At 65.0% G+C, this 57,671-nt stretch carries 56 protein-coding genes (1 of these 56 running past the window's edge); 39 read left to right on the top strand and 17 right to left on the bottom strand.

The features are described 5' to 3' along the window. Nucleotides 1–3,105: the 5' portion of a DUF2126 domain-containing protein gene (locus tag WC739_RS01255; protein WP_372951187.1), read on the bottom strand. It extends 255 nt beyond the left edge of the window; only the first 3,105 of its 3,360 coding nucleotides appear in the window; its start codon is at nt 3,103–3,105; the stop codon falls past the left edge of the window. A 369-nt stretch (nt 3,106–3,474) separates the two neighbouring features. Then, the gene (locus tag WC739_RS01250; RefSeq protein WP_372951186.1) at nt 3,475–4,671 is read right to left on the bottom strand and encodes an acyl-CoA dehydrogenase; all 1,197 of its coding nucleotides are present in this window, start codon (nt 4,669–4,671) and stop codon (nt 3,475–3,477) included. A 101-nt stretch (nt 4,672–4,772) separates the two neighbouring features. Here WC739_RS01250 and WC739_RS01245 point away from each other — a divergent pair, with 101 nt between their 5' ends. Continuing rightward, the gene (locus WC739_RS01245) at nt 4,773–5,684 is read left to right on the top strand and encodes a LysR family transcriptional regulator (protein WP_372951185.1); all 912 of its coding nucleotides are present in this window, start codon (nt 4,773–4,775) and stop codon (nt 5,682–5,684) included. On the opposite strand, the gene WC739_RS01240 is transcribed toward WC739_RS01245, so the two are convergent. The 8 genes from WC739_RS01240 to WC739_RS01205 form a co-directional block, all read right to left on the bottom strand. Further along, a complete protein-coding gene (locus WC739_RS01240) occupies nt 5,685–8,009 on the bottom strand; it encodes a Tex family protein (protein ID WP_372951184.1) in 2,325 nt (774 codons plus the stop codon). 127 nt (nt 8,010–8,136) lie between these two features. Further along, nucleotides 8,137–9,318 carry a serine hydrolase domain-containing protein gene (locus WC739_RS01235; RefSeq protein WP_372951183.1) on the bottom strand — a complete coding sequence of 394 codons (1,182 nt, stop codon included), beginning with the start codon at nt 9,316–9,318 and terminating at the stop codon, nt 8,137–8,139. A gap of 33 nt (nt 9,319–9,351) precedes the next feature. Next, entirely contained in the window at nt 9,352–10,548 is a 1,197-nt protein-coding gene (locus WC739_RS01230) for a serine hydrolase domain-containing protein (protein ID WP_372951182.1), read from the bottom strand. Nucleotides 10,549–10,617: 69 nt separating this feature from the next. After that, on the bottom strand, nt 10,618–11,652 hold the full coding sequence (locus WC739_RS01225) for an extracellular solute-binding protein (protein WP_372951181.1): 1,035 nt from the start codon (nt 11,650–11,652) through the stop codon (nt 10,618–10,620). A gap of 23 nt (nt 11,653–11,675) precedes the next feature. Continuing rightward, nucleotides 11,676–12,476, bottom strand: a complete 801-nt coding sequence (locus WC739_RS01220; protein ID WP_372951180.1) for an ABC transporter permease — start codon at nt 12,474–12,476, stop codon at nt 11,676–11,678. Next, nucleotides 12,469–13,389: an ABC transporter permease gene (locus WC739_RS01215; RefSeq protein WP_372951179.1), complete on the bottom strand. Its 921-nt coding sequence runs from the start codon at nt 13,387–13,389 to the stop codon at nt 12,469–12,471. The genes WC739_RS01220 and WC739_RS01215 overlap by 8 nt, the downstream gene beginning before the upstream one ends. Then, entirely contained in the window at nt 13,389–14,483 is a 1,095-nt protein-coding gene (locus WC739_RS01210; RefSeq protein ID WP_372951178.1) for an ABC transporter ATP-binding protein, read from the bottom strand. The genes WC739_RS01215 and WC739_RS01210 overlap by 1 nt, the downstream gene beginning before the upstream one ends. 141 nt (nt 14,484–14,624) lie before the next feature. Next, a complete protein-coding gene (locus tag WC739_RS01205; RefSeq protein ID WP_372951177.1) occupies nt 14,625–16,298 on the bottom strand; it encodes an amidohydrolase in 1,674 nt (557 codons plus the stop codon). A gap of 242 nt (nt 16,299–16,540) precedes the next feature. Between WC739_RS01205 and WC739_RS01200 the strand changes: the two genes are divergently transcribed. From WC739_RS01200 to WC739_RS01185, 4 genes are all read left to right on the top strand, one after another. Next, nucleotides 16,541–17,194 (top strand): TetR/AcrR family transcriptional regulator, encoded by a 654-nt coding sequence (locus tag WC739_RS01200; RefSeq protein WP_372951176.1) that lies wholly within the window; start codon nt 16,541–16,543, stop codon nt 17,192–17,194. 22 nt (nt 17,195–17,216) lie between these two features. Next, nucleotides 17,217–18,248 carry a histone deacetylase family protein gene (locus WC739_RS01195; protein ID WP_372951175.1) on the top strand — a complete coding sequence of 344 codons (1,032 nt, stop codon included), beginning with the start codon at nt 17,217–17,219 and terminating at the stop codon, nt 18,246–18,248. A gap of 413 nt (nt 18,249–18,661) precedes the next feature. Further along, entirely contained in the window at nt 18,662–19,369 is a 708-nt protein-coding gene (locus WC739_RS01190; RefSeq protein WP_372951174.1) for a LuxR C-terminal-related transcriptional regulator, read from the top strand. Further along, nucleotides 19,366–20,136 (top strand): response regulator transcription factor, encoded by a 771-nt coding sequence (locus WC739_RS01185; RefSeq protein ID WP_372951173.1) that lies wholly within the window; start codon nt 19,366–19,368, stop codon nt 20,134–20,136. The genes WC739_RS01190 and WC739_RS01185 overlap by 4 nt, the downstream gene beginning before the upstream one ends. A 54-nt stretch (nt 20,137–20,190) precedes the next feature. Here the strand turns inward: WC739_RS01185 and WC739_RS01180 are convergent, their stop codons facing one another. From WC739_RS01180 to motA, 6 genes are read right to left on the bottom strand one after another with little or no spacing between them, the layout of a single operon-like run. Next, nucleotides 20,191–20,676: a hypothetical protein gene (locus WC739_RS01180; RefSeq protein ID WP_372951172.1), complete on the bottom strand. Its 486-nt coding sequence runs from the start codon at nt 20,674–20,676 to the stop codon at nt 20,191–20,193. Further along, a complete protein-coding gene (gene flhB, locus WC739_RS01175) occupies nt 20,673–21,755 on the bottom strand; it encodes a flagellar biosynthesis protein FlhB (RefSeq protein WP_372951171.1) in 1,083 nt (360 codons plus the stop codon). Before flhB ends, WC739_RS01180 begins: the two co-directional genes overlap by 4 nt. 9 nt (nt 21,756–21,764) lie before the next feature. After that, nucleotides 21,765–22,775 (bottom strand): flagellar motor switch protein FliG, encoded by a 1,011-nt coding sequence (locus tag WC739_RS01170; RefSeq protein ID WP_372951170.1) that lies wholly within the window; start codon nt 22,773–22,775, stop codon nt 21,765–21,767. A 43-nt stretch (nt 22,776–22,818) separates the two neighbouring features. Next, nucleotides 22,819–23,205 (bottom strand): flagellar motor switch protein FliN, encoded by a 387-nt coding sequence (gene fliN / locus WC739_RS01165; RefSeq protein WP_372951169.1) that lies wholly within the window; start codon nt 23,203–23,205, stop codon nt 22,819–22,821. Nucleotides 23,206–23,222: 17 nt separating this feature from the next. Beyond that, nucleotides 23,223–24,170, bottom strand: coding sequence for a FliM/FliN family flagellar motor switch protein (locus WC739_RS01160; RefSeq protein ID WP_372951168.1), 948 nt, complete (start codon nt 24,168–24,170; stop codon nt 23,223–23,225). A gap of 32 nt (nt 24,171–24,202) precedes the next feature. Further along, complete coding sequence (gene motA, locus WC739_RS01155; protein WP_372951167.1) at nt 24,203–25,078, bottom strand: flagellar motor stator protein MotA; 876 nt, start codon at nt 25,076–25,078, stop codon at nt 24,203–24,205. Between the two features lie 142 nt (nt 25,079–25,220). Here motA and WC739_RS01150 point away from each other — a divergent pair, with 142 nt between their 5' ends. The 33 genes from WC739_RS01150 (at nt 25,221) to WC739_RS00990 (ending at nt 54,735) form a co-directional block, all read left to right on the top strand. Next, nucleotides 25,221–26,342, top strand: coding sequence for a DUF1217 domain-containing protein (locus WC739_RS01150; protein ID WP_372951166.1), 1,122 nt, complete (start codon nt 25,221–25,223; stop codon nt 26,340–26,342). A gap of 4 nt (nt 26,343–26,346) precedes the next feature. Next, the gene (flgF, locus tag WC739_RS01145; RefSeq protein ID WP_372951165.1) at nt 26,347–27,069 is read left to right on the top strand and encodes a flagellar basal-body rod protein FlgF; all 723 of its coding nucleotides are present in this window, start codon (nt 26,347–26,349) and stop codon (nt 27,067–27,069) included. A gap of 25 nt (nt 27,070–27,094) precedes the next feature. Further along, nucleotides 27,095–28,492 carry a flagellar protein export ATPase FliI gene (gene fliI / locus WC739_RS01140; protein ID WP_372951164.1) on the top strand — a complete coding sequence of 466 codons (1,398 nt, stop codon included), beginning with the start codon at nt 27,095–27,097 and terminating at the stop codon, nt 28,490–28,492. After that, nucleotides 28,473–29,306 carry a hypothetical protein gene (locus WC739_RS01135; protein WP_372951163.1) on the top strand — a complete coding sequence of 278 codons (834 nt, stop codon included), beginning with the start codon at nt 28,473–28,475 and terminating at the stop codon, nt 29,304–29,306. Before fliI ends, WC739_RS01135 begins: the two co-directional genes overlap by 20 nt. 105 nt (nt 29,307–29,411) lie before the next feature. Continuing rightward, the gene (gene flgB / locus WC739_RS01130; RefSeq protein WP_372951162.1) at nt 29,412–29,789 is read left to right on the top strand and encodes a flagellar basal body rod protein FlgB; all 378 of its coding nucleotides are present in this window, start codon (nt 29,412–29,414) and stop codon (nt 29,787–29,789) included. Between the two features lie 2 nt (nt 29,790–29,791). Next, entirely contained in the window at nt 29,792–30,208 is a 417-nt protein-coding gene (gene flgC / locus WC739_RS01125; protein ID WP_372951161.1) for a flagellar basal body rod protein FlgC, read from the top strand. Continuing rightward, nucleotides 30,205–30,531 carry a flagellar hook-basal body complex protein FliE gene (locus WC739_RS01120; RefSeq protein WP_372951160.1) on the top strand — a complete coding sequence of 109 codons (327 nt, stop codon included), beginning with the start codon at nt 30,205–30,207 and terminating at the stop codon, nt 30,529–30,531. Before flgC ends, WC739_RS01120 begins: the two co-directional genes overlap by 4 nt. Nucleotides 30,532–30,542: 11 nt before the next feature. Continuing rightward, nucleotides 30,543–31,331 (top strand): flagellar basal-body rod protein FlgG, encoded by a 789-nt coding sequence (flgG, locus tag WC739_RS01115; protein ID WP_372951159.1) that lies wholly within the window; start codon nt 30,543–30,545, stop codon nt 31,329–31,331. A 5-nt stretch (nt 31,332–31,336) separates the two neighbouring features. After that, nucleotides 31,337–31,861, top strand: a complete 525-nt coding sequence (gene flgA, locus WC739_RS01110; RefSeq protein ID WP_372951158.1) for a flagellar basal body P-ring formation chaperone FlgA — start codon at nt 31,337–31,339, stop codon at nt 31,859–31,861. After that, the gene (locus WC739_RS01105; protein ID WP_372951157.1) at nt 31,858–33,099 is read left to right on the top strand and encodes a flagellar basal body P-ring protein FlgI; all 1,242 of its coding nucleotides are present in this window, start codon (nt 31,858–31,860) and stop codon (nt 33,097–33,099) included. Before flgA ends, WC739_RS01105 begins: the two co-directional genes overlap by 4 nt. A gap of 2 nt (nt 33,100–33,101) precedes the next feature. Further along, nucleotides 33,102–33,692, top strand: a complete 591-nt coding sequence (locus WC739_RS01100; RefSeq protein ID WP_372951156.1) for a MotE family protein — start codon at nt 33,102–33,104, stop codon at nt 33,690–33,692. Further along, nucleotides 33,689–34,399 carry a flagellar basal body L-ring protein FlgH gene (gene flgH / locus WC739_RS01095; protein ID WP_372951155.1) on the top strand — a complete coding sequence of 237 codons (711 nt, stop codon included), beginning with the start codon at nt 33,689–33,691 and terminating at the stop codon, nt 34,397–34,399. The genes WC739_RS01100 and flgH overlap by 4 nt, the downstream gene beginning before the upstream one ends. A gap of 16 nt (nt 34,400–34,415) precedes the next feature. After that, complete coding sequence (gene fliL / locus WC739_RS01090; RefSeq protein WP_372951154.1) at nt 34,416–34,910, top strand: flagellar basal body-associated protein FliL; 495 nt, start codon at nt 34,416–34,418, stop codon at nt 34,908–34,910. Beyond that, nucleotides 34,907–35,638 (top strand): flagellar type III secretion system pore protein FliP, encoded by a 732-nt coding sequence (fliP, locus tag WC739_RS01085; RefSeq protein ID WP_372951153.1) that lies wholly within the window; start codon nt 34,907–34,909, stop codon nt 35,636–35,638. Before fliL ends, fliP begins: the two co-directional genes overlap by 4 nt. A gap of 220 nt (nt 35,639–35,858) precedes the next feature. Beyond that, the gene (locus tag WC739_RS01080) at nt 35,859–36,833 is read left to right on the top strand and encodes a flagellin (RefSeq protein ID WP_372951152.1); all 975 of its coding nucleotides are present in this window, start codon (nt 35,859–35,861) and stop codon (nt 36,831–36,833) included. Nucleotides 36,834–37,034: 201 nt separating this feature from the next. Continuing rightward, nucleotides 37,035–38,102, top strand: a complete 1,068-nt coding sequence (locus WC739_RS01075; RefSeq protein ID WP_372951151.1) for a flagellin — start codon at nt 37,035–37,037, stop codon at nt 38,100–38,102. A 150-nt stretch (nt 38,103–38,252) separates the two neighbouring features. Beyond that, nucleotides 38,253–39,902, top strand: a complete 1,650-nt coding sequence (gene fliF, locus WC739_RS01070; RefSeq protein WP_372951150.1) for a flagellar basal-body MS-ring/collar protein FliF — start codon at nt 38,253–38,255, stop codon at nt 39,900–39,902. 3 nt (nt 39,903–39,905) lie between these two features. Then, the gene (locus WC739_RS01065; RefSeq protein ID WP_372951149.1) at nt 39,906–40,532 is read left to right on the top strand and encodes a hypothetical protein; all 627 of its coding nucleotides are present in this window, start codon (nt 39,906–39,908) and stop codon (nt 40,530–40,532) included. After that, nucleotides 40,529–41,860, top strand: a complete 1,332-nt coding sequence (locus WC739_RS01060; RefSeq protein ID WP_372951148.1) for a MotB family protein — start codon at nt 40,529–40,531, stop codon at nt 41,858–41,860. Before WC739_RS01065 ends, WC739_RS01060 begins: the two co-directional genes overlap by 4 nt. Continuing rightward, nucleotides 41,857–43,206 carry a chemotaxis protein MotC gene (locus WC739_RS01055; RefSeq protein WP_372951147.1) on the top strand — a complete coding sequence of 450 codons (1,350 nt, stop codon included), beginning with the start codon at nt 41,857–41,859 and terminating at the stop codon, nt 43,204–43,206. Before WC739_RS01060 ends, WC739_RS01055 begins: the two co-directional genes overlap by 4 nt. Nucleotides 43,207–43,265: 59 nt before the next feature. Then, on the top strand, nt 43,266–44,558 hold the full coding sequence (locus WC739_RS01050; protein WP_372951146.1) for a flagellar hook-length control protein FliK: 1,293 nt from the start codon (nt 43,266–43,268) through the stop codon (nt 44,556–44,558). Continuing rightward, nucleotides 44,491–45,075, top strand: a complete 585-nt coding sequence (locus WC739_RS01045; RefSeq protein WP_372951211.1) for a transglycosylase SLT domain-containing protein — start codon at nt 44,491–44,493, stop codon at nt 45,073–45,075. The genes WC739_RS01050 and WC739_RS01045 overlap by 68 nt, the downstream gene beginning before the upstream one ends. 213 nt (nt 45,076–45,288) lie before the next feature. Beyond that, a complete protein-coding gene (locus tag WC739_RS01040; protein ID WP_372951145.1) occupies nt 45,289–45,957 on the top strand; it encodes a winged helix-turn-helix domain-containing protein in 669 nt (222 codons plus the stop codon). A 79-nt stretch (nt 45,958–46,036) separates the two neighbouring features. Further along, nucleotides 46,037–47,293: a flagellar hook protein FlgE gene (locus tag WC739_RS01035; RefSeq protein ID WP_372951144.1), complete on the top strand. Its 1,257-nt coding sequence runs from the start codon at nt 46,037–46,039 to the stop codon at nt 47,291–47,293. 27 nt (nt 47,294–47,320) lie between these two features. Beyond that, nucleotides 47,321–48,775 (top strand): flagellar hook-associated protein FlgK, encoded by a 1,455-nt coding sequence (flgK, locus tag WC739_RS01030; protein WP_372951143.1) that lies wholly within the window; start codon nt 47,321–47,323, stop codon nt 48,773–48,775. 2 nt (nt 48,776–48,777) lie between these two features. Further along, the gene (locus tag WC739_RS01025; protein ID WP_372951142.1) at nt 48,778–49,818 is read left to right on the top strand and encodes a flagellar hook-associated family protein; all 1,041 of its coding nucleotides are present in this window, start codon (nt 48,778–48,780) and stop codon (nt 49,816–49,818) included. A 29-nt stretch (nt 49,819–49,847) separates the two neighbouring features. Beyond that, nucleotides 49,848–50,195: a flagellar biosynthesis regulator FlaF gene (gene flaF / locus WC739_RS01020; RefSeq protein WP_372951141.1), complete on the top strand. Its 348-nt coding sequence runs from the start codon at nt 49,848–49,850 to the stop codon at nt 50,193–50,195. After that, a complete protein-coding gene (gene flbT / locus WC739_RS01015) occupies nt 50,192–50,626 on the top strand; it encodes a flagellar biosynthesis repressor FlbT (RefSeq protein ID WP_372951140.1) in 435 nt (144 codons plus the stop codon). The genes flaF and flbT overlap by 4 nt, the downstream gene beginning before the upstream one ends. A gap of 5 nt (nt 50,627–50,631) precedes the next feature. Continuing rightward, nucleotides 50,632–51,039: a flagellar hook assembly protein FlgD gene (gene flgD, locus WC739_RS01010; RefSeq protein WP_372951139.1), complete on the top strand. Its 408-nt coding sequence runs from the start codon at nt 50,632–50,634 to the stop codon at nt 51,037–51,039. A gap of 22 nt (nt 51,040–51,061) precedes the next feature. Then, a complete protein-coding gene (fliQ, locus tag WC739_RS01005; protein WP_352725357.1) occupies nt 51,062–51,328 on the top strand; it encodes a flagellar biosynthesis protein FliQ in 267 nt (88 codons plus the stop codon). A gap of 185 nt (nt 51,329–51,513) precedes the next feature. Further along, complete coding sequence (flhA, locus tag WC739_RS01000) at nt 51,514–53,601, top strand: flagellar biosynthesis protein FlhA (protein WP_372951137.1); 2,088 nt, start codon at nt 51,514–51,516, stop codon at nt 53,599–53,601. Continuing rightward, nucleotides 53,598–54,350, top strand: coding sequence for a flagellar biosynthetic protein FliR (gene fliR, locus WC739_RS00995; protein WP_372951136.1), 753 nt, complete (start codon nt 53,598–53,600; stop codon nt 54,348–54,350). Before flhA ends, fliR begins: the two co-directional genes overlap by 4 nt. Before the next feature lies 1 nt (nt 54,351). Further along, on the top strand, nt 54,352–54,735 hold the full coding sequence (locus tag WC739_RS00990; protein ID WP_372951135.1) for a hypothetical protein: 384 nt from the start codon (nt 54,352–54,354) through the stop codon (nt 54,733–54,735). Between the two features lie 105 nt (nt 54,736–54,840). On the opposite strand, the gene WC739_RS00985 is transcribed toward WC739_RS00990, so the two are convergent. Then, a complete protein-coding gene (locus WC739_RS00985; RefSeq protein ID WP_372951134.1) occupies nt 54,841–56,253 on the bottom strand; it encodes a YcaO-like family protein in 1,413 nt (470 codons plus the stop codon). A 76-nt stretch (nt 56,254–56,329) separates the two neighbouring features. On the opposite strand from WC739_RS00985, the gene WC739_RS00980 reads away from it, so the two are divergent. Then, a partial coding sequence (locus WC739_RS00980; protein ID WP_372951133.1) for a hypothetical protein occupies nt 56,330–57,671 on the top strand: 1,342 nt, incomplete at its 3' end.

The raw sequence follows: 57,671 nt of genomic DNA, 5'->3' as shown, positions 1-57,671 counted from the left end.
CGGCAGCGCCGGATGCAGGCCCGACGCCGGCTGCCAGGCCTTGAAACGAACGCCCGCCACGGCGACTTCGCGATTGTCCGTCACCTTCATCGGCACGATGCGGCCGTTGCAGAGGATGGCATGGCGCTCCGGGTTGAGACCTTCGGTTCTCACCTGCAGCCGCTCCACGGAGGAATCCACGAAGCGCACCGTGCCGCCGATCGCGCCCTGCTCGCCCATGACATGCCACGGTTCCAGCGCCTGCCGCAGTTCCAGCTTGATGCCGGCATGCTGGACCTCGCCGCAGAACGGGAAGCGGAATTCGAGCTGGGCGTCGAACCATTCGGGCCGGAACTCGAAGCCGTTCAGGTTTAGGTCGTCGAGCACATCGAGAAAATCCGCCCAGACATAGTGCGGCAGCATGAAACGGTCGTGCAGCGAGGTGCCCCAGCGCACGAAACGACCGTCGAGCGGGTTCTTCCACGCACGGGCAATGATCGCCCTGACAAGCAATTGCTGCGCCAGCGACATGCGCGCGTTGGGCGGCATCTCGAAGCCCCGGAACTCGACAAGGCCGAGCCGGCCGGTCGGGCCATCCGGCGAGAACAGCTTGTCGATGCAGATCTCCGAGCGGTGCGTGTTGCCGGTGACGTCGGTCAGCAGGTTGCGGAACAGCCTGTCGACCAGCCACGGCAAGGGCGCACCGCCCTTGTCCGGATGCGGCACCTGCGCCATGGCGATTTCGAGTTCGTAGAGCGAATCGTGGCGCGCCTCGTCGAAGCGCGGCGCTTGGCTGGTCGGGCCGATGAACAGGCCAGAAAACAGGTAGGATAGCGACGGATGCCGCTGCCATTGCAGCACCAGGCTCTTCAAAAGATCGGGCCGGCGCAGGAACGGACTGTCATTGGGCGTCGCGCCGCCGACGACAACATGGTTGCCGCCGCCGGTGCCGGTATGGCGGCCGTCGATCATGAACTTGTCGGCGCCGAGGCGCGTCAGACGAGCTTCTTCGTAGATCGCCGTCGTCGTCGCCACGCAGTCCTGCCAGTTGAAGGCCGGATGGATGTTGACCTCGATGACACCCGGATCGGGCGCGACGCGGATGACGTTGAGGCGCGGGTCATGCGGCGGGCCATAGCCCTCTATATGCACCGGCAGCCCGATCGCCCTTGCCGCATTCTCGGCGGCGGCCACGAGTTCGAGGTAATCCTCGAGGGCCTCGACCGGCGGCATGAACACGCAGAGCCTTCCGTCGCGCGGCTCGACCGAAAGCGCGGTACGCACCGCGCCGCCGATCTCCGTGATCTCCTGTTCGACCCGGTCCTGCTGGCCGCTGGCGGCCGTGAACGAGGCCGGCTGCTGGCGGCGCGCCATTTCGTCGGCGCCTTCGAGTTCGGCAGGGGCGGAGGAGGACAGCATGGCTTCCCGCGCAGGCAGCGCGCCACGCGGCACCGACGGATCGACGGGAACGATGTAGGGGAACTGCGCCGGCGGCACATAGGGCAACGTCCCCAGCGGCAGGCGATAGCCGACAGGCGAATCGCCCGGCACCAGGAACAGCCGCCCGCGCCGCGTCTTCCATCTCTCCGAACGCCAGCGCGGCCCCGACGCCTGGCTGTTCCAGCGCTGCACAGGCAACACATAGCCGGACGGTTTGGTCAGGCCGCGTTCGAACACGCGTGTCATGCGGCTCCGCTCTTCGGGATCCTCCAGCTTTGAGTTGGACGGATCGACATTCTCCGGCAGCTTGCCTTCCTTGAGCAGCCATTCGGCTGGGTCCTCATAGGCTTCGCTGACCATGGCCTTGTCGATGCCGAGCTCGCCGGCAATCGCGGCCAGCAGGCTTTCGGCCTGTTCGGGGCCGACATCCGCCGAACTGTTCTCCAGCGCGATCAGCGAAGGGTCGCTCCACACCGGCTCGCCATCGGCGCGCCAGTAAAGCGAGAACGTCCAGCGCGGCAGGCTTTCGCCCGGATACCATTTCCCCTGGCCATAGTGCAGGAAGCCGCCGGGAGCGAAGCGTTCGCGCAGCCTGCGGATCAGCGCATCGGCCTTTTCGCGCTTCGTCGGGCCGACGGCCGCGGTATTCCACTCGGCCGACTCGAAATCGTCGATCGAAACGAAGGTCGGTTCGCCGCCCATCGTCAGCCGCACGTCACCGGCGACAAGCGCGGCGTCGACCTTTTTGCCCAGCGCATCCAGAGCGCTCCAGCTTTCATCCGAGAACGGCTTGGTGATGCGCGGATGCTCGGCGATGCGGTCGACCCGCATCTCGAAGCCGAATTCCACATTGGCGAAGCTCGCCATGCCGGAAATCGGGGCCGCGTTGCGGAAATGCGGCGTGGCGGCGAGCGGCACGTGGCTTTCGCCGGTGAGCAGGCCGGAGGTCGGGTCGAAGCCGATCCAGCCGGCCCCGGGCAGATAGACCTCGCACCAGGCATGCAGGTCGGTGAAGTCGACAGCGGTTCCCGGCGGCCCATCGAGCGCGACCAAATCCGGCTTGAGCTGGATCAGATAGCCGGAGACGAAGCGTGCGGCGATGCCGAGATTGCGCAGGATCTGCACCAGCAGCCAGCTCGAATCCCGGCACGATCCCTTGGCCGCCGCCAGCGTTTCCTCCGGCGAGTAGACGCCGGTCTCCATGCGCACGATATAGGCGATCTCGCGCTGCAGCCTGGCATTGAGATCGACGAGGAAATTGACGGTGTTCTTCGCACTGGTGTCGACGGTGCTAAGGAAGGCGGCAAGCAGCGGACCAGCCGGTTCCGGCGTGCGGTAGATGGTGAGATCATCGCGGATCTCTTCCGGGTACTCGAACGGGAAGGTTTCGGCCGACGGCTCGACGAAGAAGTCGAACGGATTGTAGACCGTCATGTCGGCGACGAGGTCGACCTCGATCTTCAGTTCCGTCACCGGCTCCGAAAACACGAAGCGGGCGAGGAAGTTGCCGTAGGGATCCTGCTGCAGATTGACGAAATGGTTTGCCGGCTCGACCTTGAGCGAATGGCTGAGCACCTTGGTGCGCGAATGCGGCGCCGGCTGCAGCCTGATGATCTGCGGCCCGAGCACCACCGGCCGGTCATATTTGTAATGGGTCAGATGATAGACGGCTGCCAGAATTGCCATGGGGCCCCGGAATCCAGCGTTTCAAACGAACTCGCCGGACCCTGACACAAATAGCAGCCGTTCTCCAAGCAGAGATGTTGCGCTGCACGCAATCGGACGGCTTGTTTTGATGCGCCGGGCCTTTCCGACCGAGGAGGCCGACCCCCACTCCGTCTCGGCTTCGCCGAGCCACCTCTCCCCCTATCGACGGGGTAGAGGAAGGGCGCGAACTGATTCCAGCCAGCTCCCTTCCTCTCCCTCCGGAAGGGGGAGAGGGGGCGCCGCGAAGCGGCGACGGAGTGGGGGAAGGCGGTCCTCTTACCCGCGGTATTTGTTAGGGCAGTCAGCAACCCTTCAGGCGCGCCCTGGCCTGCGTCCCGCTGCCCCGGCTCAGAAAAACGCCTGGATACCCGTCTGCGCCCGTCCCAGGATCAGCGCGTGCACGTCATGCGTGCCCTCATAGGTGTTGACGGTCTCCAAATTCTGCGCGTGGCGCATGACGTGGTAGCCGATCTGGATGCCGTTGCCGCCATGCATGTCACGCGCCTGGCGGGCGATGTCGAGCGCCTTGCCGCAATTGTTGCGCTTGACGATCGAGATCATTTCCGGCGCCATCTTGCCTTCGTCCATCAGCCTGCCCACCCGCAGGGAGGCCTGCAGCGCCAAGGCAATCTCGGTCTGCATATCGGCGAGCTTCTTCTGGAAAAGCTGCGTGCCGGCCAGCGGCTTGCCGAACTGCTTGCGGTCGAGGCCATACTGGCGGGCGCGATGCCAGCAGTCTTCCGCGGCACCCATCGATCCCCAGGAAATGCCGTAGCGGGCCCGGTTGAGGCAACCGAACGGCCCGCCCAGCCCCTTGGCGTTGGGCAGCAGCGCGTCCTCGCCGACCTCCACGCCTTCCATCACGATTTCGCCGGTGATCGACGCCCGCAATGACAGCTTGCCGCCGATCTTGGGCGCCGAAAGGCCCTTCATGCCCTTTTCCAGCACGAAACCGCGGATCTCGTCCTTGCCGCTTTCGCCCTTCAATTTCGCCCAGACGACGAAGACATCGGCGATCGGCGCGTTGGAGATCCACATCTTCGAGCCCGAGAGCTTGTAGCCATTGGCGGTCTTCTCGGCGCGTGTCTTCATGCCGCCAGGATCGGAGCCCGCATCCGGCTCGGTGAGACCGAAACAGCCGATCCACTCGCCCGACGCCAGCTTCGGCAGGAATTTCTTGCGCTGTTCTTCCGAGCCATAGGCATTGATCGGATACATGACCAGCGACGACTGCACTGACATCATCGAGCGATAGCCTGAATCGACGCGCTCAACCTCGCGCGCAACCAGCCCGTAGGTGACATAGTTCGCGCCGAGCCCGCCATATTCCTCGGGGATGGTGATGCCGAGCAGGCCCGCCTCGCCCATCTCGCGAAAGATGCCGGCGTCGGTCTTTTCATTGAGGTAGGCGTCCTCGATCCGGGGAGCCAGTTTGTCGGCGGCAAAGGCGGCCGCGCCGTCACGCACCATACGCTCGTCCTGCGAAAGCTGGTCCTCGATCAGGAACGGATCTTCCCAGACGAATGCATTCTTGTCGGCGGCCATGGCTTCTCGGTCCTCATCGGGTGAAGCCTGGTATATCGGCCCGGGACCTGCAGAAATCAATCGAAATTGCTTCACCGATCAATGAGCGTTAGGAATGGATCATGAGTGTCCAGCGCCGTCTTCTGCCCAATATCAGCGCCCTTGCGTCCTTCGAGGCGGTCGCCCGCCTCGGCAGTTTCACCGCCGCCGCCCAGGAACTGGACTTGACGCAGGGAGCCGTCAGCCGGCAGATCAAATTGCTTGAGGATCAGTTCGGCCGCCGGCTGTTCGACCGCGACAGCCGCAACGTCAGGCTGTCGCCGCAGGGTGAAATCTATGCCGAAGCGGTGCGTTCGGCGCTTGGGCAGTTGCGCGACGCGGCCCTTGGATTGATGAGCAACCGGCATACCGGCTTCCTGAACCTGGCAATTCTTCCCACTTTCGGCACGCGCTGGCTGATGCCGATGATCCCCGATTTCGTCGAAACCAACCCGGACATCACCATCAATTTCGTTACCCGCGTCGGCCGCTTCGACTTCGCTCGCGAACGCCTGGATGCCGCCATTCACTACGGATTGCCGGACTGGCCGGATGCCGACTCGACGCTGCTGGTGCGCGAAACGGTGGCGCCGGTCGTGTCGCCCGGCTTCCTCGCCGGGCGTGCGCTCGCCACGCCGGCCGACATCGGACGCCTGCCGCTGCTGCACATGGCGACCCGGCCCGGCGCCTGGACCGAGTGGTTCGAACACCAGGGCCTGAGCGCGCCGACAGGGCCGGGCATGCAGTTCGAACAGTTCGGCACCGCCGCCCAGGCCTGCATGGCGGGCCTCGGCGTCGCCTTGCTGCCGTTGATCCTTATCGCGGGCGAATTGCAGCGGTGCCAGCTGGTGCCGGCGCCCGGCGAGCCGATGCAGAGCCGCAGCGCGTACTATCTCGTCGTCCCGCACGACAAGCGCGGCCATCCGCCGGTCGCCAGTTTTCGCGACTGGCTTTTGGGGCAGCTAGACAAGGAGCCGGCTGTTCTGGCGTGGTAGCTACTTGCGCTTCAGCGCATCGGCCAGCGCCGCGCCGAACGCGCCTTGCTGCGCTGGCCGCTCCGGCTGGCGCTGCGGTGCAGGCGAACGCGGCGCCGGCCTGCCGCCGTCCTTGTCGCGCGGCCCGCCTTTCGGTGCGCCACCCTCGCCACCATCCTTGCGCATCGACAGCGCGATGCGCTTGCGCTTGATGTCGACATCGACGACCCGAACCTTGACCACGTCGCCAGCCTTGACCACCTCATGCGCGTCCTTGATGAAACGGTCGGCCAGTTGCGAGACATGCACCAGCCCGTCCTGGTGCACGCCGATATCGACGAAGGCGCCGAAGGCGGCGACGTTGGTCACCGTGCCTTCCAGCTGCATGCCGGGTTTCAAATCCTTGATGTCGTCGATGCCGTCGGCGAAAGTTGCGGTCTTGAAGCCCGGACGCGGATCGCGGCCCGGCTTTTCCAGCTCCGCCAGGATATCGCGCACCGTCGGCAGGCCGAAGCGCTCGTCGACGAAGACGCGCGGGTCGAGCGCCTTCAGCGCCGTACTGTCGCCCATCAATGAGCGGACATCGCGCCCGCAGGCGGCGACGATCTTCTTGGCCACGCCATAGGCTTCCGGATGCACCGACGATGCATCGAGCGGCTCGCTGCCATTGGCGATGCGCAGGAAGCCGGCGGATTGTTCGAACGCGCGCGGTCCAAGCCGCGGCACCTTGAGCAAATCCTTCCGGCTGGCGAAGGGCCCGGTCGCATCGCGATGCGCGACGATGGCATCGGCGAGCGACGCCCCCAGGCCGGACACGCGTGCCAGCAGCGGCGCCGAAGCTGTGTTGAGATCGACGCCGACGGCGTTGACCGCATCCTCGACCACCGCTTCCAGCGAGCGGCCGAGCCGGTACTGGTCGACATCGTGCTGGTACTGGCCAACGCCGATCGACTTCGGCTCGATCTTGACCAGTTCGGCCAGCGGATCCTGCAGCCGCCGCGCGATCGACACGGCACCGCGCAGCGACACGTCCAGATTTGGGAATTCCGCCGCCGCTATCGCCGATGCCGAGTAGACCGAGGCGCCCGCCTCGCTGACGATCACCTTGAGCGGCTTCGGCCCGCCATCCGCCGGCATGTCGGCCAGCATGTCCGCAACCAGTTTCTCCGTCTCCCGGCTGCCGGTGCCGTTGCCGATCGAAATCAGCTCGACCTTGTGCAGACGGATAAGCTTGGCGAGTTCGGCCTGCGTGCCGCGCACATCGTTTCGTGGCGGGAATGGATAGACCGTCGTCGTCGCCAGCACCTTGCCGGTGCCGTCCACCACGGCCACCTTGACGCCGGTGCGGATGCCGGGGTCGAGCCCCATCGTGGCCCGCGAGCCGGCGGGTGCTGCAAGCAGCAAATCCTTGAGATTGCGGGCAAAGACGTGGATCGCCTCTTCCTCGGCCCGCTCGCGCAGGTCGCGCATCAGATCGAGCGTCAGGTGCAGCGACAGCTTGATCCGCCAGGTCCAGCCGGCGACCTCCATCAGCCAGCGATCGCCCGGCAGGCTGCCGCCGATGGCATAGGCATTGGCGATCATCCGCTCGACCGGCTTCACCGGCGAAGTGTCACCGGCATCGACCTCGATATCGAGCGCAAGCACGTCCTCGTTGCGGCCGCGCAGCATGGCCAGCGCGCGATGGCTTGGAACGGTCGCCCAGCGCTCGACATGGTCGAAATAGTCGGAGAACTTCGCGCCGGCCTCCTGCTTGCCGTCGACCACCCTGGCACGCATGAAGGCGCGTTCCTTCATGTAGGACCGCAATTTGCCGACCAGCTCGGCATTCTCCGCGAATTGTTCCGACAGGATATCGCGTGCGCCCTCGAGCGCCGCCTTGGCGTCGGTCACCTCGTCGGTGACATAGGCCAGCGCCAGCTCGGCGGGCACCAATGCGCGGTTCGCAAGGATCGCTTCGGCCAGTGGTCCCAGCCCTCGCTCCCTGGCGATCTCGGCCTTGGTGCGCCGTTTCGGCTTGTAAGGCAGATAGATGTCTTCCAGCTCCGCCTTGGTGGTGGCGGCGATGATCTTGCCTTCGAGCTCCACGGTCAGCTTGCCCTGTTCGCGGATGGAGCCAAGGATGGTGTCGCGGCGCGCGTCAAGTTCGCGCAGATAGGCAAGGCGCTCGGAAAGCAGCCGCAACTGCGTGTCGTCCAGCCCCCCGGTCACTTCCTTGCGATAGCGTGCCACGAACGGCACGGTCGCGCCCTCGTCGAGCAGTCCGATCGCCGCGGCCGCCTGTTCGGGCCGCGCGGCGATCTCGGCCGCGATGATGGCCGCGATGCGCTTGATGTCGGATGCCATGTTTGTCCTGTCGCTGTCCAAGGAGCGGCGACCATAGGCGTGGATGACAGCCCCGCCAACCGTCGTGTTTTCATCGACGGACGAGGTCCACAGGAAAGCGTGAAGCCTATTTGGGGGCCCGGGAGGTTCAGACCATCCGGCTCAGCGCCTCGAAAAAGGCGACGATCTCGATATCCAAGGGGTCGTCGACCGGCTCCGGCTGCGACGACATCTTTGCGATCACGACTTCGCTCCTGGGATCGACATAGAGCCATTGGCCATGGATGCCGATCCCGCAATAGGCGCCGTTCTCGAAGCCCGTCTGGTACCATTTGTTGCGATAGCGGCCCTTGGGGAACAGCGACACCATCGAGCCGCGTTGCCAGGCTTGCGAACTGCCACCGGTGGCGGTCGTGTCGCGCACCCAGGCTTCGGGCACGATCCGCCGGCCATTGGCCATGCCGCCCTGCCGCATCATCTCGCCGACGCGCGCCAGATCGCGCGGCGTCACCGAAAGGCCGCCGGCGGTGCGAGCCGTGCCTTCCATGTCGACGCCGATCGAGGCCTCGCTGGCAGCGCCGAGAGGCAGCCACAGCTTCTCGCGCATCAGGTCGGTGAAGCGCTGGCCCGACGCCCGCTCCAGGAGCAGGCCAAGCAGGTCAGAATTGGGCGAGCGATAACGGAAAGTCTGGCCGTGCGGCTCGTCGAGACCCTGCAGCGTCAGGATGAATTGGCGCAGGCTTTCGGTGCCGCCGCCAGGGTTCCACAGCGTCGCGCGGCGATAGCGGGCAAAGGCGCTTTCGGGATCGAGATAGGCTTCCTCGAAATCCAGGCTGACGCTCATGTCGAGGACATGGCGCACCTTGGCGTCGCCATAGGCTGAACCGGCGGCCTCCGGTATGTAGGTCGTCACCGGCGCTTCCGGATCGAACGCCCCCTCGCCCTCCAGAATGCCGGCGATGATGGCGGTCAGCGACTTGCTGATCGAAAAGATGATGTGGCGGGCGCCGAAATCCATATGCGGGGCGAACCAGTCTCCGACGATGCTGCCGCCTTTCATGATGGTCAGCGCATCGGTGCTCGAGCGGACGAGAAATTCCGCCACCGTCTCGGGCGCGCTTGCGACGGTGACCTTGTCGCCGAGCAGGCCCCCCAGATCGCGCATCGGCGTCTCGACGCTGCTTGGCGCGGCTGCAATGCGCGCGGTCGGCACCAGTTCGCCGAGATTCTGGAACGACCAGCGGTTGAAGGGATTTTCACGCCAGTTGGCGAGCAGCACCTCGTTGCGGCGGAAGCCGTATCGGGTTTCGAACGCGGTCTTGCCGGTCATGGCGATTCCTTCCAGGTTTTTTTCTGTCGAGGCTCAGCCCAGCGCGGCCGCGATGGCATGCACCGCCTTCAGCGTCGCCACGGAATAGGCGACATTGCTGAAATCGGGATAGGTCGAAAGCTTCACCACCACCATTCTCGTGTTCCAGTCGATATGGATCAACTGCCCGAACACGCCTCGGCACATCAGGGCGCGCGAGTTGGGATTCTCGATCCAGAACTGATTGTGGTAGCTGCCTTCGGGCAGGCTGGGCGAAAAATCCCGACCATGCCTGCCGTTGCGCGTCGCCTCGATCCAGCCGGCCGGCACGATGCCGCGGCCATTGTCGAGGATCAGCTGGCCGAAGCGGCCATAGTCGCGCAGCGTTGCGTTGAAGCCGCCATCGGCAAGCGCGTAGCCAGCGCTATCGACGGTGAAGCAGGCGCTCTCCTCGGCGCCGAGCTGTTGCCAAAGTTCCTCGGAGACCAGTTGCGCCAGGCGCTTGCCCGTCACCCGCTCCATGATGAAGGCGAGAACATCCGTCTCGATCGAGCGGTATTCAAAGGCCGCGCCGTGCGGCCGGGTCGTATCCTTGAGACCCAGGATCAGTTCGTACATATGCGCCGGCCAGCGGAACGCCGGATCGCTGCCTGGCGGAACCGGCTTCCAGCCGGTGGCGACATCGACCTGGCCGATGTCGGAATAAGGGTCTGTATATTCTTCCGAGAACCGCACGCCGGTTGTCATGTCGAGCACATGCTGGACACTGGCGCCGGCCCAGCCCGTGGCGCCGAGCTCCGGCAGATAGTCGGTCACCGGCCTGGCCGGATCGATCAGGCCGCGCCCTGCCAATATCCCGAACACCGAGCCGGTGACCGACTTGGCCATCGACTGCGACAGATGCAGCGTGCGCTCGCCCATGCCGTTGAAATAGCGCTCATGGACGATCTTGCCGTCCTTGAGCACAAGGAAACCGTCCGTATAGGTCTCATCGAGCAGCCCGGCGAGTGTCGTCGGCGCCCCCTTGCTGTCCTCCACGACCAAGCCATCGAGATCCGCCTCGGCGCGTTCGAAACGGTGGCGGTGGCCGTTGCCGCGCCAGACTTCGGCGGTCGGCAGAATTTCGCGGATGTGCTGAAACGCCCAGCGGTTCCAGGGCGGCCGATCCCAGTCGAGCTTCGGCGGCACCATGGCGGGCGGCGAGCCCTGCATGATCGGCGGCCGCGCGTCGCCGTTGCGGTAGGAGTCCATGAAAGCCGACCTCGGGTGAACATGAAAACAGGCCCGGCGGCGCGTGCCGCCGGGCCTGTCGCATTGCAATTACTTCTGCAGTTCGGTCCAGATCTTTGTGTAGATCTCCTGCACTTCCGGCGAACACAGCTTCTGCAGTTCGCCAAGGCCCTTGACATCGGCCGGGATGATCACTTCCGGTGCGTCCTTCATGTCGGCAGGCATGTATTTGTCGGACCCCGCGATGCCGTTGGCGTAGCGGTGGAAGGCCGAGAGGCCGGCGGCGTTTTCCGGATCCATGATGAAGTTCTGGAACAGCTTGGCGTTCTCGACATTCTTGGCTTCCTTCAGAACGACGACGTTGTCGCTCCACAGGCCGAAGCCTTCCTTCGGATAGTTATAGTGGATAGCCGGGTGGGCCAGGCGCTGGCGCAGTGCGGACCCGTTCCAGTCGCTGGTCGCCTTGAAGTCGCCGGCGCCCATCTTCTCGATGGTGTTGTACTCCATCGCGATCCAGTTCGGCTTGGCGGCGACGAGCAAGTCGCGCACCTTCTTCAGTGTCTCCTTGTCGCTGGCGCATTGCTGGGCGCCGACATATTTCGTCGCGGCGAGCATCACGTCGTTCATTTCGGGAACGACATTGACCTTGCCCTTCAACTCGTCCGGCGTGTTGAAGATGATCCCCCAGGTGTTCGCGGGGCCCTTGTAGACATCGGTGTTGACGACGATGCCGACCGTGCCCCAGGCCCACGGAACCGAATATTTGCGGCCTGGGTCGAAGTCGGGATTGGCCCATTCGGGCGCCACGTTCTTGAAATTCTCCATCTTGCTCGGATCCGTTTCCAGAACCAGGCCTTCCTTGATCCAGATCGGCACGAAGGTCTGCGACGGAACGGCGATGTCGAAGCCGGTACCGCCCTGGCGCACCTTGGCGAGCGCGGTGTCGTTCGAATCGTAGTCGGTGATGGTGACCTTGACGTTGTACTTCGCCTCGAACTTCTTGATCACGTCGGGGCTGGTATAATTGCCCCAATTGTAGATGTTCAGCACGCCGTCGGCGCGGGCAAGGCTTGTCGAGGCAAGCAGCGCCAACCCCATGGCGGTCGCCATTGTCTTCCAGTTCATGGTCTTAACTCCCATTTGTCGGTTCAGTCTCGTTTCCTGCTGATGAAGAAAAACAACGTGACGATCGCGACCGAAAGCAGCAGGAAGGCGGTCGATATCGCGTTGATCTCGGGTGTTATGCCGCGGCGAATCTGGCCCAGCATGTAGGTTGGCAGCGTATCCTGGCCACCGGATTTGACGAATTCGGTGATGACGACATCGTCGAGCGAGATGACGAACGCCAGCATCAGTCCGGCGAGGATGCCGGGCCACAGCAATGGCAGCGTGATGCGGCGGAAGGTTTGCCACGGCGTCGCGTAGAGGTCGGCCGCGGCGCGCTCCAGCGTCAGGTCCATGTTCTCCAGCCGAGCCCGGATCGGCAGGTAGGCGAACGGAATGCAGAACGCGGTGTGCGCGGCAATGAGGTAGCCGAGGCCGGAATAGCCGGTGAAGATCTTGATGCGCGAGAAGAAGATCAGCAGCGCCACGCCGGTGACGATCTCCGGCACCATCAAGGGCTGGTTGATCGCCGCGTATTGGAAGGTGAGGCCGCGATAGGGCGCCGTTCGCGTTGTGGCCAGCGCGGCCATCGTGGCGAAGATGCTGGCCAGGATCGCCGCGATGGCGCCGATCTGGAAGGATCGCAAGGTGGCGTCGATCACCTCTGTATTCTGCCAGGCCGAGCGGAACCATTTGAGGGAAAGGCCGCCCCATTCCGAGGTCGAGTTGGCCGCATTGAACGCGTAGATCACAAGGACGATGATCGGCAAATAGAGCACGACGAAGCAGGTCGCCGCGACGGCGGTGAAGCCGGGCTGGTGCTTGATCGAGAAGTTCCTAGCCATGACGCACCCCCGAATTGCCGGCGTTGCGCACATAGGCAAGCAGCGCCACCATGACGATGATCATCACCGAGATCGACAGCGCCGAGCCGAGCGGCCAGTTGCGGCCCTGCCCGAACTGCAATTCGATCAGGTTGGACAGCATCAGATTCTTGCCGCCGCCAAGCACGCTCGGCGTCACATAGGCGCCGAGCGCCGGGATGAAGACAAGGATCGAGCCGGCGATGACGCCGGGCCTGACCAGCGGGAAGATAATCCGCCGCAACACCTGGAAGCGCGTCGCGTAGAGGTCGTATCCGGCCTCGACCAGCCGGAAATCGAGCTTTTCCATGCTGGCGTAGATCGGCAGCACCATCAGCGGCAGGTAGACATAGGCCATGCCCAGAAGGATCGCAGTGTCGGTATAGAGGATCTGGATGGGCGCCGAGATGAGGCCGAGCTTGAGCAGAAGGGTGTTGATAATGCCCTCGTTGCGGATGATCTGCAGCACGGCGAAGGTGCGGATCAGGAGGTTCGTCCAGAACGGGATGGTGATCAGGAACAGCCAGAGATCGCGGGTCTTTTCGCTGCGCGTCGCCATGAAATAGGCGGTTGGGAAACCCAGCGCCAAAGTTGCGATTGTGGTGATGATCGCGAGCTTGATCGAGCGCCAGAAGATGGTGACGTGGGCGGCGGCGATCGAAAGCGTATCGTCGAAGATGTCGCGTTCGAGGAAAACCGATGTCCATGCGTCAAGGGAAAACTGCCACTTCACGTCGCCATAGGCGCCGGGCGTCAGGAACGAGTAGACCAGCACGATCAGCAACGGGCCGGTGGCGGCCAGGAAAATGACCAGCAGCGCCGGCGCCGACAAAAGCCAGCGGCCCCGGATATCGCGCCGTTCCGCTGCCTTGGCGACTTCTTCCGCGGTTGCCATCAGTCCCTCAGCACTTGCGCGGCATCATTGCCGATCATAATGCCGACCTTGTCGCCGCGCTCGAAACCGCAGCCCGCGCTGCGCGTGTTCTGCTGGCGCACGGTGAAAGCCTCGCCGCTGTCGAGCCGCACATGGATATGCGTGTCGGTGCCGAAATAGACGATGTTGTCGACCGTTCCGGACAGTTCGCCCTTGTCCTTGGTCAGCTTGGCATGCTCGGGCCTCACCACCACGGTGGCGTTGTCCTTCGGCTGGAAGCCCTCGGCAACGGTTGCCTCGATGGTCGCGCCGGATTTGAGTGTCGCGCGCGCCTTGCCATTGCCGACACCCGATATGGCGGCGGTGAGAAAATTGGTTTCGCCGATGAAGTCGGCGACGAAGCGCTCCGCCGGCTTGTCGTAGATGTCCCAGGGCGAGCCGACCTGCAGGATCTTTCCTGCCGACATCACCGCGATGCGATCCGACATCGTCAGCGCTTCCTCCTGGTCATGGGTGACGAAGATGAAGGTGATGCCGGTCTCGTGCTGCAGTCGTTTCAATTCGATCTGCATGTCCTTGCGCAGCTTGAAGTCGAGAGCCGAGAGCGGTTCATCGAGCAACAGCACCTTGGGCTGGGGCGCCAGCGCCCGCGCCAGCGCCACGCGCTGCTGCTGGCCGCCGGAAATCTGGCTGGTGCGGCGGCCGGCAAGGGCCTCCATCTTGACCAGCTTCAGCATCTCGGCGACGCGCGCCTTGATCTCCGCCTTCGGCTTGCCCAGCATTTCCAGGCCAAAGCCGATATTGTCGGCCACCGTCATGTGCGGGAAGAGCGCATAGGACTGGAACACGGTGTTGACCGGCCGCTTGAACGGCGGCAGCGGCGCGATGTCCTGGCCGTAGAGCAGGATCTCGCCATGGGTCGGAAAGTCGAAGCCGGCGATCAGGCGCAGCAACGTCGTCTTGCCGCAGCCGGATGGGCCGAGCAGCGTGAAGAATTCGTTCTCGCGGATGGATACGGACACCGTGTCGAGGGCGGCGACCTGCCCCTCACCTGACCCAAAAATCTTGCTTACGTCGACAACTTCAATCGCATTCCGACCCGGTTTATCCGGCACGATTACGCCTCACTGTTGACCCCGCTCTTGCTGGCGGAGCTTGTCCCCTGTTGGATGTGAACACAAGGCCGGTAGGTTGGCAAGTCCGGCATTGAATCACAGTTCAATTGGCAATTTCGGCCTGCAAGCCTCATGCCACGATCAGGCTTGGTAGGTAATCTTGCCGCCACAGATTGTCGTCGCCGGCCGTATCTTGTGCAGCGCCTCCGGCGCCGTCGCCTCGATATCGGCCGACAGAACCACCAGATCGGCCATGTAGCCGGGCTTCAGGGCGCCCTTTCGATGCTCGGCGAATTCGGCGTAGGCGCCCTCGACCGTATAGGCGGCAAGCGCTTCATGCAGCGTGAAACTCTGATCGGGATCGCTTTGTGCCCACGGTTTGCGCATCACTGCCGCCTGAATGCCCAGGATCGGGTCGATCGGCGACACCGGCCAGTCCGACGCGAAGACGACATGCGCGCCGGCATCCTTCAGGGTGCGCCAGGCATAACTCAGCGGCCAGCGCGACGGCCCGATGCGCGACACCGTCGGCTCCAGCGGAAATCCCATGGCGCCGGGCGGATGTGGGGGCTGCATCGAGGCAATGACGCCGAGTTGCGCGAAGCGCGGGACGTCATCGGCGGTGACGACTTCGATATGTTCGACCCGATGCCGGCTGTCCCGCTTGCCGTTCGCCTTCTGCGCGGCCTCGTAGCCGTCCAGCACGGCGCGCACCGCACCGTCGCCGATCGAATGCACGGCGATCTGCAGGCCACGCTTGTCCACCGCGACGGCCAGGTCGATGAACTGCCGCGGCGTGAACAAGGGCTCGCCAACCCAGTCCGGACGATCGGCATAGGGTTCGACCATGACCGCCGTCCAGGAATCGAGCACGCCGTCATAGAACACCTTGACCATGCCCGATGACAGCCATTCGCCGGTATAGCGCTCGGCCATGACGGACGCCTTGTCGAGCATGTCGAGCGTCATGAAATTCTTGTAGTGGAACGGAACCTGGACACGGCAGGGCAAGCCTTCCTCGGCGTCGATCTCGGCCAGCAGTTCGAGTTGGTAGAGATTGCCGTCCATGTTCTGGATCGAGGTGATGCCGTGGCGCGCGCACCAGGCAAGCCCGCGCCGCATGATGTCGCGGTCGGCGGCGCGCTCTTGCGCCGACGGCATCGGATCCGGCTCACCGCCGGTCGCCAGCCCCAGCCGCACCCGGCTTTCGCCGGCAAGGTCCAGCACCGGGCCAAAGGCCTCGCCCTCGCGCAGTTCGCCCGCGGCCAGGCCATCGTCTCCCATGACGATCTCGTTGCCCGGTCCGAGCGCGCGGCCGTGCAGGATGCCGGCCATTTCGAGCGCCCTGGTGTTGGCCCACATCGTGTGATGGTCCGGAGCGGCCATGACGAAAGGCCGGTCCGGCAGGATCGCGTCCAGATGGTGGCGCGTCACCCGCTCGTCGCCGAGCACGGTGTAGTCGACGCCTTGGCCGACCAGCATCTTCGCATCCGGCCGCGTCGGCGCGTACTCACGTATCGCGGTCCGCAGCGCCTCGAAGCCGTGCACGCCGGCCAGTTGCAGATGGGCAAGCTCGGCCGCGCCGGAGAACAGATGCATGTGGGCTTCGATGAAACCGGGCAGGACCGAACCGCCCCTGGCGTCGATCACCTGCGTGGCCGGCCCCTTGAGCCCTTCGATCGCGGCGCAGCTGCCGATGGCAACGATGGCGCCGTCCTTGACGGCAATCGCTTCGGCGGCGGGATTGCCAGCGTCCATGGTCAGCACACGACCATTGACGACGATCAGATCCGCATCGTGACCGGTGGCAGACATCGCGACTCCGCGCTTTTGACGACTGACTGAGACCGACACTCCAGCGCTCAACGAAAAACGCCACGGAACAGGAAAAGATGCCGGTTCGCCGACCTCGAAATTCCCCTTGTTATCCCTGGGGCCAGCGTGGATAAAGAATGCGACTGATTATTCGCGTTTGTCAACATCCGGGATTTGGCATGTATTGTGGACAACACCCCACGCCTGTGTTGAGACCGGACGGGGAACGAGGACATCGGGCAGTGAAGCGCAGTCTCGACCGCAAGACCAGGATAGCGCTCGAACCGCGCAAGCAGCCACGGCAACAACGGTCGAGCAAGGTGGTCGACCGGATCCTCGACGCGGCGCTGATGTTGACCCGGGAGCAAGGAACCAGAACGCCCACAACGCTCGCCATCGCGCAACGCGCGGGCCTGTCGGTCGGTTCGGTCTACCAGTACTATCCCAACAAGGAAGCCATTCTTCTGGACCTTGCGCGGCGGTGGTTGTCATCGTTTCCCGAGGTGATCGCAAAGCGCGTCAAGGTCGCCCCGCCCACCAACCGCGAAGAGTTTCGCCGCGAGGTGCGCAGGCTCTTCATCGACACGTCCAGGCTCTATCTCGAGAACGCCACCCTGATGCCGGTGATCGAGGCCATTTCAGGCAATGCCGACCTCAGGCCGATCCAGAACGAATATGACGACCAGATCATCGCCCTCTACGCCGCATGGCTGCGGCATGTGAACCCGGCCCTTGAGGACAAGGTCGCCAGCCGGCTCGGCGTGGTGATGATGGAGGTCGGCCATGTCTGCCGGCTTGTCGGACTGAAAAAGGATCGCAAGACCTTCGACCTGATCGAGGACGACGTGGAAACCATGTGGCTCGCCCTGGTGAGTCCCTATCTCAACCTTGACTGATTTCGCACTTCGAGAGGATTTTATGAAGACTGTCTATTCACCTCTTCATGCCGGCCATGCCGGACAGATGGAACTGGTCACCTCGGCCATCGTGCCGGGTTTCGAAATGCCCTCGCGGGCCGAGTTCATCAAGGCCCGGGTCGAGAGCGAGAGGCTGGGTCCGATCATCGCACCGGCCGAGCACGATCTTGCCGCCGCCAAGCGCGTCCACAGGGCCGACTACATCGACTTCCTGCCGACAGTCTGGCCGCAATGGGAGGCCTCCGGTTTCAAGGGCTCGGCGATGCCCTTCACCTGGCCGACGCGCGGCCTGCGCGGCGATGTGCCGCCCCAGCGCATCGACGCGCTGCTTGGCTATTATTCCTTCGATGGCGGCGCCACCTTCGTCGAAGGAACCTGGGCGGCGATCAAATCGTCCTATGACGTGGCGCTGACCGCCGCCGGTCTTGTCAAGGGCGGCGAGGCCTCCGCCTTCGCGCTCTGCCGTCCGCCCGGCCACCACGCCGGTGCCGGCTTCATGGGCGGCTATTGCTACGTCAACAACGCCGCCGTCGCGGCGCAGTGGTTCCTGGACCAGGGCGCCAAACGCGTCTCCATTCTCGATGTCGACTACCACCATGGCAACGGCACGCAGGAGATCTTCTATGACCGCGCCGACGTGCAGGTCCTGAACCTGCATGGCGACCCGATGGTCGAATATCCGTTCTTCCTTGGCCATGCCGATGAACGCGGCTCGGGTGCCGGCGAGGGCTTCAACATCAATTATCCCATGCCCGTCGGAACCGGCTGGGACGCCTGGAGCGCCTCGCTGGAGGACGCCTGCGCCAGGCTCACCGCCTACGCGCCCGACATCGTCGTCGTCTCGCTTGGCGTCGACACGTTCGAGAAGGACCCGATCAGCCAGTTCAAGCTGAAGACATCGGACTATCCGAAGATCGGCCGGCGCATCGCAAGGCTCGGCCTGCCGACGCTGTTCGTCATGGAAGGCGGCTATGCCGTCGAAGAGATCGGCATCAACGCCGTCGGCGTGCTCACCGGTTTCGAGGATCGGTAGGACGACAAGGCTGCTCCACGAGGCAGGCCTGTGTTGACAGGCGTGCCTCGAGAGAATCGCCGCCTCCCCGATCCGATGGCGTTCGGAATCCGGTCGGCACTCAGCGGCTGGACAGTCTCGCGGTCGGCCGCCGGCCACAAGATTCGATTTCGTCAAATCGCATTTGCTGTCCTTATCGTCTGCGGCTAAATTAGAAACGAATCAGGCGCCGGGGGGCGTGGCTACCAGTCAAAGTCCAAGATTCCGGAGATCCTCCGGCACCGGATGCGAACGGTTTCGCGTTCCCCTGAATCGATGCTGATCCTGCTGGCGCATCCCGCACCGGCTGTGTGTTTGTCAAAGTAAGAGAGTTATTGGGTTCGGCGGCTTCCAGCATCCGGACATCAGCATGCTTGCGACCAGAACAAGGCCCGATGAGCAGTCCCGCCGCGCTATTGCAATCCGATACGCCAGGTCCGCTGACGTCGCGCGGCGACCTCTGCAGCTTTTTCATGCAACTGACGGCCGACATCGGCGCCGACAGCTACATGCTGGTCGCCATAGTCCACGACCAGGACCGCAACGATGCCCGCATCGTCTCGTCCAACTGGATCTTCGACGCCATCGAACTCATCGGCAAGAGGCTGATAGCCGGGCTGGCGCTAGGGGCGCTGACCGTGGCGCCCGGGGTCCGTCCCAGGCCGCTGCTGGCAGGCCAGGCCCCCGACAGCGATGGCCTGATCACCGGCGAGGAGGCCCGCCTGCTCGACGTGCTGGGCCACGCGGAAATCTATTCGCTGCGTCTCAATGTCGGGCGTCAGCGCCTGTTCGCCCTGTTCTCGGCGTCGACTGCCGGCCAGATCGATCAGACGGCGCTGATGAGGGCGCAGTTGAAATGCTGCTATGCGCTGTCGCACCTGCCGCAGTTGATCGCCGCCGCGGCGATGCAGGACCCGCTCTCCGACCGCGAGCGCGAGTGTCTTTTCTGGGTTTCCGAGGGCAAGACCACCGACGAGGTCGCCGTCATCCTTGGCGTCTCCTCCAACACCGTCAACAGCTATATCACCCACGCCATCCAGAAGTTCGCCGCCAGCAACCGGGCGATGGCGATCGCCACGGCAATCAGGAGCGGCATCATTTGAAACACGCCGATATCAAGATGGCGGCCGAAGCGCTCTTCAACGAAAGGCACAATCCGCTCGGTGCCTTCTCGCTCGGTTCCGAAACCCATCGGGCGGTCACCATTCCGGACGCCGTCCGCCGCTGCCGCTGGATCGCCGTCGACATCAACGCATCCGCTTTCGGCCTGTTCTTCGTCAGCCCGTCCCCGGAGCGGGCGCGGCTGGTGCCGTGCTTCGATTCCGACTATCCGGGCGTTGCCGTGTCGACCAAGTTCATATCAGGCTCCAATGGCGAGGAGATGGTGCACCACACCCGCGATTCGACCGAGCCGCGCTGGTGGACGGATGACGGCTCGGCCGCCATGAACGCCATGTTCGGCAAGCTCGCCTGGACCGGACCGATGGCGCCGCTGGCGCCGGGCACCAGCGGCATCGCCTTTCCTGTTCACGCCGACCGCGGGCAGTGCGGCCTCGTCGTCTTCACCGGATCCGAGATCATCCTCAAGCAGGACCTTCTCTACGAAGTCCACGCCCGCTGCTTCTCGCTGTTCGCCGCGGTCGCCCGCATCCGTCCGAGCGACGCCGGCCGCGCGCATACGATCTCCAAGCGCGAACTCGAATGCCTGAAGCTGACGGCCAATGGCCACACCAGCGAGCAAATCGCGCGGACGCTGAAACTGTCGGTCCACACAGCCAACCAGTATCTGACCCAATCGACCCAGAAGCTCAACGCCGTCAACCGCAACCAGGCCGTCGCCAAGGCGCTGCGCCTGGGCCTCATCGACTGACCTCCTGCTTTTCGCCGCATCGCCGAAACCGGTCCGCTGCGGATGTCATCGAATCTAAAGACTGGATGCCCGGGGCTCCCGTCCCTGGCGGCCTAGGGGTTCGGCGAAGCGCGATGCCGGCCCGGACGCGTTTATCTTCGCCTGGTCGATCACCGCCTCGAGCAGTGCGGTGTTGTGCTCGGGGTCCTCGCCCGGTTTCTCGAACGCGACATAGTTGACCGCGACGGACTCGCCAGCCTCAGTCAGCGTCAACTGGAAATAGACGGTTACCCCGGGTGGCCTCAGTTCCAGATCGAGCACGATGCGCGGGCTGCCGATCCAGTCGATATGCGCCTCGCCGCCATGGCCGAGCCGCAGCGTGCCGGGCATGAAGAACAGCTCCGCCGCCGAGTCGACCAGATCGGACAGGCAGGCGAAGTGCTCCAGTCGAATGAAGGCGATGTAGTCGGCCACATCGATCAGCCGCAGTTCCCCCACCACCTGCTCGATGGCGCTGGCAACGATGATCTCGCGGGATTTTGCGTGCGGTTGGCGGTTCATGAGATCTGTCTGCGCTCAGCCTTTTTCGAGTAGACGATCCGCACCAGTTCGGCGACGGCCTGGTAGAAGTGCGATGGGATGACGTTATCGACCGAAACTTGCTTGTACATGGAGCGGGCGAGCGCCACGTCCTCGAACACCGGAATGTTGTGTTCGCGCGCGATCTCGCGGATTTTCAGCGCCACCAGATCCTGTCCCTTGGCCAGGACGACGGGCGCTGAATTCTCGTCGCGCACATATCTCAGCGCGATCGAAAAATGCGTCGGGTTGGCGATGATCAGCGTGGCGCGCGGCACCGCCGTCATCATCCGCTTGCGCGCCCGGTCGCGCGCCAGCGAACGCAGCCGCGACTTGACGATGGGATCGCCCTCGGACTGCTTGAACTCGTCCTTGACCTCCTGCTTGCTCATGCGCAGGTCCTGCTTCCAGTGGAAGCGCGACCAGACGAGGTCGACCGAGGCGATAAGCCCCATGACGAAGACGATCGCCACGAGGATGTCGACGGCAATGCCACGGATCACGAGCCCGAAGGCGACCGGATTGGTGACCATTCCGGCGAGCAGCTTGCGGTGATCCTCCGACAGCGTGAAGACGAGCACGGTGATGGCGAACCCGACCTTCCCGAGCGACTTCAGGAACTCGACCCAGCCCTGCACGCCGAACAGCCGCTTCCAGCCCTGTACAACCGAAATCCGTGACAGCTGCGGCCGGATCCGCTCGCCGACGAACTGCGGCATGTTCTGAAATACCGAGGCGCCGACGCCGGCGACCGTCAGCAGCACGAGGAGGCTGAGGACTGCACGGCCGACTTCGAGCAGGACGACCTTGTAGAGCGCGATGACGTCGGTCTCGGTGTCCATCGGCCAGGCTTCCGGCTTCTCCAGGAACATAGACAGGAACATGCCGAGATCGATGACGGCGTCCTTGGCGTAGAAGACGGTGAACACCAGGATCGCGATGAAGGACGTCAGCAGCGCCGTTTCCTTCGAATGAGGCAGTTTGCCCTGTTCGATGGTGTCGCGGATCTTCTTTTCCGTCGCCTCTTCGGTTTTGGAATCCTTGTCGACCGCGTCCGCCATGGCGCGGGGCTAGGCGGCGTTCTGGGTCGAGGGCAGCTCGAACGCGCCCTCGCGTGACAGCCGGATCGTCGTGCTGACGATCGTCTTGCGCGCCGCGACGATGTCGGCCGCCGCGATGCCGTCCTGGCCCTGGCCGAGTTCAGCCTCGATCATGCGGCGCGACCGGGCGCCGATCGCCGAGAGCACGGATTCGGCCAGTCCCGCCTGTACGCCGCGCAAGGCCAGCGTGACCAGTTCCGTCGAAAGGCCGTCAAACAGCAGCACCCGCGCCTTCTGGCTGAGCAGCGGCAGATCCTCGAAGGAAAACAGCCGGGCACGGACACCGTCGAGGTCGGGCGTGCCCGCGGCCTCCAGGTCGAGCATGACCTCCTCGCGCAACGGCTTGTCCAGTTCGTTGAGCAGGCTGGCGACACGCGCCTGTCCGGCGGACGTATCCTTGGTCGAGGTTTCGGTCAGCACGCTGGCGCGCAGCCTGTTCTCGACGATCCTCGCGGCGGCGTCCGGAACGTTGGCCATCGTCACCATGCGCTTGATGATTTCGCCGCGCATCGGCTTGGCCAGGGTCAACAGGACATTGGCCGCCGCCTGCGGCGCCAGTTTCGACAGCACCATGGCGGCCGTCTGCGGATGCTCGCCGGCCAGGAACGCGCCAAGCCGCGCCGGGTCGAGTTTTTCCAGCTCGGGCCAGATCGGCGGCGGCCCCTCGGGCGCCGCCTCGAACCGGTCCTTGCCCATGATCGCGCTCATCTCCTCGGGCGACAGCGACTCGTTGAGGATGGTGTCCATCCTGTCCGCCGAATCGAGCAGCCCCGCACCTTCGGTGAACTCGGCTTCGAACTCGGCGACGATGCGCTCGAGGTCGCTCTGCGGGATCGTGCGCAGCAGGCGCGCCCCCTCGATCAGCACTTTCAGTTCTTCCTGCTTGAAGAACTTCAACAGCCGGCTGGCCGATGGCTTGCCCATCGCCACCAGGATGGCGGCGGCCTTCTGCGGCCGGGTCAGGCTTGCCAGCGCCGTCATGCCACCCGCCGCCGCTGCCTGCATGCAATCGAGCGACCCATCGCTAGGCGCCCTTCGTGCCGGCGATGATTTCGGTCAGTCGGATGCCGAAGCGCGACGGGTCGCTTTCCAGCACGGTGATCTCGCCGCGCGCGATCTTGCGGCCGTTGACCACGACGTCGACCGGCTCGCCGATGCGGCGGTTGAGTGCCACGGTCGATCCCTTCTGCAGCCCCATCAGCTCGGAGACCGGCATCTCGGTGCTGCCGAGGATGATCTGGACATCGACGGGAATGTTCATGATCACGTTGGAATTGGCGCCGGAAGCCGCCCTGAATTCCGCATCGGGGCGCTGGCGCTCTTCATGCAGAACCCCGCGCAGCTCCTCGATCGCACGGTCGAGCTGCTCGTCCGGCTGGTCGAGATCAACGTTCGGTCTGGTGTTGCCCATTCATCGTCTCCAATCGCTCAGGCGCGCGCGCCGCCGGCGGGCATCAGCCCGTCGATAAAGTCCTGCCCGGCATCGTAGGGATGATCGATCCGGACAGTGTAGCTGTTACCCAATTTGCCGAACTCGCAGACGAACAGCGCCTGGCCGCGAGCGCTGAGGCGTGCCTGCGACCGCGCCGTCTCCTCGAAGTCGATGACCTGGCCAACTTCAAGACCGGCGACGTCGCCGAGCGTCAGCCGCGCCAACGGCATGGTCGCTTCGAGCGCCACAACGGAACGCATTACTTCCTCGGAAAAGCGGGCTCGCCAGCTCGGCCCATGGTCGTTGTCGCCGATGCCGGCGGCGCCGTCACGGCCGGCAAGCACCACGCGTTGCGGCATGGTGACGGTTAGGGCGCCGCTGTCGACCGGCGTCGAAACGCCAAAGACGATGCGAATCGCGGCGCCGTCGCGCAACACCATCCGTTTCGCATCGGTCCCGGACATCGCGCGCGGAGCCGGCAGGCGAAGGTCGAGCGCGCTGCTTGCCGATGCGCTCAGGGCCAGCGCCACTTTTTCAAACACCATGGTCGAGACGTCGGTTTCCAGCGGCGACAGATCGCGCTCGATCGGCGAAGTCGGCAGGTCCGGATCACCGCCGAACAGCATGCAGACCATGATCGCCATCGCCGCCGCATCGATCACCAGGGTCATCGCGTCGGACGACACGGGTGAGCCGATCACGGTCAGAGCAAACGTCTCGCCGGCGCGCGAGACCGCCTCGGGAACGCGGCAGATCTCGACGGACTTGAGGTCGACGGCGACAGCGATGCCAAGCTCCCCGGCCAGCCCTTTGCGCAGCAACGGCACGGCGCGCTCGGCCATCGCCCTCCCGGCCTTGATCACCTCGGCCGCGTCACCGCTGTCTCCGACCAGGCGTTCGATGATGAGCGAGCGGGTTTCCGCGGGGCTTCCCGGGCTGGTCATGGCTATGCTGGCACCGCGCGGCGACACATGGCTCAGGCCGCCTTCTTCTCGGCGGCCGCGGTGTGCATCGTGCTCTGCTCGACGGCGTCGATCGTCGGCCGCTCATAGGACGAGATCGTCTTGCGGCCGAACTCGATCGCCACCTGCGGCAGCGCGCCGTTCATGTAGGCGAGCAGGGTCTGCTTGACGATGATGTAGAGGCGGTTCTTCTTTTCGCGCACCGTCTTGATCTTGGTCGCGACCGGGCCGACCACCGCATAGGACAGAAAGATGCCGAGGAAGGTGCCGACCAGCGCCGCGCCGATCAGGCCACCGAGGATTTCCGGCGACTGGTCGAGAGCGCCCATCGCCTTCACCACGCCGAGCACGGCGGCAACGATGCCGAGCGCCGGCAGGCCGTCGCCGACGGCGACCAGCGCATGATAGGCCTTCATCTTGTCGGACTTGATGGTCTGGATTTCCTCGTCCATCAGGGCCTCGATCTCATGCGAGCGGGCGTTGCCGATGATGATGATGCGGCAATAGTCGCAGATGAAGCTCATCAGATCGTCGTTCTTGAGTACGGTCGGGAAGGCCTGAAAGATCGCCGACTGCTCGGGATTGTCGATATGCGCCTCGACCTCGCTGCGCGATTTCGAACGCAGTTCGCGCATCAGGCTGTGCAGCACACCGAGCGTTTCCAGATAGTCCTGCTCCTTCGGCACCGCCTGCTTGAACGCCTCGATGATGCCCCGGCCGGTGTCCTTGACCGTCTTCATGGGGTTGGCGACCAGGAAAGTGCCCAGCGCGGCGCCGCAGATGACCACCGCTTCCCACGGCTGGACCAGGACATGGAGATGCCCGCCCATGGCCATGAAGCCGCCGAGGACGCAACCGAGCGTCACCACAAGTCCAATCAGAATGCCCACGAACGGTCCTTCCGCGTTTCACGCTGGAAGAACGGATAGGCCTCGTGCCTTGTGTGAGGCTTGAATCGGGCCGCGCGCCATTCAGCTTCGCGCAAGGAAGTCGTTTTATTGTGTAGGCATAGCTTCGGCCGGAGGCGCGTGCTTGCTCAGTACCTATACCAGCTACCAGCTCATCACCAAGGACATCGGCAAGTCACTCGACAGGATCGAGCGTCAGCCCGTGGTCGATCGGGATACGAAATATTATCTCGCCAACATCACCAAGGTGAAATCGATCGACGATTTCGTCAAGAACGACCGGCTGTTCAAGTATGCCATGAAGGCATACGGCCTCGAGGACATGGACTACGCCAAGGCGTTCATGGTCAAGGCGCTCAAGGAAGGCGTCTCGAATCCGGACAGCTTCGCCAACAAGCTGACCGACAAGCGCTACGCCGAATTCGTTTCCGCCTTCAATTTCGCCGCCCATGGCGCCGATGCGACCGTCTACAGCAAGGCGCAGCAGATGGTGACGGCCAACTACGCCACGCAGGCGCGGATCGCCGGCATCGATCCCAATTCCGCCTATGTGAAAGGCGAGACGACCTATTACCTCGCCAACATCCCCAAGGTGAAGTCGATCGACGACCTGATGTCGAACGAGCGCCTGTACACCTACGCGCTCGCGTCGTTCGGCCTCGATTCCGCGACCGAGGACAGGAGCTTCATCAAGCAGGTCCTGCAAGGCGGCGTGCGAGATCCCGAAAGCGTCGCCAACAAGCAGAAGGACCCGGCCTACGCCGCCCTGGCCTCGGCCTTCAACTTCGAGGCCAATGGCGCGAACGCCACCACCTATGTCGCAGCGCAGCAGCCCACCGTCGACAAGTACATGCGCCAGACGCTGGAAGAGGATGCGGGTCAGTCCAACGAGGGCGTTCGCCTGGCGCTCTACTTCGACCGCAAGGCGGCGACCATCACGAACTGGTACGACGTGCTGGCCGACACGGCCCTTGCCAGCGTGGTGCGCACCGCGCTCGGACTGCCCGATTCCTTCGCCAGCGCCGACGTCGACAAGCAGGCGCAGCTGTTCGAGCAGAAACTCGACATTTCGGACTTCACCGATCCCGCCAAGCTCGGCAAGTTCCTGACCCGTTTCACCAGCATGTGGGAGATCAACAATTCGACCTCGCCGGCGGTGACCTCGGCCAGCGTGCTGTTCGCGCAGCCGCTGACGGTGGGCATTTCCACCGACCTGATGATGGCCATGCAGAAGCTGAGGTTCTAAAACCATGCGGGACAGTCTCTATGTCGCCCTTTCCGCGCAGATCGCGCTCGAGCGCCGTCTCGATACGATCGCCGACAATGTCGCCAACGCCTCGACCATCGGCTTTCGATCGACGGGCGTGAAGTTCGAGGACGTGGTCTCCGGCACCGGGCCGCGGGCTGTCTCGTTCGCCTCGTCCGGCAAGACCTATCTGTCCAGCGCCCATGGTTCTTTGACCGAAACCGGCAACCCGTTCGATTTCGCCATCCAGGGAGATGCATGGTTCGCCATAGAGACGCCGGTCGGCACGGTCATGACCCGCGATGGACGGTTCTCGATGAACGAGAATGGCGAGCTGACGTCGATCGAGGGCCATCCGGTGCTCGACGCCGGGGGAGCGCCGATCCAGCTCGATCCCCGTAACGGTCCGCCCAAGGCCGGCGCCGACGGCGGGCTGCGCCAGAACGACCAGCTGGTCGGCACGATCGGCCTCTACACCTTCGATCCCGGCGAGAACTTCGTGCGCTATGGCAATTCCGGCATTGTCCCGGACCGCGCACCCGAAGCTGTGGTCGACCGCACCGACGTCGGCATCGCGCAAGGCTTCGTGGAGGAATCGAACGTCAACCCGATGCTGGAAATGACACGTCTGATAACTGTTCAACGGGCCTTCGAGGACACCGCGGCGCTGCTGCGCCAGACCGATTCCTCCACCGACGAGGCGATCAAGACGCTGGGCTCCAAGTAGCCGCATGCGGCACGATCCGCCCACCATGCGCGCTCCGGAGCAGCCGCTCCAGCCGGCATGCGAACAACCACTGGCGGCGCTCGAGCGCGTCTGGCGGCGGTTCGGCGATGCCGGGACGCTGGTCAAGCGCGGCGGCCGCGTCGCCGAAGTCACGCCGACGCACTATAAGGTGCACGGCCTTTCCGATGTCGCCCGGCTGGGCGATATCGTCGAGCAGCGCGGCCAGGCTGGCGCGCGCCGCGGCGAGGTCGTCAAGATCAGCCGGGACGAGGTCGTGGTCGCGCCTTTCGAGCGCAGCGCCGATGCCGGCATCGGCGACGCCGTGTTCCGCCGCGGGCCGCTCGCCGTCGCGCCGCACGCGTCATGGCGCGGCCGTGCCATCGATGCGCTGACCAGGGCAATCGACGGCGGTCCGCCGCTGGTCAGAGGCGACGCCGCGTCGACCGACGCCCACGTCACGCCGCTCGCCATGGCGCGGCAGCGCGTCGGCACCGCCTTCATGACCGGCGTCAAGGTCATCGACATTTTCACCCCGCTCTGTTTCGGCCAGCGGCTCGGCATCTTTGCCGGGTCCGGTGTCGGCAAGTCGACGCTGCTCGCCATGCTCGCCGGGGCCGACGCATTCGACACCGTCGTCGTGGCGCTGATCGGCGAACGTGGCCGCGAGGTCCGCGAATTTCTCGAGGATACGATCGGCGACAGCATGGCCAAGACCGTCGCCATCGTCGCCACCAGCGACGAGAGCGCCATGATGCGCCGGCGCGCGCCCGACACCGCAATGCGCGTCGCCGAGCATTTCCGCGATCACGGCCACCGTGTCCTGCTCGTGCTGGATTCCATCACCCGCTTCGCCCACGCCTTGCGCGAAGTGGCGACGGGGACCGGCGAGCCGCCGGTCGCGCGCGGCTACCCGGCTTCCGTCTTCACCGAACTTCCGAAATTGCTTGAGCGTGCCGGGCCGGGAGCCGAAGGCCCCGGGGTCGGGGGCCAGGGTTCGATCACCGCCATCATTTCCGTCTTGGTCGACGGCGACGACCACAACGATCCTGTCGCCGACTCGGTGCGCGGCATTCTCGATGGCCACGTCGTGCTCGACCGTACGATCGCGGAGCAGGGCCGCTACCCCCCGGTCAATCCGCTGTCGTCCATATCGAGGCTTGCCGGAAAGGCCTGGAGCCCCGAGCAGCGCGCGCTGGTGACGCGGCTGAAATCGATGATCTCCCGCTTCGAGGACACCCGCGACATCCGCCTGCTCGGCGCCTATCAGGGCGGCGTCGACGCCGAGCTCGACATGGCCGTGCGCCAGGTGCCCCTGATCTACGAGGCGCTAACGCAGTCGCCGAAGGACCGCCCGTCGGCCGATCCGTTCTCCGACCTCGCCCGCCATCTCAAGGGAAAGCAGAATGTCGACGCAGGAGACTGAACGCCAATATACCGAGCGCATCCTGCGCGAGATGCTCGACGAGGCCAAGGCTGCGGAGGACGCCGAGGCCGACTCAGCCAGAGCCGCCAGGGCAAAGGCCGCGCGCGCCGTGGCCGCCAAGGCCGAAGCCGTTCTGGCAAGGGCGATCAAGCCGGTTCTGCCCCGCGCCGCCAGGCCCGAACAGGCCAGCGCGACTGGGCCTGCTTTGCCCATCGGCCCATCGGAAGCGCCAGAGAACATGCAGGCCAGCCGCGAATCGCTGATCGACGGGCTGTTCCCGGTGACCGAATGGCCGCAGCCGCCAAAACCGCAGTTCCCCAAACTGGGCGGGAAGGCCGGCCGCCGCAGCGACATCGTCATCGCCGCGCTCGGCCTGACGCTCGGCCTGATCTGCGCCTCGTTTCCCTGGTACATCTTCTTCAACCAGGAACAGTTCGGCGTCCAGGCGATCAAGTTCGGCGGCACCGGCACGAATTCGGGGCGGGCCGGCGGCGGTGTTGTTGCGCAACCCGGCGCGCCGCTGACGGCAAAGGACGTTCCGGCGGACGATATCGACCTGCTCGCCACGGGAACGGTGCAAAGCGACCCGAGCCCGACGCCCGCGCCCGACGAGCAGCCGTTTCCGGCCGACACGACGTTCCGCATGGTCCATGTCGCCAACGGCCGCGCCATGATCCAGGATGATGCCGGCATCTGGATCGTCCAGCGCGGCTCGACGCTCCCGGACTCCAGCCAGGTCTCGTCCATCGAGCAGCGCGGCGGCAGATGGGTCATGGTCACCAGCACCGACAAGGTGATCGAACTGTCCGACTGACCGCCGACAGCTTAAACATCCGGCTCGCCATTTCGGCCATGCGCCGTCCGCAAGGTCCGCGCAAGACTGGCGGCCTAGTCTCCGGCTGCCTGCCCGGAGATTCCCATGGAGCCCGTTTCCCTCTTCGATCTTGCCACCAAGCAGTCGCAGTGGCTGGCCGTGCGCCAGTCCGCGATCGCCGGCAACATCGCCAATGCCAACACGCCTGGATACACGGCGAAGGACGTTGAGCCTTTCGACAAGGTCCTCGACCGCGCGACGGTGTCGCTGGAGGCGACGCAGGCCGGGCATCTTGGCGCCGCCGGCAACGCCGCGTTCAAGGTCAAGTCGGGCGAGTTCAGCGGATCCATTATGCCGTCGAAGAATACGGTGGTGCTGGAGGACCAGCTGATGAAGGCCGGCGAGGTGCGTCGCTCCTTCGAGCTCAACACGGCGATCGTCAAGGCCTTCCACTCCATGATGATGATGGCGGTGAAGAGCTGAGCATGGACGCCTTGACCGCAACCCTGAAGATCGCGGCATCGGGCCTTGGCGCCCAGTCCGAGCGCCTGCGCGTGGTCTCGGAAAACCTCGCCAACGCCCAGTCGACCGGCACCGCTCCCGGTTCAGACCCCTATCGCCGCAAGACCATCAGCTTCATTTCCGAACTGGACGGGACTTCCGGCGGCTCGACGGTTGAGGTGAACTCGATCGACCGCGATCCCAGCGACTTTCCCGTCGAGTACCAGCCCGGCAACGAGGCCGCCGACGACAAGGGTTACGTCAAGATGCCCAACGTCAATGTGCTGCTGGAGATGGCCGACATGACCGAGGCCAACCGCTCCTACGAGGCGAACCTGCAGGTGATCAAGCAGGCCCGCGATCTCATTTCGATGACCATTGACCTGATGAGGAACCAATGATCGTCGGCGGCATCGGTACGCTTCCGCTCAAACCGGGCATCGGCGGCGCCGACGGGTCCATGGACCTCCAGAACGGAGCAGCCTCGCCGGCCGGCGCCGATTTCGGCACGTCGTTCGCCGACATGCTCAGCAATGCGGCCTCCAGCACCGTCGACAAGCTGCACAATGCCGAGCACGTCTCCATGCAGGCGCTGAAGGGCGACACCGACACCCGCCAGGTTGTCGACGCCGTGATGAGCGCGCAGCAGGCGCTGCAGACCGCCGTCGCCATCCGCGACAAGGTCGTCTCGGCCTATCTCGAAGTCAGCCGAATGGGCATCTGAGGAATTCCGCCATGAAAGCACTTGCCATCGCCGCCACCGGCATGAACGCCCAGCAGACGAACCTGGAAGTGATCGCCAACAACATCGCCAACATCAACACCACCGGCTACAAGCGCGCCCGCGCCGAATTTTCCGACCTGCTCTACCAGGTCGACCGCACCCAGGGCGTGCCCAACCGCGCCAACACGTCGCTGGTGCCGGAGGGCGTGTCGATCGGCCTTGGCGTCAAGACAACGGCGGTGCGCAACGTGCACACCCAGGGCGAACTGACCAGCACCGGTAACAGTTTCGACATGGCGCTCACCGGCAGGGGCTGGTTCCAGATTGAGGGCGCCGACGGCGGCACGCTCTACAGCCGCGCCGGCGCGTTCAACACCAACGCCACCGGCCAGTTGGTGACGGCGAACGGGGCCAATGTCATCCCGGCCATCACCGTGCCGGCCGACGCCATCGAGGTCATTGTCAACAAGACCGGACAGGTCTTCGCCCGCATCGACGGCCAGACCGACCTGCAGAGTCTCGGCCAGTTGCAGATCGCCAATTTCGCCAACGAGGCCGGGCTGGCGCCACTCGGCGACAACCTGTTCCAGGAGACCTCGGCTTCAGGACCGGCCAATGTCGGTGTTCCCGGCGATCCCGGGTTTGCCACCATCGAGCAAGGCTATCTCGAGGCCTCCAACGTCGACCCGGTCAAGGAAATCACCGAACTGATCTCGGCGCAGCGGGCCTACGAGATGAACTCCAAGGTCATACAGGCAGCCGACGATATGGCCTCGGTCGTCTCCAAGAACATCAGGTAGGGATGATGGCGATGCCGGCCTCCCGCTCCGCGTTCCGCTGCGCCGCGCTTGTCTTGGCGCTGCTGGGCGGCGGCATGCCGGCTTTTGCCCAGGACCAGGCCAATCAATCGGCGACGCAGCTTGCCGGCAATCAGGCGGCCGGCGAGGTCGTGCTAATCCCCAGCCGCGTCATCTACCCCGGCGAGACCATCGAGATTGCCGCCCTAAAACAGGTGACCCTGATGGCGGGCAGGCACAAGCCCGATGCGGTGGCGACGCGCGCCGAAGAGCTTCAGGGCAAGGTCGCGAAGCGCACGCTCCTGCCCGGCCGTTACATTCCCTCGACCGCCATCCGCGAGGCCTGGCTGGTCGAGCAGGGCGCCGCCGTGCAAGTCTTCTTTATCGCCGGCGGCCTGACGATCTCGGCCACCGCGGTCACCCTGCAACCGGGTGCGGCCGGCGATCTCGTCAAGGTCCGCAATGTCGACAGCGGCAAGATCCTGTCCGGCACCGTGATGGCCGATGGAACCATCCGGATCGGCACGTCATGACGCGCGGCCTTGCCCTTCTGCTAGCAACGCTGCTTGGCCTCCAGCCGGCCCTGGCGGACGGCTTGACGGCGAAGGCCAAGCGCGAGCTGGCCGCCAAGAACGGCGGCGCCTACGAAGATCCCGAATATGATCCGGCGACCACCACCCGCATGTTCAGGGTCTCCACCGGCCCCAGTTCGCTGCCGCCCGGCCAGGTCGCGGCGCGCATCAAGGACATCGCGCAGTTGCAGAGCTCGCGCGACAACCAGTTGGTCGGCTACGGCCTGGTGATCGGCCTTGCCGGATCGGGCGACAGCCTGCGCAATTCGCCGTTCACCGAACAGTCCATACGCGCCATGCTCGAAAATCTCGGCATCGCCACGGAAGGCGGCAGCGCGCGTGCCAAGAACGTCGCCGCCGTCATCGTCACCGCCAACATGCCGCCCTATGTCCAGTCGGGCGCCCGCATCGACATCGACGTCTCGTCGATGGGCGATGCGACATCGCTCGCCGGCGGCACGCTGATCATGACCCCGCTCAAGGCGCCGGACGGCGAGATCTATGCCGTCGGCCAGGGCGCGGTCATCGTTTCCGGCTTCACCGCCCAGGGCCAGGCCGAGCAGCTGACGCAAGGCGTGCCGACCGCAGGCCGAGTGCCGAACGGTGCGATCGTCGAGCGCGCGGTCCAGGCCGAGTTCGACGACCAGGCGACACTCACGCTGCAATTGCGAAACCCCGATTTCTCCACCGCCATCCGCATCGCGGATGCCATCAACGCCTATGTCAGCCAACGCTTCGGCATGCGGCTGGCGGCCGAACGCGATTCCCGTACCGTGCAGATCAGGAGGCCGAAGGGCGTTTCCGCCGCCCGCTTCTATGCCGAGATCGAGAACCTCGTGGTCGAATCCGACACGCCGGCCCGGGTCGTCATCGACGAGCGCACCGGGACCATCGTGATCGGCAACAACGTCAAGATCTCGCGGGTCGCCATCAGCCACGGCACGCTGACGGTGCGCATCACCGAAGCGCCGCGCGTCATCCAGCCCGAGCCCTTCTCCAAGGGCGAAACGGCGGTGGAGCCGTTCACGGCGATCGACGCCAACCGGCCCGATGCGCGCGTCGCCGTGCTCGACGGACCCGACCTCCAGACACTGGTCTCCGGCCTCAACCGTCTCGGCGTCAAGCCGGATGGCATCATCGCCATCCTGCAGGGCATCAAGTCGGCCGGCGCCCTGCAGGCCGACCTGGTGCTCCAATAGCGATGACGATGACCCGCTGCTTCCCACCCCGTGACCGACGCCGCCTCGCCGGCCTGCTGCTTGCCGGACTGCTTCTGGCCGGCCCGCTTGTGGTCGTGACGCCCTTTGCCGGCGGGACGGCGCATGGCGAGGAGAAGCCGCGCCAGGTCCTGCCGGGAGCGCCGGTCCTGGAGGCGACACCGGCGAAGGCGCCGGACGAGAGCGAAATCCAGCGCTTCTGCTCCAACATTGCCGACGCCGCCCGCGACCGGCGCTACGCCTTGCAGGCGCAGGAACTGAGGCAGCTCCAGGCCGGCATCGACGAGCGCATGAAGGCGCTGGACGCGAAGAAAGCCGAATACGAGACGTGGCTGAAGCGGCGCGAGGTGTTCCTGGCGCGGGCCGAGGACAGCGTTGTGCAGATCTATGCCGGGATGAAGCCCGACGCTGCGGCCGAGCGGCTCGCGATCGTCAACGCCGATCTGGCGGCGGCCATCCTGATCAAGCTCGATTCACGCAAGGCCGGCGTCATTCTCAACGAAATGGACCAGAAGGCGGCGGCGACGCTCACCGGCATCATGGCCAGCGCGGCCCGAAGGGTAGATCCGTCATGATCCGAAGAACACTCGTCCTGTGCGCGGTCGCCCTGCTGAGCGGCTGCGGCACGGACCTGCGCGAGGTCGGCAAGGAACCGGCGCTGTCGCCGGTCGGTTCCGGCGTAAGCGCCGGCACCACCGGGTCGCTTTCCCCCTATCCCGAACCGCCGGCCGCGCCGTTGCGGAAATTCTCGCTCTGGAACGATCGCCAGAGCCGGCTGTTCACCGACCCGCGGGCGCTGTCGCAAGGCGACATCCTCACCGTCAACATCAAGATCAACGACCGGGCCAATTTCAAGAACCAGAACGACAGGAGCCGCACCGCCAACCGCAAGCTCGGCTTCGATATCAGCGCGCAATGGGACAAGATCGGCAGCACCGCCGGCAAGGGAGCCGGCGCGCTGAATTCGGCTACCGACACGACCGCCGACGGCGAGATCAAGAGATCGGAAACCCTCGACCTGAATGTCGCCGCCATCGTCACCGATGTGCTGCCCAACGGCAACCTGATGATCAGGGGGTCGCAGGAAGTGCGCGTCAACGCCGAGCTGCGGGTCCTGACCATCGCCGGCATCGTGCGGCCGGCGGATATCGGCGCCGAAAACACGATCCCCTATGAACGCATTGCCGAGGCGCGCATCTCCTATGGCGGGCGCGGCCGCATCACCGAGGTCCAGCAGCCTGCCTACGGGCAGCAGATCCTGGACCAGGTGCTTCCGTTCTAGGTCGGGGAACGGCGCCGTGGCAAGTGTGGAGCAGAACCAGCCGCGCAAGGGTCCGCCCCTTGCCATCCAGGCCGGCATGCTGCTGCTGGTGACCGCCGTCGCCATCGGCATGGGGTGGCTGTCCGGCGGCTATCTCAAGAGTGCCGGAGGACCGGCGACCGTGCCAGCGGCGCCGGAAAACGCGGGCGGCGCCGAGAAGCTGGCCCCTGCCCTGACACCGGGCAGCGGTCCGACGGTCGTTGCCCTGGCGCCGATCACCACCAACCTGGCGTCTCCCGCCGATACCTGGATCAGGCTGGAGGCGTCGATCGTCTACGACGCTCCGCAATCGCAATCCATGTCGGACGACATTCAGCAGGACCTGCTGGCAATGCTGCGCACCTTGAAGATGCACCAGATCGAAGGCGCCAGCGGCTACCAGCACCTCAAGGCCGACCTCGAGGAGCGTGCTGCGATCCGCAGTGGCGGCCACGCCAAACAGGTCCTGATCCGGACATTGCTCGTCGAATGAAAAAACTCCTCGTCGCCATCGCCCTCATTGTCGCGGCCACCACCGTGGCCGCCGCCCAGCAGCTGGACCTCGGCGGCATCGGCAAGGCCGACGGCACCACCGTCGGCTACATCATCCAGATGTTCGGACTGCTGACCGTCCTGTCGGTGGCGCCCGGCCTGCTGATCATGGTGACGAGCTTCACCCGTTTCGTCATCGCCTTCTCTATCCTGCGCGCCGGCATCGGCCTGCAGTCGACGCCGGCCAACCTCATCCTGATCTCGCTGTCGCTCTTCATGACGTTCTACGTCATGGCGCCGACGTTCGATCAGGCCTGGAACACTGGCGTCAAGCCGCTGATGGACAACCAGATCACCCAGACCGAAGCCTTCGAGAAGATTTCCGACCCGTTCCGCACCTTCATGCTGCGCAACGTCCGCGACAAGGACTTCGACCTGTTCGCCGACCTCGCGCGCGAGCGCGGCCAGGTCGTAGCGCGCGACACGGTCGACCTGCGCGTCCTGGTCCCCGCTTTCATGATCTCGGAGATCCGGCGCGGTTTCGAAATCGGCTTCCTGATCGTGTTGCCGTTCCTGGTCATCGACCTGATGGTCGCCACCATCACCATGGCGATGGGCATGATGATGCTGCCGCCGACCGTGGTGTCGCTGCCGTTCAAGATCATGTTCTTCGTCCTGATCGACGGCTGGAACCTGCTCGTCGGCAGCTTGGTGCGCTCGTTCAACTGATCTGCGCCGGCACGCCGGAGGCATCTGTCGCCTGGCGCTTGCTTGACCTCGCGAAATTCGCCGCCGCGGCCGCCGCCCTTAGGTCTTTGGTAGGAACTTGCCCCTTATAGTCGCCTGGAGATGGCGGGTGATCGGACGACGATCATGGGCATGATGCCGCACCGTCATACCGGAAAAGCCGGTATGCCAAAAACACCTTTACGATCAAGGTACGCGTATCATGTCCAGCATCATGACGAACACCGCCGCGTTGACGGCTCTGCAGAGCCTTAACGCCACCAACAAATCCCTCCAGGACACCCAGGCCCGCATTTCGACCGGCTACCGCGTTTCGCAGGCGTCCGACAACGCCGCCTACTGGTCGATCGCCACCACCATGCGTTCCGACAACCAGGCAATGTCCACCGTCTCGGATTCGCTCGGCCTCGGCGCATCGAAGGTCGACACCGCCTATACCGGCATGAGCAATGCCATCACGACCATCAACACGATCAAGCAGAAGCTGGTCTCGGCCTATGGCCAGACCGACGCCGACAAGGAAAAGACCCAGACCGAAATCACCGCGCTGCAGGCGCAATTGAAGTCCTACGCCGACGGCGCCACCTTCTCGGGCACCAACATGCTCTCCGTCTCCACCGCCTCGGGCACAGCGGCCGACGTGAAGATCGTCTCGGCCTTCAACCGCGACGCCGCCGGCAAGGCGTCGATCTCGACCATCGATGTGAAAGTCGAAGGCATCAAGCTCTATGATTCCGGTGCGGCGCCGACGACCAAGGGCCTCCTCGACGCGGCCCGCCTCGGCACCACGGGCGCCATCACCGGCACGGCGCAAAACCCGACAATGGGCGCGGCTCCGGCCGCCGGCGACACCTATTCGGTCGCCACGTTGACGGTCAAGGGCGCCAGCGATGCGCAGATCGCCCAGCAGATGAACGTGGTTGACGCCGCGCTCAAGGACATGACCACTGCCGCCACCACGCTCGGCGCGGCCAAGAGCAGCATCGACCTGCAGAAGACCTTCACCTCGAATCTGATGGACTCCATCGATCGCGGTGTCGGCCAGCTCGTCGACGCCGACATGAACAAGGAATCGACCCGTCTGCAGGCGCTGCAGGTGCAGCAGCAGCTTGGCATCCAGGCGATGTCGATCGCCAACGGCTCCTCGCAGTCGATCCTGTCGCTGTTCCGCGGCTGATCCCTCCGCAGACTCCGCCTCTATGGAAGCGGGCCGCGCCACATGGCGCGGCCCGCTTTGCTTTTTTGCGCAAGCCTGGCGCAACGCTGCTTCGTTAACGCTCAAGACCATTTTAACAAGCCGTTAACCATGTTCGGTTAGTCATGGTTAACGAATAGCTTGGCCATCTGGCCATGCCGGTTTTGAGAAGGAGCAAGTTTCTTGGCGAGCATCATGACCAACGCCTCGGCGATGACGGCGCTTCAAAGCCTCAGCGCCACCAGCAAGTCGCTTGAACAAACCCAGGCCCGCATCTCCACGGGCTATCGGGTGTCTCAAGCGTCGGACAACGCTGCCTACTGGTCGATTGCCACCACCATGCGTTCCGACAACCAGGCCATGTCGACGGTCCAGGATGCGCTGGGACTGGGTGCCTCCAAGGTCGACACCGCCTATACGGGCGTCAACAATGTTCTGTCGACGATCGGCCAGATCAAGGCCAAGCTGCTCTCGGCCGTCGGCCAGACGGATGCGAACAAGCAGAAGAACCAGACCGAAATCTCCGCGCTCCAGGCGCAGATGAAATCCTTTGCCGATACGGCGACCTTCTCCGGCTCGAATTACCTGGCGGTCACGTCCAAGCAGGTCGCCGCCGCCAATGATGGCGTCCAGGCCGACGCCAAGATCGTGTCCTCGTTCAACCGCTCCGCATCCGGCGCCGTCTCCATCGGCACGATCGACATCGATGTCGAGGGCACCAAGCTGTTCGACTACGGCCTTGCCGCCGAGGTGAAGAACCAGGGCATCCTCGACCGCAAGACTTCGGTCTACAGCACCGGTGCCGCGCAGACCCAGTACGACACCGCCTATGCGGCCGCGATCGCCGGCGGCGCTACCGACATCGCCGCCAACACCGCCGGCCATGCCGCCGTCACCGGCACCCCTGCCAAGGTCGACAACATATCCGCCTACAATCTCGACATCACCGCGGCCGGCGTCACCGACGACATCATCACCCAGATGATCTCCAAGATCGACACCGTGATGGCCAAGCTGACCGATTCCGCGACCATCCTCGGTTCGGCCAAGAGCACGATCGACCTCCAGAAGACCTTCACCTCAAGCCTCATGGATTCGATCGACCGCGGCGTCGGCCAGCTCGTCGATGCGGACATGAACAGGGAATCGACAAGGCTGCAGGCGCTGCAGGTCCAGCAGCAGCTCGGTATCCAGGCGCTGTCGATCGCCAACAGCTCGTCGCAGAGCCTGCTGTCGCTGTTCAAGAACTAGCGGCAAGCCAGCGCGAACGGGCTTTCGCGCGCTCAAGAAGCCTTCGCAATTCCCCCGACGGGCCGCGCCGCAAGCGCGGCCCGATTTCATTTTCGCACAAGCTTCGGCGGGTACTGTTCGAACCGACAGTCATGCTGGAGTCGTCGAATCGTGCCGGAACAGATCCAGAGCATCATCTCGAATCTCCGTGGTTTCGGCATGAAGCGGCTGGCCATGCTGGCCGGCATCGCCGTGCTCGTGACGACCGTCATCGTCGTCGCCTCGGTCTATCTCAACCGCCCCGCCTACGAGACGCTGTATGTCGGTCTCGACCGCTCCGACGTGAACCAGATCGGCCTGGTGCTCGGCGAGGCCGGCATCGGCTTCGATGTCGGCGCCGACGGAACCTCGGTGCTTGTGCCCGCCGGCACCACGGCGCAGGCCCGGATGCTGCTTGCCGAAAAGGGCCTGCCGACCAGCGCCAACGCCGGTTACGAACTGTTCGACAATGTCGGCTCGCTCGGCCTGACATCCTTCATGCAGCAGATCACCCGGGTGCGGGCGCTGGAGGGCGAGATCGCCCGGACGATCCAGTCGATATCGGGCATCAAGGCGGCGCGCGTCCACATCGTCATGTCCGAACGCGCCAATTTCCGCCGCGACGAGCAGCAGCCTTCGGCATCCGTCGTCATCCGCTACGCCGGCATCGACACCGAGAAGAGCGCCATGTCGATCCGCCATCTGGTCGCCGCCGCCGTCCCCGGCCTGTCCGCCGACAAGGTCACCGTGCTCGATTCGAACGGCAATCTGCTCGCCTCCGGCGACGATCCTTCCAACACCAGCGCGGCTCGAACGCTCGGCATCGGGCAGACCGTCGAGGCGCAGATCAGCGACAACATCCGCCGTGCGCTGGCGCCCTATCTCGGTCCCGACAATTTCCGCGCCAGCGTCAGGGCCGACGTCAACACCGATACCCGACAGACCGAAGAGACCATCTTCGATCCCAATTCCCGCGTCGAGCGCTCGGTGCAGTCGGTGCGCGCCAACGAGAACAACAACCAGAAGCAGGCCTCGACCCCGACCAGCGTCGAGCAGAACCTGCCCGAGGCCCCTGCGACCACCAGCCCCGAGGGGCCGCAATCCTCCACGCAGAACGACCGCAAGGAAGAGATCACCAACTACGAGATCAACTCCAAGAAGATCGCGACCGTGTCCAACGGCTATACCGTCACGAAGATGTCGATTGCCGTCGTCGTAAACCAGCAGCGGCTGATGGCCATCCTCGGCAAGGATGCCACCGCCGAGCAGATCGCCAAGCGCGTCGCCGACATCCAGAAGATGGTGGTCTCCGCCACCGGCTTCGACGACAAGCGCGGCGATGTCATCGACGTCTCGGCGGTCGAGTTCATCGACGGGCTTGATGGCGAGCAGATCCCGCAGGCCGGCATGCTCGACTCGATCGGCCAGCACGCCGGCACGCTGATCAACGCCGGCGCCTTCATCGTCGTGGTGTTCATGGTCGCCTTCTTCGGCCTGCGGCCGATGGCCGCCGCGTTGAACGCGAAGGCAAGGCCGGCCCTCCCGGCGCCGAGCTTCGAAGAAGTGCAGCGCTCTCTGCCGAACCCGGAAGCAAGCGCGGCCGCAGACGGTCCAGCCGCCGGCGCCTTGCCCGGTGCGCGGCCGAGCCCGACGCCACTCGACGAGCTGCGCCAGAAAATCCGTCCCGCGCCGCAGGACAGGCTTGCCCGGATGGTCGACCTCAACGAGGAGCGCACCGCGCAGATCCTGCGCAAATGGGCCGCCCACGAAACCGCGGTGTAGTCGATGCCCTCCGCAGCCCTTTTCGACCTTCTGCCCGATTTCGGCGCGCGCACGCAGCGTGCCGTCCCGCCGCGCGCGCCCTTCGACGACCGGCAGGAGCCGGAGATGTCCAAGCCGCAAGCCGATATCGGCATGCTGATCGCCGAAGCCGTCGCCGAGGCGCAAGCTGCACTCGAGGCGCGCCTGACAAGCGAACACGCGGCGGCGCTCGAGGCTGAACGCCAGGCCAATGCCGAAGAAGCCAGGGTGTTCCTCGACAGCCTCGGCGACGATGTCGGCAAGGCCGTCCAGCTGCGCATCGATGCGATGGAAGCGCGCGTCACCGGGCTTGTCTGCGCCTCCGTCGCCCGCATTATTGGCGGCATGGTCAGCAGCGATTTGCAGAAGCGGTCGATCGAGGCGCTCGCGGTGGCCATCCACGAGGCGGTTGGCGATGCCGAGGCGGTGCGGATCGCCGTGCGCGGCCCGCTGTCGCTGTTCGAATCGCTCAAGGCATCGCTCGGGCCGCGCGCTCCCAATCTGGACTTCGTCGAGACGCCAGGCTTCGACCTCACCGTCGTCGTCGACGAAGCCGTGTTCGAAACGCGCATGGCCGAATGGGTGACGACCCTGTCCGAGGTGCTGGCATGAGCGTCGTCGACGCCGCGCACGGCCACGGGCGCGAGATCATCATCGTCAGGCGCGTCCACAACGATGATGACGAAGCCCATCATGGCGGCGTGTGGAAGATCGCCTTCGCGGACTTCATGACCGCCATGATGTGCTTCTTCCTGGTGATGTGGCTGATCAACGCCGCCAACGAGCAGACCAAGGCGGCCGTCGCCAGCTATTTCAATCCGGTCAAGCTCGTCGACCGAAATTCGAGCCGAAAGGGGCTGGAAGACCTGGGCGACGGGCCGCGCTCCGTCGGACTGACGGCCGACACGCCGCGGCAGCCGGCGGCCAAGTCCGGCCAGGACGGAGGCGCCGGCGCCGCGGATCGCAAGCAGGAGGACAAGGAAGCGGCGCGGCAGCCGAACCGTTCCGATGGCGACCTGTTCGCCGACCCTTATGCGGTTCTATCTGAAATCGCCGCCGACACCGGCGTCATGCAGAATGTCAGCCAGAAGGGCGACGGCGGCGCGCAGGCGGCCGGCCCGGCGAGCGGCGCTTCGGGCGGCGCGTCTTACCGCGACCCGTTCGAGCCGGATTTCTGGTCACAGCAAGTGGCGACGCCGGGCGCCGAGGCGACCGCCCAGCGCCCCAGGATCGAGGGCGACCCGCTCAAGCCCGGCGACAAGGCGGCGCAGGCGCAGGTGCCGAAGGTCAAGGCCGTACCGCCCGCGCCCGCCGTCGCACCGGCACAGCCGCCGGCAAAGGAGAACAAGCCGGCCGTCGCCGAACCGGCCAAGACCAGCGCCCCCGAGCCGGCCCAGCCGAAGGCGGCACAGTCGGCCCGCGCCGACGGGCCGGCGGCCACCAAGGCCGACACCGGCAAGATGGCCCCGACCGCCGCCGCGCTCGAGGCGGCGGCGAATATCAAGCGGCAGCTGGCGGATGCCTTCAAGCCGGGCGACAAGCTGCATGACGGCGTCTCCGTCGAAGCCACCGACAAGGGTGTCGTCATTTCGATCACCGACCGCCTCGATTTCGGCATGTTCGAAATCGGCTCGGCGCTGCCGAGCCGGGAACTGGTGCTGGCGATGGAGAAGATCGGCCGCATCGTCAACGCCCAGAAAGGCACGATCAGCATCAATGGCCATACCGACGCGCGGCCGTTCCGGGGCGGCGGCTACGACAATTGGCGCCTGTCGACGGCACGCGCGCATTCCGCCTATTACATGCTTGTGCGCGGCGGCGTCGACGAACGCCGCATCACCGAGGTCGCCGGCTTCGCCGACCGCCAGCCGAAGGATCCGGCCAATCCGATGGCGGCTTCCAACCGACGCATCGAGATCCTGATGGCGACCGGCGGATGAGACGGGCCGTGACCTGCCGGCTCGCCGGCCTTTTGCTGCTGGCCGTCGGGCAACCGTCTGCTGGGCATGCCGAGGATGCCTTGCAACCCTACCAGCTGGTGCGCTCGCTGCAGCTGATCCAGGACCGCATAGCGACCGGCGATCACGCCGCGATGCCGATGCAGGCAAGGCTGCTGGAAATGACCGATGCCCGCCTGCGGGCGGCGGATGGCATGGATTTCAAGGATCCCAGGAACTTTCGCGCCCTTCTGGTCTACGGCATGAGCGGCGGCAATCCGGTCACGGTCGAGGCAGCCGTGTCGCGCGCCATGGCCGACCCTCATGACCTTGCGCTCGCCAGGGCGGTGATCGACTACCTCAACGGCCGGCCCGGCGCGGCAATCGAGGCGCTCAAGCCTATCGATCCGATGGCGCTTCCCGCCGATCTCGGCGCGTTCCTGGCGCTGGTCAAGGGGTCGCTGCTTGCCGTAGGGCAGCCGGCACAGGCGCTTGTCCTGCTCGACGAGGCACGGCTGCTCAGCCCCGGCACGCTGGTCGAGGAGGCCGCGCTGCGCCGTTCAGTCGCCATCGCCGTCGCGCAGCGCGACGCGGCTCGCTTCGCTCTGGCCTCCACCCAATATGTCGAGCGCTACCTTTATTCGCCCTATGCCAGCCAGTTCGCCGACTCCTTCGTCTCCGGCGTCATCGCGCTGCACATGTCGATCAGCCAGGACAAAGTAGCCGATATCACCGCGATGATGGATCGGGAGCGCGAAAAGGTGATCTATCTGCGCATCGCCCGCCGTGCCGCGATCGACGGTCTCAACGACCTTTCGGCCTTTGCTTCGGCGCGGGCCGAAAAGGGGCGCGACGGAACCGCCGGGGACGGCGACCCACGCGCCCTCCTCTACTCCAGCCTCTCGACCCTCACCTCGGCCAGCATGGCGGACGTGCGCGCCACGCTGGGCCGGATCGATCGCGGCAGCCTGTCGGATCGCGACCGCGCCCTGCTCGATGCCGCCCAGGCCATCGCCGGGGAAGTCGTCGCACCACCGGCCGTCGCCGCCCCGGCAGTGACCCCGGTCGCTGTCACGCCGGCCTCCGTCTCCACCGGCGATGCCGCGGCCGACGCCAGCGGCCTGCCGCCGGTCGAAGGTGCGATCGCGGAGCAACCCGCCGCCGCCCCGGAAGCACAGGCCGTGGCCATGCAGGCGGCCATTCCGGCTGCGGGTGGTCGGCCGCCATCGACGGCGACAACCGCGCCGGTGGCCGCCGCCGAACCCGCCGACGAGACCGACGCCGCCATGGCGAGGACGCGCCGACAACTCGACCTGATCGACCAGATGCTTGGAGCCGCCCCCAGATGACTCGCAGCCTCGGCCCAGCAGCTCCGGACCTTGGCCCGACCCGGACGTCACACAGACCGGTGGCGGCGCAGGGACAGCGCGACGATGACGGTTTCAGCGACCTGCTCGGCGCGGCCCGGCCCGAGGCTGCCGGAGAGCCGGGATCGCGCGACCGGCATCTGGGCAAGCCCGCCACGGCCTTCTCTGGGCAAGGCGTCCGCACCAGGCAAGAATCCGCCAACGGGCGGGAAACAGGCCCGACCGGGAGGCCGGCCGTGCAAACCGGTGCCGACGACAGGGCGGCGAAGCCGCGCAAGGATCACGCCGAGGAGCCCGCCGCGGACCAACGGGACATGCCACTGCAGGACCGGATGCCGCTGTTGATCGCCTTGCAGGACCTGCGCCGCTTCTCCGCAACGGCCAACGCCTCGCGGGATGCGTCCGCCGGCGATGCGGGTCCGGCGCCCTACGAGCCGGCCGGGCTGCCGATCGCACACCGGCCAAAGCCCGCGGTCGCCCGCGAACGCGCTGAAGCCGGGCCGAAGCCGGACCCGGCCGCCCTCGCCGAAGCACAGCTGGGCGAGGTCGAGACCCCTGGCAGCGACGCGTCCGCCGCTCTGAAACGGGACAGTGCTCTTCGTGCAGCGCCCTTGCCGCACGCTCAGACCGCCGACCTGCCCGGCACGCGTCCGATGCACCCCACGCCATTGCGGCGCGGCGTCGAGGACTCCCAGCCGCCGACGCGGTCGGAGCCGACGGGGCAGGCACCGCAGCCGGGCAGGCTCGACATCATCTCGGAACAAAGCTTTCCCGCCCCGCCGCAAAGCTCGATCAGCCAGGCGGCGCTGAGCGTGATCGACGCCGTGGCCGCCGAAAACGGCAAGCATCCGGCGTTTGCGGCCACCTCCTCGGCCTCTGCACCGGCCGGATCCGTTGCCGTTTCGACACATATCCTCAAGATCGAGCTTCATCCAGCCGAGCTCGGCATGGTGACTGCCAGCCTTCGCCTTGTCGGTGAACAGCTTTCGATCGAGCTGAAGCCCGAAACGGGCGATGCCTATCGCCGGTTGTCCGTCGACAGCGAGTCGATCGTGAAAACGTTGCGCGGCCTCGGATTCGAGATCGACAAGGTTACGGTCATGCAACCATCGATTGCGGTCCCGACTGCGGCCCGTCCAGACGCAACTGCCGCATTGCCCACTCCGACATCGCGCGACCACTCGTCCTTTACACCCGGCAATCCCGGGGGCGGCAACGGTGGCGCGGGCGGCCAGCAACCAGGCCGGCACTCCGCAGGAAACCCCCATGACGAAGCAAACGGCCGCGGCACGCCGCCTTCTCGCGAGCGCGCTGGCAACGGTATGTTTATCTAGCGCCGCCAACGCCGCAGCCGCGGCGACCAACCCATGCGAGCCGGAGATCCTGCGTGCCGCCGATCGTTATGGCGTTCCTGCCGGCATACTCTACGCCGTCGGCCTGACCGAGACCGGCAAGAAGGGTAGCCTCCAGCCCAACGCCTTGAATATTGAAGGAAAAGCGATTTTCCCAAAGAGCCGGTCCGAGGCTCTCGCCGCCTTCGACGACGCCCGGCGCCAAGGCAAGACGCTGATCGATCTCGGCTGCATGCAGATCAACCATCGTTACCACGCATCGCATTTCGGCAGCGTCGAGGAGATGCTCGACCCGCGACGCAATGTCGATTACGCGGCGCGCTTCCTGGCCAGTCTTCATGCCCGCCACGAGACCTGGTCGATGGCCGTCGCCCGCTATCACGCGGGCCCCGACAACGATCCGGCGCAGAAGATCTATGTCTGCCGCGTCATCGCCAACATGGTCGCGACCGGCTTCGGCAAATGGACCGCGAACGCACGCCGTTTTTGCAACCAGTGAGTGTATCTGCCGCGCCATCGGAGCGTGCCGACCTCGCCCTATCGGCCCGACTTGGACCAGCTCCCACCCGCTCGCCGCCGTGGGAGCCGCGATAACGGAACACGGGCCGGACTCCCAAGAAAGTAGTTACAAGAAATCAAGGTTGTTCAGGATTCCCGCCGGCCGCTACCCCTCGTCACGGGGTTATTGATGGTGATTCGGGGGGGCGGGCCTATGATCGTGATCGTTGACGAGCGTGAGCTTGTAACCGAGGGATACAACTCACTTTTCGACCGCGAGGGTGTCGCCTGCGCGGGCTTCGCCTCGGGTGAGTTCGGGGAGTGGGTGAATTCCGCGGCAGACACCGACCTGCGCTCGGTCAGGGCCTTCCTTATCGGCGACTGCCGCGAGGGCTCGATCTCGCCGCGGCAGATCCGCGACCGCACCGGCGTCCCCGTCATTGCGCTGAGCGAGCAGCATTCGCTCGAGAACACCCTGCGGTTGTTCGAAAGCGGCGTCGACGATGTCATCCGCAAGCCTGTCCACATCCGCGAGATCCTGGCCCGCATCGCCGCGATCCGCCGCCGCGCCCATGAGGACGTCTCCTACACGCAGATCGGCGCCATGCGCATCTTCATGGATGGCCGCGACCCCGAGATCGACGGCCAGCCGCTCCCCCTGCCGCGCCGCGAGCGCCGCATCCTCGAATATCTGGCGAGCAATCGTGGACGCCGCGTCACCAAGACCCAGGTCTTCAACGCCATCTATGGCATCTTCGATGACGAGGTCGAAGAGAATGTCGTCGAGAGTCACATCAGCAAGCTGCGCAAGAAGCTGCGTGAAAAGCTGGGCTCCGATCCGATCGATTCCAAACGTTTCCTCGGCTACCGGCTCATCTCCTGATGCGACCTCGCACCAGCTTCGCGCAAGACAGATCGCATAGGCTCCAACCCACGGGCAGGGTCCTCTGGGAGACACGTCGATGAGCCTTTACGGAATGATGCGTACCGGTGTCTCGGGCATGAACGCGCAGGCCAACCGCCTGTCGACCGTCGCCGACAACATCGCCAATTCGGACACCACCGGCTACAAGCGGTCCACCGCTGAATTCTCGACGTTGCTGATGTCGAACACGGAGGGCCTCTATAATTCCGGCGGCGTCACCACGACGGTCCGTCCGCAGGTCAGCGGCCAAGGGGTGCTGCAATACACGACGTCGGTGTCCGACCTCGCCGTCAACGGCGACGGGTTCTTCGTCGTCCAGGACCCCAGCGGCACTACGTTCCTGACGCGCGCCGGCGCCTTCGTTCCCGACGGCCAGGGCCGGCTGGTCAATGCCGCCGGCTTCCAGCTCATGGCCTACAGCTATGACAATGGCGTGCCGTCCGCCACGGTCAACGGTTTCGAAGGGCTGGTCCCGGTCGTCATCTCCGATCAGGAAATGACGGCGTCGCCGAGCACGCAAGGCACGTTCACCGGCAACCTGCCCGCGGCCGCCACGCCGGTCGCCGCCGGCAACCTGCCGACCGACAATGCGCTGGGCTCGCAATACACGTCCAAGTCGTCGATGGTCGCCTATGACAATCTGGGCAACAAGGCCCTGCTCGACGTCTATTTCACCAACACCGGTGCCGGCACCTGGCAGGTTTCGGTCTTCGATCAGTCGAAGGCGACGGCGGGAACCTCGTTCCCCTACACGGGCGGCGCGCTGGGGTCGGCCAACCTGACCTTCGACGCCACCACCGGCAAGCTGACCGGCGCGGTCGACTCCGTGTCGCTGACCGTCCCCAATGGCAGCGCCTTCTCGCTCGATCTTTCCAAGCTGACCCAGCTGGGCACCGGTTTCACCGTCGCCGACGCGCAGGTCAACGGCAACGCCCCAGGCACCATCGACAAGGTCCAGATCAGCAAGGACGGCACTGTCTACGCCCAGTACAAGGACGGCTCGACCAAGTCCCTGTACAAGATACCGCTGGCCGATGTGCAGAGCCCCGACCAGCTCACCGCGCTCGCCGGCAACGTCTATGCGCAAAGCGCCGATTCCGGTGCGGTTCGCGTCGGCTTCGCCAACGAGGGCAAGCTCGGCTCGGTGATCTCCGGCGCGCTCGAGAATTCCAACGTCGACATCGCCGAGGAACTCACCAACATGATTGCCGCGCAACGCAGCTACACCGCCAATTCCAAGGTGTTCCAGACGGGGTCCGACCTGATGGATGTCCTTGTCAACCTGAAGAGATAAAACGGGCTCCGCCCGCGAAAGACCCGCATGTCGCTGTCCACTGCATTGAGCATAGCTCAGTCGGCGCTAATGAATACGGCGCGGCAGACCAGCGTTATCTCGCGCAACGTCTCCGACGCTTCCAACCCGGACTATTCGCGCCGCCAGGCCGTCGTCACCAGCACGGCTCCAGGGGCGCGCTCGGTCGACATAAAGCGCGCCACCAACGACCTGCTGTTTCGCCAGAACCTCGGCGCCTTGTCGGCCTGGAGCGGCCAGAGCACTCTCTACAACGGCATTGACCAGCTCGGCGTTGCGGTCAACGGCGTCGACAATGCGTCCTCGCCCTCGACCGCGATCGGCAATCTCCAGCAGGCGCTGCAGCTCTACGCAACCTCGCCGTCCAACCAGACGCTCGGCGCCGCGGCGATCGACGCGGCCAGGCAGGTGGTCAGCGCTCTCAGTCAGGGCTCGAGCGCGGTCCAGGATTTCCGCACCCAGACCGACGGCCAGATCGCCACCGCGGTGGACGACTTGAACGCGCTCCTCAGCCAGTTCCGGGATGCCAATGCGGCGGTTCAGTCGGGAACGCGGTCCGGCACGGACGTGTCCGACGCGCTCGACCAGCGCGACGCGCTGTTGAAGAAGATCGCGGACTACGTCCCGGTGTCGACCTTCACGCGCGGCGACAATGACATGGTGGTCACCACCGGCGACGGCGTCACGCTGTTCGAGACGGTCCCACGCACCGTCGGTTTCACGCCGTCCTCCGGTTACGCCGCCGGTGCGGCCGGCAACGCCGTCTACATCGACAACGTGCCGATCTCGGCCGGAACCGGTGGCAACGCCAGCGCCAGCGGCAAGCTTGCCGGCCTGCTGCAATTGCGCGATGGCGTGGCTTCGACCATGCAGAGCCAGCTCGACGAGACCACGCGCGGCCTGATCACCGCCTTTGCCGAGACGGCGCCATCGATGCCCGATGCGGCCGGCCTGTTCACATGGTCGGGCGCCCCGGCCGTGCCGGCCGCAGGCACGCTGGTGGACGGCCTGGCCTCTTCCATCCGGGTCAACGCGGCGATGGACCCGAGCGTCGGCGGCAATGCTGCGCTGCTGCGCGACGGCGGCGCCAACGGCACGGCCTATATCGTCAACAGCGGCGGCGGTGCATCCTATTCAAGCCTTCTCGTCGCCTATGGCGACCGGCTCGACAAGCCGATCGCCTTTGACCCTGCCGCCGGGCTCGCAGCGACGTCCAGTGTGTCCGACTACGCCGCCAATGCGATCGGCTGGTTCGAAGGGGTGCGCCAGCAGGCATCCACCGCGTCCGACGCCAAGGAAGCGCTGGCATCGCGCAGCGCCGAGGCGCTCTCCAATGCGACCGGCGTCAATGTCGACCAGGAGATGTCGCTGCTGCTCGATCTCGAACACACCTATCAGGCATCGGCCAGGATGATGAAGACCGTCGACGACATGATGACGGCCTTGCTCAACGCGGTGGGTTAGCCATGACTTCAGTCTCCTCGGCCGCCATCTCGAATACGATGCGCTATCAGCAGATGCGCATGCAGGCCGATCTCGTCAAAGCCCGGAAGGAAGCCTCGACCGGCAAGGTGGCCGATACGGGCCTCGCCCTCGGCGGCCGCACCGCCCAGGCAGTCACGTTTTCGCGCGATCTCGACCGGCTGAACGTCATCATCGACTCCAATGGCCTGGTCGGCGCGCGGCTGTCCTCGACGCAGACATCGCTCGGCCAGCTTTCGACCGCCGCGCAGGGCTTCCTGTCCAGCCTGACCACGGCGACATCGGGCGGTTCCTCCAACAGCCTCGTCGGGTCCACCGGCGATTCGACGATCCAGCAGCTGACGTCGATCCTCAACACCAGCGTCAACGGCGAATACCTGTTTGCCGGCACCAACACCGACGTCAGGCCGATCAACGACTTCGCCGCCGGGTCTCCGGCCAGGGCGGCGTTCGATGCCGCGTTCGCGGCGAAGTTCGGCTTCGACCAGGACGACCCCGCGGCATCAGGCATCACGGCCGCCCAGATGGACGATTTCATCACCAACGATGTCGCCCCTCAATTCACCGGCGCGGGCTGGCAGGGAACCTGGTCGAACGCGACGGACCAGCAGATCGTCAGCCGCATAGCGCTCAACGAAACCGCCCCGACCTCGACCAGCGCCAACAGCGAGGGCGTGCGCAAGCTCGCCATGGCTGCGGCCATGGTCTCCATCCTGATGTCCAGCAACATCAGCCAAGCGGCGAAAGACACCGTCATCAGCCGGTCGACAACATTGGTCGGCGAATCGCTGAGCGGCATCGGCGAGCTCCAGTCGCAGGCCGGCGTCGTCCAGAAACGCGTCTCCGATGCCACCGACCGGATGAAGACGCAGGTCGACCTGTTCGAACGCCACATCCTCGACCTGGAAGGGGTGGACCCCGCCGAGGCCGCGACCCGCGTCGCCGACCTGACACAGCACATCGAGACGTCCTTCGCGCTGACCGCGCGCCTGCAGCAGCTCAGCCTGTTGAACTACCTGACCTGACAACGCTTAACCGAACGGTAGAGCCCACCATGTACCAATTCTCCTACGCCGACATTCAGAGCAATTCCGTTGCCGACGCCAAGGACCGGGAGCGGCAACTCCTCACCCGCTCGATCGACATGCTTTCGGCGGCAGCCGTTGCCGGCCACGATTCGATGGAAGCGATCGAGGCCCTGCATTTCACCAACCGCGTCTGGACCACCTTCGTCGAGGATCTCGGCTCGAGCGACAATGCGCTGCCCAGGGAATTGCGCGCCAACCTCATCTCCATCGGCCTGTGGCTGCTGCGCGAGGCGGAAGACATCCGCCAGGGTCGTACCAGCAATTTCGAAGGGCTGATCGAGGTCTCCCAGATCATCCGGGACGGCATCCAATGAACACGCTGAAGATATCGCTGAAGCCGAACGAAAAGATCTACATTAACGGCGCCGTTATCCGCGTCGACCGGAAGGTCACCGTTGAGCTGATGAACGATGTGCAGTTCCTGCTCGAAAGCCATGTCCTCCAGGTCGACGAGGCCTCGACGCCGCTCAAGCAGGTATATTTCATCCTGCAGGTCATATTGATGAACCCGGCCGGGGCCGTCGAGGCGCGCGACCTGTTCCGGCGCTCGCTGCCGCTGCTCTTGGCAAGTTTCGAGGATGCCCGGATCTGCGCTGCGCTCAAGCAGGTCGACCGCATGGTCGGCGAGGACCGCATCTACGAGGCGCTCAAGGCAATTCGTTCGCTCTATCCGCTGGAACACCGCGCGCTGGGCGGAAATGACGATGTCGCGGCGCCCGCGCGCTCGCTAGCCGTGGGAGAATGACGACGATGAACGTTGACATGACGACGACAGTGCCGGCCGGCGCTAACCAGCCGACTGCATCGACCTCGAAGACGGCGGTCGACTACCAGTCTTTCCTGAAACTTCTGATCGCCGAGATGAAGAACCAGGACCCGACCAAGCCGATGGATTCGACGCAATACGTCGCCCAGCTCGCCACCTTCTCGCAGGTCGAGCAGTCGGTGCAGACCAACACCAAGCTCGACCAGATCATGCAGTCCTCGGCGCTGTCGCAGGCCGACGCGCTGATCGGGCGCTCGATAACCTCCGCCGACGGCAAGACCACGGGCACGGTTGCTTCGGTTCGGCTTGCCAGCAGCGGTCTCATCGCGGTGCTGGGGAACGGTACCGAGGTCCCCGTCGGCCCGGGCGTCTCGGTGAAGGCCGCAAGCTGAGGCGTGCGGCAGGACAGATCCGATGAATGAGGCCGACGCGCTCGACATCGTCCAGTACGCGGTGTGGACGGTGCTGACCGCATCGGCCCCGGTGGTGCTCGTCGCCATGGTCGTCGGCATCGGCATCGCCCTCGTCCAGGCGCTGACCCAGGTGCAGGAAATCACCTTGACCTTCGTGCCGAAGATCGTCGCCATCATGCTGGTGGTGGCGCTGACCGGCCCGTTCATCGGAAGCCAGATATCGGCGTTCACCAACGTCATTTTCGAGCGCATCCAGAACGGCTTCTGACGCCCGCCGACGTCTCGCATACCCGCACAATAAACCACCGTAGCCCGGCCGCCTGGCATGACACCCAATGCCGATATCGGCGGGACAAGGCCGGCTCCTGGCGGCCGGGCTCCCACCCTCGCGCAAGCTTGACTGCCTAGGCTGACAAGGCTGCCGCGCGGGCAGGCCAGTGATTTGGGGACGGCATGGCGGTCAGTGAAAGCATAGCGGCGGGGTCGGCGGCCAAGAACGGCCGCGACGTCTTCTTCGCCATCGGCATCGTCATCATCCTGGCCGTCCTGTTCCTGCCGATCCCGGCCTTCCTGATCGATGTCGGCCTCGCCTTCTCGATCGCGCTTTCGGTACTGATCCTGATGGTGGCGCTGTGGATCCAGCGGCCGCTCGATTTCTCCTCCTTCCCGACCGTGCTGCTCATCGCCACCATGCTGCGGCTGTCGCTCAACATCGCCACCACGCGCATGATCCTGTCGCATGGAAATGAGGGCACACACGCCGCAGGCTACGTCATCGCCGGCTTCTCCAAGCTGGTCATGGCCAGCGACTTCGTCATCGGCCTGATCGTCTTCATGATCCTGATCGTGGTGAACTTCATCGTCATCACCAAGGGCGCCACCCGCATCGCCGAGGTCGGCGCGCGCTTCACCCTCGACGCCATCCCCGGCAAGCAGATGTCGATCGACGCCGACCTGTCCGCGGGCATGATCGACGACAAGACCGCGCAGCTGCGCCGCCGTGAACTGGAAGAGGAATCCTCCTTCTTCGGTTCGATGGACGGCGCCTCTAAATTCGTCCGCGGCGACGCCATCGCCGGCCTGATCATCACCGCCATCAACATCGTCGGCGGCATCGCCATCGGCTATATCAGGCATGGCATGGGCATGGGCGAAGCCGCCGACGTGTTCATCAAGCTGTCTGTCGGCGACGGCCTCGTCACCCAGATTCCGGCGCTGATCGTCTCGCTCGCGGCCGGCCTGCTGGTCTCCAAGGGCGGCACCCGCGGCTCGACCAACCAGGCGGTCTTCGGCCAGCTCGGCGCCCATCCGCGCGCGCTTTATGTCGCGGCCTCGCTGCTGGTCCTGCTCGGCCTGATGCCTGGCCTGCCGTTCTTCCCGTTCTTTGCCCTGGCGGCCGGCATGGCCGGTCTCGGCTATGTCATCCCGATGCGCCACGATCGCGCCGTCGCCGAGGCCGAGGCACTCAAGGACCAGGAAAAGGCGACCAAGGTCGAAGAGGAGAAGAACTCGGTCAAGGCGTCGCTGGCCACGGCCGAGATCGAACTGCTGATCGGCAAGCAGCTCTCGACCCGGCTCCTGGTGTCGCATCAGGAACTGGTCTTCCGCATGGGCAAGATGCGCAAGAAATTCGCCGCCCAATATGGCTTCGTCGTGCCGGAGGTGCGTGTCGCCGACGATTTCGCCATTCCGCCGAAGAGCTACCAGATCAAGGTGCACGGCACCGTCGTGGCGGAATATCAGATGCGTGTCGGCGAGATCATGGTGCTGCTCGGCAATCGCGACCTGCCCGAGATCCCCGGCGAGGAGATCCGCGAACCGGCCTTCGGCATGCGCGCCTACTCGGTTCTCGAAACCTTCGCTGAGGACCTCAAGCGCGAGAACTATACCTTCGCCGACAACATGTCGGTGCTGCTCACCCACCTGTCCGAAGTCATCCGCAACAACCTGCCGCAACTCCTGTCGTACAAGGACATGAAGGCGCTTCTCGAGCGGCAGGACCAGGAATACCGCAAGCTGGCCGACGAGATCTGCACCACGCACATTTCCTATCCGGGGCTGCAGGCGGTGCTGAAGCTGCTGCTCGCCGAGCGGGTATCGATCCGCAACCTGCATCTGATCATCGAGGCGATCGCCGAGATCGCGCCGCATGTGCGCCGTACCGAGCAGATCGTCGAGCATGTCCGCATCCGCATGGCTCAGCAGATTTGCGGCGACCTGTCGGAGGGCGGCGTGCTGAAAGTCCTTCGCCTCGGCAATCGCTGGGATCTCGCCTTCCACCAGAGCCTTAAACGCGACGCCAAGGGCGAGGTTCGCGAGTTCGACATCGATCCGCGCCAGCTCGAGGAGTTCGGCCAGGACGCGACCAAGGCGATCAAGAAACATCTCGAAGCCGGCGAGCGTTTCGTGCTGGTCACGGCTCCGGATGCCCGCCCCTATGTACGCATGATCATCGAGCGGCTGTTCACCACCCTGCCGGTGCTCTCCCATGTCGAAATCGCCAAGGGCGTCGAGATCAAGGTGCTCGGGACCATCTCGTGAGCGTCCTCTCGCAAGGCGTCGTCATCGCGGCGTTCCTCGCCTTCTGCCGCATCGGCGCCTGCTTCATGCTGATGCCCGGCCTCTCCAGCGCCCGCGTGCCGGCCCAGGTCAGGCTGTTCGTCGCCATCGCCGCCACCGGCGGGCTGCTGGCCTTCCTCTGGGACAGCATCTTTCCCTTCGTCGACCCGCGTCCAAGCATCCTGGTGCCAATGATCGTGTCGGAACTGCTGGTCGGAGGCCTGATCGGCGCCATGACCAGGCTCTACATGGAGGCCCTGCGCTTCATGGGCTCGGCGATCGCCATGCTGATCGGCTTCGGCGGCAGCGGCGGACCGGCGATCGAGGAGCCGGAACCGCAGGCAGCCCTTGCCGCCATCATCTCGTTCTCGGCGCTGCTGATGCTCTTTGTCTTCGATTTCGACCATCAGATCGTGCGTGCCCTGGTAGCCTCCTACAAGGTCGCGCCGGTCGACGTCTTCTTCAACCCGCAGGCCGCCCTGGTCGATGTCACCGACACGGTGTCGGACACGTTCTTCCTGGTGATCCGCCTTGGCAGTCCGTTCGTCGCCTACGCCATCCTGGTCAATTTGACGATCGGCTTCGTCAACAAGCTGACCCCGCAGATCCCGATCTATTTCATCTCCCAGCCCTTCATCATCGCCGGCGGCATGATCATCTTCTATTTCGCCGTCGGCACCATGCTGTCGCAGTTCGTCGACGGCTTTGTCGACCTGACACTGGCGAGGTGACATGAGCACGCGCAAGGAACGCCTCAAGAAGCTGGTCCAAGTCCAGGAGCAGATGAAGGCTCTGCACGAGACCCGCCATGCCGGTTTCCTTGCCGCGGCCAGCACTGCCGAGGCGGAGGCCCGGGATCTCGTCGGACACTTCGATCGGGCCGATTCGCTGTCCGGCCTGTTTCCCGATCTCTACCACCGGCGCATTTCACAGGCCGTCTTGCGCCAGGACATCAACCTCGAAAGCGCACGGCAGGAGGTCGGCCTCATCGCCGCCGCGACGGCGCGCGCCAACATGGTCGAACGGGCCTACAGGGAGGTTCGCACCCGCGACGAGCGCGAGAGCGCAGACCGCGAGCGCCTCGACCTGATCGCGCAGAAGCGCCCGCAGGAGTAGCTCAGTCCCGGTTGCTCCAATAGCGGACGGGCCGGTCGCGTGATGATCGCTTGACGCTTCGGCTGAGGTGGTCGCCGGATCGGAAGCAGGCGCGCCGTGCGCCTATCAGATCAACAGCTTTCTCGCCTCTGAGAGGCCGCGCAATGCGCGGCTGGCCACGCTTGCCAGGGAAGATGAGGCGTTTCGGGCGCAGCCCAGGCGCACCTTGAAATGGGACAGCCCCTCGCAAATGGCTTTCGCCACGGGAACATCGATGTCGGGTCGCGACAAATCGGCGAACCAGACCGGCTGGCCGCAGCCCGTCTCGATTTCGCCAAGCAGATCTTCGAATTGGCATTCGCGGGCGTCTGACTGGCGGTCGGAGGGCTGGCCTGTCGCGAAACGGAAATTGCGCACGTCACCAAAACGCTTCCAGCGTTCGATCCGGCAATCCTGCGCGCCCGCCGGTCCAGGCTTCGCTCGTTTTTTCCTCTCCTCATGAGCCTGCAGGGCAGTTTCGGATTGGATCAGTTCCAGGAAGGCGGATCGCGCGGCCTTCACCATGCTGAAACCGGCCCCGAAGCCGACCGCCATGCCCTCGCCGCTGTCCTCGCAGCTGACCGCGGCAACCACCCTTGCTGCCCGGAACGAGGAAATGTCCAGCAGCCAGAGCCTGCGGCCCGTCTCCTCCCGATGCCGGCCGATGTGGTCAGGCAAGGCAGGATCGCCCAGTCCCGCTATATCCAGCCTTGTCCGCACACAGCCCCGGTGCCACCAGATTCCGGTGGCGTCCCTTTCGACGAGTTCGAGCAGGGCGCGCTTCCGTGCGTCCTCCCGCGTCGGTCCGGCCGCGCAGCCGTTGGAATCCACATTCAGGCTGGCATCGCCGAACGCCATGTCGCCGAAGCGGCCGAGGCAAAGGAATGCCGGGCAAAACGCGTTTCGGTCGCCATGAAAGGTCTCCACGGATCGCCAAAGCCCGGGATCGACCAATTGGGCCGGCGCCGGTATGACGTCCCACCCGTCCCAGGCTCGGTTGAGCCGATGCCGATTTCCGATCTGGTACGAAGAAAAACCCAGGACATTGGCCGCATCGATCCTTGTTCCGTCGCCCAGCGATGCGGTCCCGACGGAATTCCCCAAATCGACCGTACGGCAGGCCCAGCTCGAGATCTCCGCTGCCTCTCCCAGGCAAGCCAGCACCGAGCGGGCGGCATCGAAGCCTTTCCCACTCGCAGTGACCCGCTCTTGACCGCGCTCGAACGGAGCGATGTTGGACATTGCCAGGAAGCCGCCCGGGACGTCGAACACCTCGACAGCGAGGTCCAGTCCCGTTGCGAAGCGTAACAGGCGCTGGCCGTCGCCCGGCGCGGCGGCAAAGGCCGCGGCTATGCTGTCGAGGTCGCGCGAGCCGCCGTCACGAGAATGGCCGCCATCGCCGGTTGCGTCCCGGATTGTCGCGGTGGCATGGCCATGGTCCAGGCGCGACGCAAGATGTGCCCAATGCAACCCGCGCAACAGCATCTTGACCCTTTCCACGCTTTGGCTTCTGCTATTGATTACGTCAGGAAAGCGGGTCGGCACAAACCGGCCGGAGGCACGACAGCCAGCGGAGTTGACCATTACCACGGACGGCCTGGCGGTTAGGCTAATTGGCGGCTTCGAGCTTCGCAAGGACGGGGTGGCCTTGGCGCTGGGCAAGCGAAAGGCCTGCGCGATTCTCGCCTATTTGCTGTTGAGCGGCCGATCGCGTGAGACACGCGGGCGGCTTGCGGCATTGCTGTGGAGCGAACAGGACGAAGAGCACGCTCGTGGCTCGCTGCGCCAATGCATAAAGGATTTGCGGCGCCTCGAGGACGAGATCGAGCTTAGCTATCTCGCGGTCGACAAGCTGGCGCTGGGGATCGACACCAGCGCGGTCCGCTCCGACATCGACGAACTGGAGCGCGCCCTCGGCAAGCGCGACTATGACCGCGCCCTGCAATTGCTGGCCAAGGCCAGGGATGGGCTTTGCGCCGGCCTGGACGGCTGCGATCCCGTTTTCGACAATTGGCTGAGAATGCAGTCGACCATGATGACCGACCGCCTGGTGACGCGGCTCGCCGCCTGGCTCGCGGCCGAGACTGACCCCAGGCAGCGCAAATCCATTGCCGGCTGCATTCTGCAACTCGATCCGTTCTTCGATGACGCCGTTATGGAGACGATCCGGCGCGTCTGCCAGGAAAGCGGCTATTCGCGCGCGCTGAGCTTTTTCGAACGCTACGCGGCCGATCTCAAGGCCGACATGGACTTGCGGCCACCCGCCGAGATCCTTCATCTGGTGGAAACCCTCAAGCCAGGACAGGCGGGAGAAGAACGACCTGCCCCTCTGGACCCGCCGCGACGAGAACACGCTAGCCTCGTTCCCGGAAAGCCGGCGATTGCCATCATCATCGCCAGGCACGAGGCCGAGAACGAACATTTGCAGTTTGCTCTGGCGACCGAGCTCCTGGCTTCGATTTCCCGCTTCAGGCATTGGACGGCCGTATCGACGGAACTGCCGGTCAGCCGCGTCTCGTTCGGAGAGGTGCGGCGGGCGGCGGGCGACCAAGTCGACATCGGCGTCCTGATCCGTCTCATCGATTCACAAGCACCTGCCGTCTTCGAAATCACCTGCTATGACTTCCTGCGCGGTGGTGAGGCCTTCGTCCTGACAGTCCCCTCCGATCCGTCCTCCTGGCGATCCGCCTTCAACGAGGTGTGCACGCGGTTTTCCGCACGTTTGCAGATCGCCTTGTCCAGTGCCCGGCTTCACCGCATCTCGCAGGTGTCGCCAAACCATCACTCGGCTTATGATTGCTGGCTGGACGGGCAGCGGCTCTCGATTATGTGGCGCAAGGACACGGAAGAGGCGGCTATCGCACGCTACGAGGAGGCCATCCGGCTGGACCCCGACCTGTCCTGCGCCTATTCAAGCC

Source organism: Mesorhizobium sp. (genome assembly GCF_041661565.1).
Lineage (GTDB): Bacteria > Pseudomonadota > Alphaproteobacteria > Rhizobiales > Rhizobiaceae > Mesorhizobium.
The sequence above is the reverse complement of the archived record's forward strand: the minus strand, read 5'-3'. Positions and strand labels throughout refer to the sequence as shown.

Coding starts and splice junctions, on each gene's coding strand:
- WC739_RS01205 (WP_372951177.1), bottom strand. CDS start 16,298: ATGTCTGCCACCGGTCACGATGCGGATCTGATCGTCGTCAATGGTCGT.
- flgK (WP_372951143.1), top strand. CDS start 47,321: ATGTCGCTGTCCACTGCATTGAGCATAGCTCAGTCGGCGCTAATGAAT.
- flgD (WP_372951139.1), top strand. CDS start 50,632: ATGAACGTTGACATGACGACGACAGTGCCGGCCGGCGCTAACCAGCCG.
- WC739_RS01065 (WP_372951149.1), top strand. CDS start 39,906: ATGCCCTCCGCAGCCCTTTTCGACCTTCTGCCCGATTTCGGCGCGCGC.
- WC739_RS01105 (WP_372951157.1), top strand. CDS start 31,858: ATGACGCGCGGCCTTGCCCTTCTGCTAGCAACGCTGCTTGGCCTCCAG.
- fliN (WP_372951169.1), bottom strand. CDS start 23,205: ATGGGCAACACCAGACCGAACGTTGATCTCGACCAGCCGGACGAGCAG.
- flhA (WP_372951137.1), top strand. CDS start 51,514: ATGGCGGTCAGTGAAAGCATAGCGGCGGGGTCGGCGGCCAAGAACGGC.
- fliP (WP_372951153.1), top strand. CDS start 34,907: ATGAAAAAACTCCTCGTCGCCATCGCCCTCATTGTCGCGGCCACCACC.
- WC739_RS01060 (WP_372951148.1), top strand. CDS start 40,529: ATGAGCGTCGTCGACGCCGCGCACGGCCACGGGCGCGAGATCATCATC.
- WC739_RS01120 (WP_372951160.1), top strand. CDS start 30,205: ATGATCGTCGGCGGCATCGGTACGCTTCCGCTCAAACCGGGCATCGGC.
- WC739_RS01220 (WP_372951180.1), bottom strand. CDS start 12,476: ATGGCTAGGAACTTCTCGATCAAGCACCAGCCCGGCTTCACCGCCGTC.
- WC739_RS01240 (WP_372951184.1), bottom strand. CDS start 8,009: ATGGCATCCGACATCAAGCGCATCGCGGCCATCATCGCGGCCGAGATC.
- WC739_RS01230 (WP_372951182.1), bottom strand. CDS start 10,548: ATGGACTCCTACCGCAACGGCGACGCGCGGCCGCCGATCATGCAGGGC.
- WC739_RS01025 (WP_372951142.1), top strand. CDS start 48,778: ATGACTTCAGTCTCCTCGGCCGCCATCTCGAATACGATGCGCTATCAG.
- flgB (WP_372951162.1), top strand. CDS start 29,412: ATGGAGCCCGTTTCCCTCTTCGATCTTGCCACCAAGCAGTCGCAGTGG.
- WC739_RS01100 (WP_372951156.1), top strand. CDS start 33,102: ATGACGATGACCCGCTGCTTCCCACCCCGTGACCGACGCCGCCTCGCC.
- flaF (WP_372951141.1), top strand. CDS start 49,848: ATGTACCAATTCTCCTACGCCGACATTCAGAGCAATTCCGTTGCCGAC.
- WC739_RS01195 (WP_372951175.1), top strand. CDS start 17,217: ATGAAGACTGTCTATTCACCTCTTCATGCCGGCCATGCCGGACAGATG.
- WC739_RS01245 (WP_372951185.1), top strand. CDS start 4,773: ATGAGTGTCCAGCGCCGTCTTCTGCCCAATATCAGCGCCCTTGCGTCC.
- flgF (WP_372951165.1), top strand. CDS start 26,347: ATGCGGGACAGTCTCTATGTCGCCCTTTCCGCGCAGATCGCGCTCGAG.
- flgG (WP_372951159.1), top strand. CDS start 30,543: ATGAAAGCACTTGCCATCGCCGCCACCGGCATGAACGCCCAGCAGACG.
- WC739_RS01190 (WP_372951174.1), top strand. CDS start 18,662: ATGAGCAGTCCCGCCGCGCTATTGCAATCCGATACGCCAGGTCCGCTG.
- WC739_RS01040 (WP_372951145.1), top strand. CDS start 45,289: ATGATCGTGATCGTTGACGAGCGTGAGCTTGTAACCGAGGGATACAAC.
- WC739_RS01225 (WP_372951181.1), bottom strand. CDS start 11,652: ATGAACTGGAAGACAATGGCGACCGCCATGGGGTTGGCGCTGCTTGCC.
- fliI (WP_372951164.1), top strand. CDS start 27,095: ATGCGCGCTCCGGAGCAGCCGCTCCAGCCGGCATGCGAACAACCACTG.
- flbT (WP_372951140.1), top strand. CDS start 50,192: ATGAACACGCTGAAGATATCGCTGAAGCCGAACGAAAAGATCTACATT.
- flhB (WP_372951171.1), bottom strand. CDS start 21,755: ATGGCGGACGCGGTCGACAAGGATTCCAAAACCGAAGAGGCGACGGAA.
- WC739_RS01135 (WP_372951163.1), top strand. CDS start 28,473: ATGTCGACGCAGGAGACTGAACGCCAATATACCGAGCGCATCCTGCGC.
- flgH (WP_372951155.1), top strand. CDS start 33,689: ATGATCCGAAGAACACTCGTCCTGTGCGCGGTCGCCCTGCTGAGCGGC.
- WC739_RS01250 (WP_372951186.1), bottom strand. CDS start 4,671: ATGGCCGCCGACAAGAATGCATTCGTCTGGGAAGATCCGTTCCTGATC.
- WC739_RS00990 (WP_372951135.1), top strand. CDS start 54,352: ATGAGCACGCGCAAGGAACGCCTCAAGAAGCTGGTCCAAGTCCAGGAG.
- WC739_RS01215 (WP_372951179.1), bottom strand. CDS start 13,389: ATGGCAACCGCGGAAGAAGTCGCCAAGGCAGCGGAACGGCGCGATATC.
- WC739_RS01170 (WP_372951170.1), bottom strand. CDS start 22,775: ATGACGGCGCTGGCAAGCCTGACCCGGCCGCAGAAGGCCGCCGCCATC.
- WC739_RS01055 (WP_372951147.1), top strand. CDS start 41,857: ATGAGACGGGCCGTGACCTGCCGGCTCGCCGGCCTTTTGCTGCTGGCC.
- WC739_RS01235 (WP_372951183.1), bottom strand. CDS start 9,318: ATGACCGGCAAGACCGCGTTCGAAACCCGATACGGCTTCCGCCGCAAC.
- fliQ (WP_352725357.1), top strand. CDS start 51,062: ATGAATGAGGCCGACGCGCTCGACATCGTCCAGTACGCGGTGTGGACG.
- WC739_RS01180 (WP_372951172.1), bottom strand. CDS start 20,676: ATGAACCGCCAACCGCACGCAAAATCCCGCGAGATCATCGTTGCCAGC.
- flgA (WP_372951158.1), top strand. CDS start 31,337: ATGGCGATGCCGGCCTCCCGCTCCGCGTTCCGCTGCGCCGCGCTTGTC.
- WC739_RS01035 (WP_372951144.1), top strand. CDS start 46,037: ATGAGCCTTTACGGAATGATGCGTACCGGTGTCTCGGGCATGAACGCG.
- WC739_RS01080 (WP_372951152.1), top strand. CDS start 35,859: ATGTCCAGCATCATGACGAACACCGCCGCGTTGACGGCTCTGCAGAGC.
- WC739_RS01045 (WP_372951211.1), top strand. CDS start 44,491: ATGACGAAGCAAACGGCCGCGGCACGCCGCCTTCTCGCGAGCGCGCTG.
- WC739_RS01160 (WP_372951168.1), bottom strand. CDS start 24,170: ATGACCAGCCCGGGAAGCCCCGCGGAAACCCGCTCGCTCATCATCGAA.
- flgC (WP_372951161.1), top strand. CDS start 29,792: ATGGACGCCTTGACCGCAACCCTGAAGATCGCGGCATCGGGCCTTGGC.